Annotated in this window: 53 protein-coding genes and 3 tRNA genes (1 of these 56 running past the window's edge); 37 read left to right on the top strand and 19 right to left on the bottom strand. The window is 49.5% G+C overall.

Features of this window, described 5'->3' with window-relative positions:
• The 3 genes in view from secB to ACXAH4_RS19470 are tightly spaced (at most 39 nt apart) and all read right to left on the bottom strand, a layout consistent with a single transcriptional unit that may run on beyond the window.
• Positions 1 to 226, bottom strand: partial view of a protein-export chaperone SecB gene (secB, locus tag ACXAH4_RS19480; protein WP_119502717.1) — the beginning only. It extends 284 nt beyond the left edge of the window; 226 of the gene's 510 nt are visible here — the first part of the coding sequence; it begins with the start codon at positions 224 to 226; its stop codon lies beyond the left edge, outside the window.
• Positions 227 to 265: 39 nt separating this feature from the next.
• Complete coding sequence (gene grxC, locus ACXAH4_RS19475) at positions 266 to 523, bottom strand: glutaredoxin 3 (protein ID WP_119502716.1); 258 nt, start codon at positions 521 to 523, stop codon at positions 266 to 268.
• Between the two features lie 24 nt (positions 524 to 547).
• On the bottom strand, positions 548 to 973 hold the full coding sequence (locus tag ACXAH4_RS19470) for a rhodanese-like domain-containing protein (protein ID WP_119502715.1): 426 nt from the start codon (positions 971 to 973) through the stop codon (positions 548 to 550).
• Between the two features lie 265 nt (positions 974 to 1,238).
• Here ACXAH4_RS19470 and ACXAH4_RS19465 point away from each other — a divergent pair, with 265 nt between their 5' ends.
• The 3 genes from ACXAH4_RS19465 (at position 1,239) to ACXAH4_RS19455 (ending at position 3,874) form a co-directional block, all read left to right on the top strand.
• A complete protein-coding gene (locus ACXAH4_RS19465) occupies positions 1,239 to 2,333 on the top strand; it encodes a murein hydrolase activator EnvC family protein (protein ID WP_474848800.1) in 1,095 nt (364 codons plus the stop codon).
• A gap of 239 nt (positions 2,334 to 2,572) precedes the next feature.
• Positions 2,573 to 3,370: a divergent polysaccharide deacetylase family protein gene (locus ACXAH4_RS19460; RefSeq protein WP_474841413.1), complete on the top strand. Its 798-nt coding sequence runs from the start codon at positions 2,573 to 2,575 to the stop codon at positions 3,368 to 3,370.
• Positions 3,371 to 3,448: 78 nt separating this feature from the next.
• Complete coding sequence (locus ACXAH4_RS19455) at positions 3,449 to 3,874, top strand: MerC domain-containing protein (RefSeq protein ID WP_119502713.1); 426 nt, start codon at positions 3,449 to 3,451, stop codon at positions 3,872 to 3,874.
• A 5-nt stretch (positions 3,875 to 3,879) separates the two neighbouring features.
• Here ACXAH4_RS19455 and ACXAH4_RS19450 read toward each other — a convergent pair whose 3' ends face one another.
• The 4 genes from ACXAH4_RS19450 to rsgA form a co-directional block, all read right to left on the bottom strand.
• Positions 3,880 to 4,587, bottom strand: a complete 708-nt coding sequence (locus ACXAH4_RS19450) for a glycerophosphodiester phosphodiesterase (RefSeq protein WP_474883057.1) — start codon at positions 4,585 to 4,587, stop codon at positions 3,880 to 3,882.
• The gene (locus ACXAH4_RS19445; protein WP_474841408.1) at positions 4,588 to 5,460 is read right to left on the bottom strand and encodes a DMT family transporter; all 873 of its coding nucleotides are present in this window, start codon (positions 5,458 to 5,460) and stop codon (positions 4,588 to 4,590) included.
• 2 nt (positions 5,461 to 5,462) lie between these two features.
• Positions 5,463 to 6,335 (bottom strand): archaetidylserine decarboxylase, encoded by an 873-nt coding sequence (asd, locus tag ACXAH4_RS19440; RefSeq protein ID WP_474841406.1) that lies wholly within the window; start codon positions 6,333 to 6,335, stop codon positions 5,463 to 5,465.
• A gap of 401 nt (positions 6,336 to 6,736) precedes the next feature.
• Positions 6,737 to 7,771 carry a small ribosomal subunit biogenesis GTPase RsgA gene (gene rsgA / locus ACXAH4_RS19435; RefSeq protein WP_303571999.1) on the bottom strand — a complete coding sequence of 345 codons (1,035 nt, stop codon included), beginning with the start codon at positions 7,769 to 7,771 and terminating at the stop codon, positions 6,737 to 6,739.
• Positions 7,772 to 7,854: 83 nt separating this feature from the next.
• On the opposite strand from rsgA, the gene orn reads away from it, so the two are divergent.
• The 3 genes from orn to ACXAH4_RS19420 all read left to right on the top strand — a co-directional run bounded on the left by orn (position 7,855) and on the right by ACXAH4_RS19420 (position 8,803).
• The gene (orn, locus tag ACXAH4_RS19430; protein ID WP_119502708.1) at positions 7,855 to 8,400 is read left to right on the top strand and encodes an oligoribonuclease; all 546 of its coding nucleotides are present in this window, start codon (positions 7,855 to 7,857) and stop codon (positions 8,398 to 8,400) included.
• 118 nt (positions 8,401 to 8,518) lie between these two features.
• A tRNA-Gly gene (locus tag ACXAH4_RS19425) sits at positions 8,519 to 8,594 on the top strand.
• Positions 8,595 to 8,727: 133 nt separating this feature from the next.
• Positions 8,728 to 8,803, top strand: a tRNA-Gly gene (locus tag ACXAH4_RS19420).
• Positions 8,804 to 8,812: 9 nt separating this feature from the next.
• Here ACXAH4_RS19420 and add read toward each other — a convergent pair.
• Positions 8,813 to 9,832, bottom strand: a complete 1,020-nt coding sequence (add, locus tag ACXAH4_RS19415) for an adenosine deaminase (protein WP_474841403.1) — start codon at positions 9,830 to 9,832, stop codon at positions 8,813 to 8,815.
• 626 nt (positions 9,833 to 10,458) lie between these two features.
• Here add and ACXAH4_RS19410 point away from each other — a divergent pair.
• From ACXAH4_RS19410 to ilvN, 6 genes are all read left to right on the top strand, one after another.
• Positions 10,459 to 12,930, top strand: a complete 2,472-nt coding sequence (locus ACXAH4_RS19410) for a TonB-dependent receptor (RefSeq protein WP_474841399.1) — start codon at positions 10,459 to 10,461, stop codon at positions 12,928 to 12,930.
• 50 nt (positions 12,931 to 12,980) lie between these two features.
• Positions 12,981 to 14,567: a tetratricopeptide repeat-containing sulfotransferase family protein gene (locus tag ACXAH4_RS19405; RefSeq protein WP_474883055.1), complete on the top strand. Its 1,587-nt coding sequence runs from the start codon at positions 12,981 to 12,983 to the stop codon at positions 14,565 to 14,567.
• 102 nt (positions 14,568 to 14,669) lie between these two features.
• On the top strand, positions 14,670 to 15,161 hold the full coding sequence (locus tag ACXAH4_RS19400) for a DUF4442 domain-containing protein (protein ID WP_474883053.1): 492 nt from the start codon (positions 14,670 to 14,672) through the stop codon (positions 15,159 to 15,161).
• Positions 15,162 to 15,338: 177 nt separating this feature from the next.
• Complete coding sequence (locus ACXAH4_RS19395; protein ID WP_474841393.1) at positions 15,339 to 15,713, top strand: MaoP family protein; 375 nt, start codon at positions 15,339 to 15,341, stop codon at positions 15,711 to 15,713.
• A 222-nt stretch (positions 15,714 to 15,935) separates the two neighbouring features.
• Positions 15,936 to 17,654, top strand: coding sequence for an acetolactate synthase 3 large subunit (locus ACXAH4_RS19390; protein WP_119502703.1), 1,719 nt, complete (start codon positions 15,936 to 15,938; stop codon positions 17,652 to 17,654).
• A complete protein-coding gene (gene ilvN, locus ACXAH4_RS19385; RefSeq protein WP_119502702.1) occupies positions 17,654 to 18,151 on the top strand; it encodes an acetolactate synthase small subunit in 498 nt (165 codons plus the stop codon). Before ACXAH4_RS19390 ends, ilvN begins: the two co-directional genes overlap by 1 nt.
• A 56-nt stretch (positions 18,152 to 18,207) precedes the next feature.
• On the opposite strand, the gene ACXAH4_RS19380 is transcribed toward ilvN, so the two are convergent.
• The gene (locus tag ACXAH4_RS19380; protein ID WP_474883051.1) at positions 18,208 to 19,164 is read right to left on the bottom strand and encodes a hypothetical protein; all 957 of its coding nucleotides are present in this window, start codon (positions 19,162 to 19,164) and stop codon (positions 18,208 to 18,210) included.
• Positions 19,165 to 19,359: 195 nt separating this feature from the next.
• Here ACXAH4_RS19380 and tatA point away from each other — a divergent pair, with 195 nt between their 5' ends.
• Genes tatA through hemB form a run of 7 tightly spaced genes read left to right on the top strand, consistent with a single transcriptional unit; the run spans position 19,360 to position 24,912 of the window.
• On the top strand, positions 19,360 to 19,599 hold the full coding sequence (tatA, locus tag ACXAH4_RS19375) for a Sec-independent protein translocase subunit TatA (protein ID WP_119502700.1): 240 nt from the start codon (positions 19,360 to 19,362) through the stop codon (positions 19,597 to 19,599).
• The gene (gene tatB, locus ACXAH4_RS19370; RefSeq protein ID WP_119502699.1) at positions 19,599 to 19,898 is read left to right on the top strand and encodes a Sec-independent protein translocase protein TatB; all 300 of its coding nucleotides are present in this window, start codon (positions 19,599 to 19,601) and stop codon (positions 19,896 to 19,898) included. Before tatA ends, tatB begins: the two co-directional genes overlap by 1 nt.
• A complete protein-coding gene (gene tatC, locus ACXAH4_RS19365; protein WP_474841388.1) occupies positions 19,899 to 20,657 on the top strand; it encodes a twin-arginine translocase subunit TatC in 759 nt (252 codons plus the stop codon).
• A 50-nt stretch (positions 20,658 to 20,707) separates the two neighbouring features.
• Entirely contained in the window at positions 20,708 to 21,229 is a 522-nt protein-coding gene (locus ACXAH4_RS19360) for a hypothetical protein (protein WP_119502697.1), read from the top strand.
• A 1-nt stretch (position 21,230) separates the two neighbouring features.
• Positions 21,231 to 22,010, top strand: coding sequence for a TatD family hydrolase (locus ACXAH4_RS19355; protein WP_474883049.1), 780 nt, complete (start codon positions 21,231 to 21,233; stop codon positions 22,008 to 22,010).
• A gap of 8 nt (positions 22,011 to 22,018) precedes the next feature.
• On the top strand, positions 22,019 to 23,917 hold the full coding sequence (locus tag ACXAH4_RS19350) for a diguanylate cyclase (protein ID WP_474883047.1): 1,899 nt from the start codon (positions 22,019 to 22,021) through the stop codon (positions 23,915 to 23,917).
• Positions 23,914 to 24,912 carry a porphobilinogen synthase gene (gene hemB / locus ACXAH4_RS19345; protein ID WP_349589684.1) on the top strand — a complete coding sequence of 333 codons (999 nt, stop codon included), beginning with the start codon at positions 23,914 to 23,916 and terminating at the stop codon, positions 24,910 to 24,912. The genes ACXAH4_RS19350 and hemB overlap by 4 nt, the downstream gene beginning before the upstream one ends.
• A 78-nt stretch (positions 24,913 to 24,990) precedes the next feature.
• Here the strand turns inward: hemB and ACXAH4_RS19340 are convergent, their stop codons facing one another.
• Together ACXAH4_RS19340 and rhlB are read right to left on the bottom strand one after the other, a co-directional pair.
• Positions 24,991 to 26,502 (bottom strand): Ppx/GppA phosphatase family protein, encoded by a 1,512-nt coding sequence (locus tag ACXAH4_RS19340; protein ID WP_474841379.1) that lies wholly within the window; start codon positions 26,500 to 26,502, stop codon positions 24,991 to 24,993.
• Between the two features lie 5 nt (positions 26,503 to 26,507).
• Positions 26,508 to 27,791 (bottom strand): ATP-dependent RNA helicase RhlB, encoded by a 1,284-nt coding sequence (gene rhlB / locus ACXAH4_RS19335; RefSeq protein ID WP_119502692.1) that lies wholly within the window; start codon positions 27,789 to 27,791, stop codon positions 26,508 to 26,510.
• Between the two features lie 100 nt (positions 27,792 to 27,891).
• Between rhlB and trxA the strand changes: the two genes are divergently transcribed.
• The 4 genes from trxA to ACXAH4_RS19315 all read left to right on the top strand — a co-directional run bounded on the left by trxA (position 27,892) and on the right by ACXAH4_RS19315 (position 34,208).
• Complete coding sequence (gene trxA, locus ACXAH4_RS19330; protein WP_119502691.1) at positions 27,892 to 28,218, top strand: thioredoxin TrxA; 327 nt, start codon at positions 27,892 to 27,894, stop codon at positions 28,216 to 28,218.
• A 422-nt stretch (positions 28,219 to 28,640) separates the two neighbouring features.
• Entirely contained in the window at positions 28,641 to 29,906 is a 1,266-nt protein-coding gene (gene rho, locus ACXAH4_RS19325) for a transcription termination factor Rho (RefSeq protein WP_119502690.1), read from the top strand.
• Between the two features lie 166 nt (positions 29,907 to 30,072).
• Positions 30,073 to 31,368: an amidohydrolase gene (locus tag ACXAH4_RS19320; protein ID WP_474848157.1), complete on the top strand. Its 1,296-nt coding sequence runs from the start codon at positions 30,073 to 30,075 to the stop codon at positions 31,366 to 31,368.
• 38 nt (positions 31,369 to 31,406) lie between these two features.
• A complete protein-coding gene (locus ACXAH4_RS19315; protein ID WP_474883045.1) occupies positions 31,407 to 34,208 on the top strand; it encodes an ATP-binding protein in 2,802 nt (933 codons plus the stop codon).
• Here the strand turns inward: ACXAH4_RS19315 and nhaA are convergent.
• Together nhaA and ACXAH4_RS19305 are read right to left on the bottom strand one after the other, a co-directional pair.
• On the bottom strand, positions 34,187 to 35,425 hold the full coding sequence (nhaA, locus tag ACXAH4_RS19310) for a Na+/H+ antiporter NhaA (protein WP_474883043.1): 1,239 nt from the start codon (positions 35,423 to 35,425) through the stop codon (positions 34,187 to 34,189). The genes ACXAH4_RS19315 and nhaA overlap by 22 nt on opposite strands.
• 4 nt (positions 35,426 to 35,429) lie before the next feature.
• Positions 35,430 to 36,308 (bottom strand): LysR family transcriptional regulator, encoded by an 879-nt coding sequence (locus ACXAH4_RS19305; RefSeq protein ID WP_474883041.1) that lies wholly within the window; start codon positions 36,306 to 36,308, stop codon positions 35,430 to 35,432.
• Between the two features lie 209 nt (positions 36,309 to 36,517).
• On the opposite strand from ACXAH4_RS19305, the gene purE reads away from it, so the two are divergent.
• The 6 genes from purE to ACXAH4_RS19275 all read left to right on the top strand — a co-directional run bounded on the left by purE (position 36,518) and on the right by ACXAH4_RS19275 (position 40,596).
• On the top strand, positions 36,518 to 37,009 hold the full coding sequence (gene purE, locus ACXAH4_RS19300) for a 5-(carboxyamino)imidazole ribonucleotide mutase (protein WP_119502685.1): 492 nt from the start codon (positions 36,518 to 36,520) through the stop codon (positions 37,007 to 37,009).
• Positions 37,006 to 38,151, top strand: coding sequence for a 5-(carboxyamino)imidazole ribonucleotide synthase (locus ACXAH4_RS19295; RefSeq protein WP_474841368.1), 1,146 nt, complete (start codon positions 37,006 to 37,008; stop codon positions 38,149 to 38,151). Before purE ends, ACXAH4_RS19295 begins: the two co-directional genes overlap by 4 nt.
• Positions 38,152 to 38,211: 60 nt before the next feature.
• Positions 38,212 to 38,287, top strand: a tRNA-Thr gene (locus ACXAH4_RS19290).
• 121 nt (positions 38,288 to 38,408) lie between these two features.
• Complete coding sequence (locus ACXAH4_RS19285) at positions 38,409 to 38,888, top strand: copper chaperone PCu(A)C (RefSeq protein ID WP_474883039.1); 480 nt, start codon at positions 38,409 to 38,411, stop codon at positions 38,886 to 38,888.
• A gap of 125 nt (positions 38,889 to 39,013) precedes the next feature.
• Positions 39,014 to 39,487 carry a Dps family protein gene (locus ACXAH4_RS19280; RefSeq protein ID WP_119502683.1) on the top strand — a complete coding sequence of 158 codons (474 nt, stop codon included), beginning with the start codon at positions 39,014 to 39,016 and terminating at the stop codon, positions 39,485 to 39,487.
• Between the two features lie 14 nt (positions 39,488 to 39,501).
• Positions 39,502 to 40,596, top strand: coding sequence for a PQQ-dependent sugar dehydrogenase (locus tag ACXAH4_RS19275; protein ID WP_474883038.1), 1,095 nt, complete (start codon positions 39,502 to 39,504; stop codon positions 40,594 to 40,596).
• 77 nt (positions 40,597 to 40,673) lie between these two features.
• Here ACXAH4_RS19275 and ACXAH4_RS19270 read toward each other — a convergent pair whose 3' ends face one another.
• Positions 40,674 to 42,599 carry an aminotransferase class V-fold PLP-dependent enzyme gene (locus ACXAH4_RS19270; protein WP_119502681.1) on the bottom strand — a complete coding sequence of 642 codons (1,926 nt, stop codon included), beginning with the start codon at positions 42,597 to 42,599 and terminating at the stop codon, positions 40,674 to 40,676.
• Positions 42,600 to 42,728: 129 nt separating this feature from the next.
• Between ACXAH4_RS19270 and ACXAH4_RS19265 the strand changes: the two genes are divergently transcribed.
• Positions 42,729 to 43,589, top strand: coding sequence for a thioredoxin family protein (locus ACXAH4_RS19265; protein WP_119502680.1), 861 nt, complete (start codon positions 42,729 to 42,731; stop codon positions 43,587 to 43,589).
• Here ACXAH4_RS19265 and ACXAH4_RS19260 read toward each other — a convergent pair.
• A complete protein-coding gene (locus ACXAH4_RS19260) occupies positions 43,586 to 44,029 on the bottom strand; it encodes a hypothetical protein (protein WP_474848151.1) in 444 nt (147 codons plus the stop codon). The genes ACXAH4_RS19265 and ACXAH4_RS19260 overlap by 4 nt on opposite strands.
• A 165-nt stretch (positions 44,030 to 44,194) precedes the next feature.
• Between ACXAH4_RS19260 and ACXAH4_RS19255 the strand changes: the two genes are divergently transcribed.
• The 4 genes from ACXAH4_RS19255 to ACXAH4_RS19240 all read left to right on the top strand — a co-directional run bounded on the left by ACXAH4_RS19255 (position 44,195) and on the right by ACXAH4_RS19240 (position 47,739).
• Positions 44,195 to 44,380 carry a DUF2065 domain-containing protein gene (locus tag ACXAH4_RS19255; protein WP_119502678.1) on the top strand — a complete coding sequence of 62 codons (186 nt, stop codon included), beginning with the start codon at positions 44,195 to 44,197 and terminating at the stop codon, positions 44,378 to 44,380.
• Between the two features lie 129 nt (positions 44,381 to 44,509).
• The gene (locus ACXAH4_RS19250; protein WP_119502677.1) at positions 44,510 to 45,808 is read left to right on the top strand and encodes an adenylosuccinate synthase; all 1,299 of its coding nucleotides are present in this window, start codon (positions 44,510 to 44,512) and stop codon (positions 45,806 to 45,808) included.
• Positions 45,809 to 45,899: 91 nt separating this feature from the next.
• Positions 45,900 to 47,312: an aldehyde dehydrogenase family protein gene (locus ACXAH4_RS19245; protein ID WP_474883036.1), complete on the top strand. Its 1,413-nt coding sequence runs from the start codon at positions 45,900 to 45,902 to the stop codon at positions 47,310 to 47,312.
• 10 nt (positions 47,313 to 47,322) lie between these two features.
• A complete protein-coding gene (locus ACXAH4_RS19240; RefSeq protein ID WP_474883035.1) occupies positions 47,323 to 47,739 on the top strand; it encodes a VOC family protein in 417 nt (138 codons plus the stop codon).
• Positions 47,740 to 47,806: 67 nt separating this feature from the next.
• Here ACXAH4_RS19240 and ggt read toward each other — a convergent pair whose 3' ends face one another.
• The 3 genes from ggt to pbp4b all read right to left on the bottom strand — a co-directional run bounded on the left by ggt (position 47,807) and on the right by pbp4b (position 53,490).
• Entirely contained in the window at positions 47,807 to 49,504 is a 1,698-nt protein-coding gene (ggt, locus tag ACXAH4_RS19235; RefSeq protein ID WP_474883033.1) for a gamma-glutamyltransferase, read from the bottom strand.
• A 5-nt stretch (positions 49,505 to 49,509) separates the two neighbouring features.
• On the bottom strand, positions 49,510 to 50,886 hold the full coding sequence (locus ACXAH4_RS19230; protein ID WP_474848143.1) for a Na+/H+ antiporter NhaC family protein: 1,377 nt from the start codon (positions 50,884 to 50,886) through the stop codon (positions 49,510 to 49,512).
• Between the two features lie 150 nt (positions 50,887 to 51,036).
• A complete protein-coding gene (pbp4b, locus tag ACXAH4_RS19225; protein WP_474883032.1) occupies positions 51,037 to 53,490 on the bottom strand; it encodes a penicillin binding protein PBP4B in 2,454 nt (817 codons plus the stop codon).
• A gap of 119 nt (positions 53,491 to 53,609) precedes the next feature.
• Here pbp4b and ACXAH4_RS19220 point away from each other — a divergent pair, with 119 nt between their 5' ends.
• Positions 53,610 to 54,746 (top strand): acyltransferase family protein, encoded by a 1,137-nt coding sequence (locus tag ACXAH4_RS19220; protein ID WP_474883030.1) that lies wholly within the window; start codon positions 53,610 to 53,612, stop codon positions 54,744 to 54,746.
• Positions 54,747 to 54,857: 111 nt separating this feature from the next.
• Positions 54,858 to 55,745, top strand: coding sequence for a dioxygenase family protein (locus tag ACXAH4_RS19215; RefSeq protein ID WP_474868217.1), 888 nt, complete (start codon positions 54,858 to 54,860; stop codon positions 55,743 to 55,745).
• 42 nt (positions 55,746 to 55,787) lie between these two features.
• Here the strand turns inward: ACXAH4_RS19215 and ACXAH4_RS19210 are convergent, their stop codons facing one another.
• Entirely contained in the window at positions 55,788 to 56,756 is a 969-nt protein-coding gene (locus ACXAH4_RS19210) for an integron integrase (RefSeq protein ID WP_474883028.1), read from the bottom strand.
• Positions 56,757 to 57,017: 261 nt separating this feature from the next.
• Here ACXAH4_RS19210 and ACXAH4_RS19205 point away from each other — a divergent pair, with 261 nt between their 5' ends.
• Complete coding sequence (locus ACXAH4_RS19205) at positions 57,018 to 57,473, top strand: hypothetical protein (RefSeq protein WP_474883026.1); 456 nt, start codon at positions 57,018 to 57,020, stop codon at positions 57,471 to 57,473.
• Positions 57,474 to 57,671 lie beyond the last annotated feature (198 nt).

Genomic DNA, 57,671 nt, shown 5'->3' with positions numbered 1-57,671 from the left:
TAACGGTTACAGATAAAACAACTTCAAATGCATTTTCAGCCATTTTATTTGTAGACGTATCGATATCTAATTTGATTTCCGGCTTCCATTCTTTCTGGAAGATAGCCGGCGCATTCGGAGATTCAAAAGAAATGTCTTTTGTGTAGATGCGTTGAATATTGAATTGAGGACCCTGGGCTTGCTGGCCTGCCTCTGCGCCATTGGTGTTCTGATTTTCTTCAGCCATGATAATTCCTGAATGTGTAAATACGTTCTTAACTTAAAATTATTGCGCTAACAGCGCATCGAGTTTTTGTTGTGATTCAAGAGCAAATAAATCATCACATCCGCCCACATGGGTATCGTTGATAAATATCTGCGGTACTGTCCAACCGCCGTTAGCTCTTTCTATCATCACATCGCGGAGTTCAGGGTTCACATCAATTGCGATTTCCTCGAATGCTACGCCTTTTTGCGCTAATAATGCTTTAGCACGATGACAGTAAGGGCAATGCCCCTTGGTATAAATTTCTACTTTACTCACAATCTGCTCCTGTGTTCCGGCCCGTTATTTGGCAACCGGAAGTCCGGCAGAGTTCCACGCGTTCATGCCGCCTTTCAGCACTTTCACGTTTGCGAAGCCGGCTTTGTTCATGGCCGCTGCAATACCGCGTGCGCTGTTACCCATTGCACATACAACAATAATGGGTTTGTCTTTTACGTTTTCAAGCTTTTTGAAATCTTTTGCTCTGACTTCCTCAGGTTTCAGCTGGCGGGCACCGAGAATGTGACCGGTTTTAAACTCGTTAGGCGCGCGGGTATCAAAAACAACGGCGTCTTCTTTGTTTACCAGCATGGTCATTTCGTGGGTATTTACTTCTTTTACTGATGAAGTGAAACCTGTGACATAGCTGAAAATCAGCATTGCAACTAAGGCGACCCACGCACCGGCTAACAGCATATTATTACCGGCAAACTCTACGAGCTGTTCCATTCCTAAAACCCTTACTTTACATGGAAGACTAAAAATCGACTGCAAAGTATATAGAAAAACCGCACAGAAACCAGCCTGACAACGCATCATTGAATTAGTCGATTGCAGATGAATCCTCTATCCCGTTGATATAGTATGGACTTTGAATCAGAGTCAGGTGCTGTCAGAGGCAAAGCAACGGGTGAGTGTACAAAATTTCAATCAGGCCGGTCCGTCCGGAAAGTCCGTTCGCGGGCCTCTTCTCAGTGTCCTTTGCTGGCTCTGCCTGTTCACCGTGCTGCTACCTCAGGCTTATGCTCAGGAACAACAACAGGCAAAACTTGCTGAGTTACAAGCTGAACTTAAAGCCAGACAAGCGACACTGGCAGCCAATAAGGCGAATGCCGGTGAATTGCAGGCAGCGTTGAAGCAATCTGAACTTGAAATCGCCTCCACGGCCAAATCTCTCAATGATACCTCTACACAACTGGCTGATAACCGTGAACAGCAAAAAAAGCTGGAAGCAGAACAGGAAGCGCTGAGAAAGGCCATTCTGCAGCAACAAACCATGCTGGCGAGCCAGTTACGCAGTGCATTCATGGCCGGCAATTATGACTATGCAAAGATGCTGTTTTATCAGGACGAAGCCAGTACGTTTGAACGCGTGCTGACTTATTATCAGTATCTGAGTAAAGCCCGCTCAAAGGAGATCACCACTTTCCGCTCGAATGTGGAACAGCTGGTTCAGGTAAATGAGGCGCTTTCGGAGAAAGCCAGAGCACTGAACAGCTTGCTGGCGGATCAGAAGTCTCAGCAAGCAGTGTTACTGGCCCGTCAGGCAGATCGTTCTGAAACGCTGAAAAAACTTAATCAAAAAATCGAGAGTGATGCTGCCAGAGTAAATGAACTCAAGCAAAACGAAGAAGCGCTTGTGCGGGCCATTGATGAGGCGCGCCGTCGTGCAGAGTCGGCGAAATCAGAACTGGCTGGTTTATCCGGCTACAAAGGGAAGTTGCTAAAACCGGCTTCAGGACGGGTACGCAAGCTGTTCGGGACCCGCCGCCAGGGGCAGGTGCGCTGGAAAGGCATTATCATTGAAGGTGCAGAAGGTACACCGGTGAGAGCCGTGTCTCATGGCCGCGTCCTTTATTCTGACTGGTTACGTGGTTTCGGGCTGGTAACCATTGTTGAGCACGGGCAGGGCTATATGAGTGTGTATGGTCACAATCAGGCATTGCTGAAGCAAGCCGGAGATACGGTGGGCGACGGTGAAACGATTGCTTTAGTCGGACAAAGTGGCGGACAGAACTATCCTAATCTATACTTTGAAATCCGGCACAAGGGCAAGGCCCTTAATCCCTCAAGCTGGCTGGATCTCTGATATTCCGGCGAACTGAGCGGCCACCTCAAAAATTGTTTAAAAAATGTCAAAAAAAGCGCATTTGAAATTTCATATTTCGAAGATCACTGTTATGCTCAATATGTATGGAATGCAATACTAAATAAATAACCCGTATGGACGCAGGGTAACAAAGGTCATAAGAACCTTATAATTACACTATTAAAATAATAGGCGTGCGCTTGCTAAAAATTTGTTTACTCAAAAGAACTGACAGTCAGTTGGTTGATTGGTTTGCGTTGTTTTGGGGTGTGTTGTTTGCACTCTTCTGTCTACCAGTCGCGGCTGCAAGTGTCCAACCAAAAGTCGTCGTTATTATCGACGATATCGGACATCGTTTCTCTGACCGCAGGGCGCTTGACCTGCCAAGAGAAGTGACGTTCTCGATTCTTCCTGATGCTCCCATGACTACTGAAATGTCCGAACTGGCTCATGCCCAGGGGCGGGATATAATGTTACACATGCCGATGGAATCCTTTGATGGCCAGGAAATGGGGCCTGACGGATTGCGTGTAGGTATGTTTGAGACTCAGATGGAACTTCAATTTGCCCGTGCAATGGAAAGTGTGCCTTATGCGATTGGCGTAAACAATCACATGGGAAGCAGGCTGACCAGCATGTTCAATCCGATGCGCTCTTTTATGGATTTACTGAAGCAACGAAATTTATTCTTCGTTGACAGCCGTACATCCGTGAAAACTGTCGCGGAGGAAGCCGCATTGCACGCCGGGATCCCGGTAGCACGAAGGCATGTGTTTCTCGACCATGTCATCGACGAAGCGGCCATTGAAAAAGAGTTCGATCGTATGTTGCTGCTTGCCCGCGAAACGGGGACCGCTGTTGCCATTGCTCATCCGCACAGGCTGACCATGAAAATCCTGCAAAAGCGTTTGCCTGAGCTGGAAGAAATGGGGATCAGACTGTCGACGGTCAGCGATTTATTCGAGCCTGAACCGGCGATGATGGCACAGCAAAAGTCAGAGGACACGATGAGGCCACAGATGGTCGCGCCGAATTAATCCTTTTTTTGGGATTGTAATTTTGAATTTCGCCAAGACTGTTATATTATAACGTCCCTTTTGCTGGCGAGGCGAGAAATGTCCCGAATTCAGGATGCTGACAATCCGACTAAATTAGACAGGCTGGGTATATGGATATCCAGCTTGTGTGCGTTGCATTGTCTTGCTTTGCCTTTGTTGCTGCCGCTGATCCCGCTTATCGGCTCAACATTCTTCGCGCAACTTTGGTTTGAGCGCACTATTCTTACTATTTCCATGCTGATAGGTGCTGTGGCACTGATTAACGGCGCGGTGCGTTATCACGGGCAATATTATCCGCTGGTTCTGTTATTTTCAGGCGGAGTTATTTACTGGTTCAAAGATATATTCGGGCACGACTACGAACCCTTCACCATTGCCACCGGCGCGCTGCTTATTGTTGCCGGCCACTGGATAAACATGCGTTTGTGCCGCCAGTGCCGCTGTTGCCGCAATACGGTATTATCCCAGCATCTCGCAAAGTAACACCGTTAGCACATCAGTTGCGTAGCATTCAGCGTTTCACATGCTAAGTCTGGCACATTGCTGAAAATCCCGTCCACGCCCCATTGCTGAAGTAACAGCATATCCTCAGGGTTATCCACAGTGTAAACGAACACCTTATAGCCTTCAGCTTTTGCCCGGCTAACATAACTTTCTTCAACAATATCCAGTGCAATGTGTAATGACCAGGGTTTCAGTGAGTCTGTGAACTGCAATAAACCGGTATGGATACTGGCGGTAAGTGCACCGGTTTTAAGATCAGGTCTGGCGCGGCTGATCTCTGCAAGCCATTGATGATTGAAAGACGATATCACCATGGAGTCCGTACTGGCGCCAGTTTCTTCACAGGCGCGGTCAAAAGCGCTGAGCCAGCGGGCGGTGTCTGTCAGCCCTTTGATTTCAACATTGCATAATGCATCTTCAGGCAGGGTAGCCAGGGTTTCTGCAAGAAACGGAATACGCTCACCCTGACCGGCATCCAGTGAGCGCAGATAGTCAGTTGTTTGATCGGCAACCCGCCCCCGGCCATTCGTGGTTCTGTGTAGCCAGCGGTCATGAAATACCACGATGTCATCGCCGATCTGATAAGTATCGAACTCAACACCGTGTGCTCCCATGGCGAATCCGAGCCTGAAGGCCAGCAACGTGTTCTCCGGTGCCGCCTTACTTGCTCCGCGGTGAGCGAGTACTATCATTTACTTGTCCTGTTTATGGAGCTTTTGTGCGTTCATGGTTTCGTAGATGGAGGCTGATGTCACCAGTATGCCACCTATTAACGCTTTCCAGCCCGGAGACTCATGTAAAATTAGCATAGCCAGGATTACGCCGTACAGTGGCTGCATGCAGGCAATCAGAGAAAAAGTTTTTGCCCGCAAGTGGATGAGCGCGGTTGCTATAAGCGCGTGGGGTACTGCGGTAAACATGGAGCCGAGAACGGCCAGCAGCAACCATGTATCAAAGGTGGCATCACTGAGGTGTTCACTGGCAAAAGGCAGCAGGCAGGCTATCACCACCAGGATTTGCCAGGCCATGGCCTTCGCACCTGAATAGTGAGAAAAGTGCTGGCGGTGAAGCAGGTTTCTCAGGGCATAAAGCACGGCAGAAAAAATACCGGTCAGGACACCCAATGTCACCTCGTTTTCCAGCGATATCTCCGGCACCAGCAGCGCCACGCCCACAAAAACAATTAACGCACTGAAAAAGTCTTGCCAGACAAGCCGGATTTTCTCAAAGAAGGGTTCAATAAGAACGGTTATGACCGGGAAGGTAAACAGGGCAATCATGCCCACGGCAACACCGGCGTATTGCATCGCCGCGAAGTAAGTTACCCAGTGCACGGCCATCAGACTACCCAGCAACAGAGCAATACCGTAATCACGTTTGTTGTTCAGTCTGAAGGTTTCACCGGCCAGACGCATGAATACAGCAAGGCACAGACAGGCAAATACAGAGCGCCCGAAAGTAATATCCGTTGCGCTCAAGGGAATAATATTTGAAAAAAGGCCAGTGCCGCCCAGTAAGATAACGGTGATATGAAGCGTTATCAGACTTCGTTTAACAGGATCCACAATCAGGCAGTTTTATTTGCCTTCGCAAGAGCAAACACTTCCCCGAGGCGGGTAGTCATGCCTGCTTCCATATCCTCAAATTCAATCTGGTCTTTTTCGAAGCAAACCACAATGGTAGAGCCAAGTTTAAAGCGGCCCATTTCATCGCCTTTTTCCAGCTTAACGGCTGCTTCATCATCGCTTTCGTATTGCCAGTGTTGCACGTTTTTACCAGCAGGCGGTGTCACTGTGCCGGACCAGATGGTTTCGATACTGGCTACAATGGTTGCACCAACCAGTACAATAGACATTTTCCCTACCGGGGTGTCGAAAAATGCGATTACCCGTTCATTGCGGGCAAATAATCCAGGCACATTTTCAGCAGTCAGAGGGTTAACGGAGAACAGCTCACCGGGTACATACACCATGTCTGTGAGTGTGCCTTCTACGGGCATGTGAATGCGATGATAGTCTTTCGGCGACAGATAAATGGTCGCGAACTTACCGTTTTTGAAAGGCTTTGCCAGTTCAGGTTTGCCACCCAGTAATGTAGTAAGGCTGTAGTTGTGGCCTTTCGCCTGAAAAATACTGTCCTGATGAATGTCACCAAACTGGCTGACTGCACCGTCAACTGCCTGGATCAGCACATCATCACCTTCGGCGATTTGACGGACTTCAGGTTTCAGCTGACGGGTGAAGAATTCATTGAAGGTTTTGTAGTGCTCCGGATGGGGATACAGCGCTTCGCTCATATCCACATTGTATTTCTTGATGAAAAATTTGATAAACGCTGTGGTCACGCCGCCGGCTTCAGCAGCCGCAAACTTACCAACCAGGCGGGATAAAAGATGCTTAGGCAAAATATATTGAAGGTTAACCTTGAACCAGTCCAGCACGGGCACTCCGAAAAATAATAGTTATCTAGTTTCTGTCGGATGAGATTGTACAACAAGTTGTAAACAAACGGATGCACTTTACCGTTATGGGCCATCAGTGTTTGATATAAGCGGAAGAGGAAAAAGGATTAAAAGCGGTTAGCCCTTCTGGCCGGGAGCGGTGCTGTCTTCGTGAACACGCCGTAAACACATCCCTGTGGGCTCGACTGCCGCATCCCTGCGGCAGACGGTTCACTCAGACAACACCGCCCCCGTCCGCGGGCTCCCCGTTTCCGGCACCCGTTCTTTTCAAATCTTTGCGCCAGATAGTTCACGCAGGCAATTCCGTCTCCGTGGCAGGAAGGGCTTACGGTTCTGCTATCCACATCCGGCTCTTCAGCGCTGTGCACGTATCAGCTTTTTTAAAACGGATTGGTATAGCTCGGGCGTTGTTCGTCCATGGTAGCCAGAATGCGGTGGTAGCTGTCGAAGCGGGCGCTGCTGATTTTGCCTTCTTCTACTGCTTCACGGATGAGGCAGCCGGGATCGTTCATGTGTTTGCAGTCGCGGAATTTGCAACCGCCCAGATAATCACGAAACTCTATGAAGCCGCGGGTGATTTGTTCTACCGGCATATGCCATAAGCTGAATTCCCGAACCCCCGGGGAATCGATAAGATCGCCACCTTCAGGGAAATGAAGTAATTTTGCTGCGGTGGTGGTGTGCTGACCAAGACCGGAGTTATCTGATATTTCACCGACCAGTTCATCGGCATCCGGCAGCACCTGATTGATGATACTGGATTTGCCCACACCGGACTGGCCTACAAAAACACTGACTTTGTCATTCAGACAGGTTTTCAGTTCGTCCAGGCCGTCACCGCGCTTGCAACTGGTATAAATTAATCTGTAACCCAGAGATTCATACACCGCAAGTTGCTGTTTTACCGTGTCGAATTCTTCGTCGCTCAGTAACTCGGTTTTGTTGAGGATGAGAACGGGGGCAATGCCGGTATCTTCGCAGGCAACCAGATAGCGGTCGATGATATTCAGAGATAAATCGGGCTTTACCGCACTGACAACAATGATCTGGTCGATATTCGCGGCGATGGGTTTCACGCCGTCATAATAGTCCGGCCGGGTAAGCACGGAACGGCGGTCGCGGACGATTTCAATCACGCCACTGACACCGGACTCGTTTTCATTACCGGTGTCGAACAGGACATCATCACCGCAAACCACCGATTCGATAGTCCGGCGGATGTGACAGCGGTACACCGTACCCTGCTGATCTTCAACGTCTGCGTGCTTACCGAAACGACCGACAACCCGGCCGGGGATCAGGTTGGCAGCATCAATCTGTTTTTCAGGATCAGATGCTTTATCTTTTAGCCGGCGCGCCCGGTTTGCTGCAACCTGGCGCTTCTGGCGGTGTGTCAGTTTTGGTTTTTTTGCCACGATTTCCTGCAAAGTTAACGTATACTTGACCAATGATACCGTTTGTCAGGCCCGTGTGCCATGTTAAAGACGAGGAAACTAGAATGACAAAACACGATGGCAATTTAGTCTGGATTGATATGGAAATGACAGGGCTGGACCCTGAAACCTGTAAGGTGCTGGAAATTGCCACTATCGTCACTGACCCGCAGCTCAATGTACTGGCAGAAGGGCCGGTGATCGCTGTACATCAGCCGGATGCGATTTTAGATGGTATGGATGAGTGGTGCACCCGTGTGCACGGTAACAGCGGGCTCACTGCCAGATGCCGCGAGAGTCAAATTGATGAAGCCGAAGCGGCGAAACAAACTATCGCATTTTTGAGTGATTACGTAGATGCCGGCAAATCGCCCCTGTGTGGCAATACTATCGGACAGGATCGCCGTTTTATGGTGAAGTATATGCCGGAACTGGAAGCGTATTTTCACTACCGCAGTATAGACGTGAGCACGATTAAGGAGCTGGTTAAGCGCTGGCAGCCGGAAATTCTCGACGGTTTCACGAAGAAAGGTGTGCATCTGGCACTGGACGATATCCGTGAGTCTATAGCTGAATTGCAGTATTACCGGGAAAAAGTGTTTACGATTTGAGCGAACGAACCGGTATTTCGAAAAAAATTCAAATTAAGTGTTGCGCATCGCCGGGATTTTTGTAAAATGCGCTCCACTTTTGCGAAGGGCCACTTTCGCAAAACGACTGAACCGGTTTGCGGGAATAGCTCAGTTGGTAGAGCACGACCTTGCCAAGGTCGGGGTCGCGAGTTCGAATCTCGTTTCCCGCTCCAATTTTTCAGTCATCACCAAGTCTTTTGTTGCGGGAATAGCTCAGTTGGTAGAGCATGTACCTCGTCACGAAGTGATTGCCAAGCTTGGCAAGTGACGAAGATATGAATCTACACACCGTAATAAGTCGACAATGCGGGAATAGCTCAGTTGGTAGAGCACGACCTTGCCAAGGTCGGGGTCGCGAGTTCGAATCTCGTTTCCCGCTCCAATTCTTCATCTATATTTCTTGATTTTCCGACACATAATCCTGCAAATCTGCAAGGTATGCCTGTTTCTGTGCATCCGGTAACCAGCTCGCTTTGAAACTGTTTTCTGCCAGTGTCACCAGCTCTTTAACGGTAAAGTCACCTTCTTCCTGAAGGGCAATAAAATTCTCATTCAAATAAGCCCTAAAATAAGACGGATCGTCAGAATTGATACATGGCATCAGTCCGTATTGCAGCATCTTTTTGATTTCAGCAGAGGTCAGTGACTGCACTACAAAGCGGTTGGATACAGGACATACGGTCAGTCCCAGCTTTTTCTCTCTGGCCAGGTTACATAATGCCTCAGATTCCAGAATGTTGACGCCATGGTCTATGCGGTCAACGCCAATATCTTCTATCACCTGCCGGATGTGCTCCAGAGTATTATCCTGATTTACATCGCAGTGCATGGTGAGTTTCAGGCCCATACTACGGGCTTTTTCAAAAACAGCGCTGAACTTAGCCGGCGGGTTATTCTTTTCGTCAGAATCCAGCCCCACGCCAATGATTTTATCCAGGTGGGGTTGCGCCATCATCAGGTGTTCCATAGCGGATTCAGCAGACATGTCCCGCAGGAAACATAAAATGAGATTGGTCTGCACACTCAGTTCAGCAGCGGCATCACTGCGGGCGCGGTGAATACCGTTTATCACAGTATCAAAACTCACACCACGGCTGGTATGTGCCTGCGGGTCGAAAAACAGCTCAACATATACAATATTTTGCGTGGCTGCTTTGCGGAGATAGTGCATGGTGAGCTGATAAAAGTCAGATTCATCTTTCAGCACGCTCATCCCTGCATAATAGATATCCAGAAAAGAGGGCAGGTCATGGAAGTTATAAGCTGCAATCATTTCCTGCGGTGTCTTAGCCTGTAACGACACATTATTTTTCTGCGCCAGAGCGAAACTTAACTCCGGCTCCAGTGTGCCTTCAATATGTACGTGAAGCTCTGCCTTGGGCAACTGTTCTAAAAAGGGTCTTAATTCCATAAATACCGCCACCTGATAATGAGTAGGAAAAAACTGTTCTGTTTTATAGTCAGCAAAAACTGAGCCTGACCGGGTCAGAGTTAGCAGGAAGTCATGATTTAAATAAGTCCGGGATTTCGGGGACTACCGTGAAAGCAGTAAACACGCTGCCGGACTCAGCTTGCCGCTGCCACTCAACGTAAAAAAGGCAGGTAAACAAATTAAACATTCAGGGATTTATTCACGTTAACATTTTATTAATGAATTTTTATTCAATTTTTGACGCGCGATGCTGGTGCAATAACCACTGAAGTTGCACGAAAGTCTTGCTTGCTATGTCTTGTACGGCGTGCCAGTGTGGTGCGGTCAGCCGGAACAGATAGTGTTGGAAGATTATCTTTCCATTTATATGCATTTTTATTCATTTTTAAGTGTTTGTGGCGTAGCTTTTCCAGTAAAATTAAACAACCAGACGGCACAAAACGTGCACTTCGGGTGATATGCAACGGTATGCCAATACGGTTGCCACGCCCGGCGACACTTTTTGATGTTTCACTCCGCACTGTACGGGTTGAACAAAGTGAAGTCTGCAAGCGCAAGATTCATCAGACCGGACGACGTATCCGGTTTCAGGAGAACACACAAACATGAAATCATTTCCCCGTAGCGGATTTGTATATTCCGCTATAGCCGTTGCTATTGCCGGCGCACTGGCATCGCCGCAGGTTCTGGCCCAGGAAGCTCAGGCCACAGAAAAACAAATCGAAAAGATTGAAGTTACTGCAACCCGCCGCAGCGGTTCATTGCAGGAGGTGCCGATTAATATCTCTGCGCTGACTTCAGACGTTATGGCTCAGCAGGATATTGAAGATCTCGATGACGTTGCCCGCTGGGTGCCCGGCCTGACGGTAACTGACCAGGGCGGTCGCTCTGACTCTCCTGTTATTGTGCGTGGTCTGAACACCAATTCTTCAGGCCCAGGTTCTGATGGTGGCACGGTCGCCACTTACTTCGGTGAAATTCCTTTATTTCTGAACATGCGTCTTATTGACGTTGACCGTGTTGAAGTACTGATTGGTCCGCAGGGAACCTTATACGGGGCCGGTACACTGGGCGGGGCTATCCGTTACATTCCTAAAGCGGTGGATCTGGATTTCACTTCAGGAGAAGTATTCGGTGATGCATACAGCGTCAGCGAAAGCGATTCTTTAGGCGGTGAAGGCGGCTTTATTTTCAACGCGCCGCTGATCGACGGTGAAATGGGTGTGCGCATGTCGCTTAACTATTTCAATAATCCGGGCTTTCTTGATTACAACTACGTAGTGCGGGAAGGCGGTGTATCTCTGCCTGATCCGGATTGGAACGACGATGCGGCAGTATCAGAAAATCTACGCCGTGTTGAAGATGCCAATGGTGAAGACACGTTAACTGCCCGCATAGCGCTGCGTTGGGTACCGAACGACTGGCTTGACGGTACTTTAAGCTACTTCTATCAGAAGCAGGAAGTTGAAGGACGTTCAATCACACAATTTGATGCGCTGGCCGCAGATAATCCGCTGAGCGATGTGATTGGTCCCTATGAATCGGCTTACCGCTACGAAGAGCCCCGTGAGAAAGAAGATGAATTACTCAGCCTTGAGTTGAAAGCGGATCTGGGGTTTGCTGAACTGGTATCTGCTACCGGCTATTCTCAATTCGATGCAATTGGTCAGCGGGATCAAACCGATCTGCTCATCCGTCTGGACTACAGTTATGAAGAGTTTCCTGCGTTTTCTGCCTACACCGAAGAAGTGGACGAGCGTAAAATTCTGACTCAGGAATTGCGTCTGGTCTCACAGGCGGAAGGTCCGTTAAGCTGGATTGCAGGCTTCTACTACAATAAAACGGAATACGACGGCTACAGTAAAGAATTTACCCCGGGCTTTGATGAATATGCCATTGATGTCTGGGAAGTCGGCGGAAACTACCGTCCTGATTCACTGGAATACTACTCAGTCAGCAACACAGAAACTACCGAGTCAGCGTTTTACGGTGAAGTCAGCTACGAAGTGAATGAAAAGCTCAATGTGACACTGGGTATGCGTGCATATCAGTACGACATCGAGTCAGCCTCTGCTATAGACTTACCGTTGTACTACTCAGTGTTTGAAGGTCGCGGTGAAGATTCCATTGAACTGGATTACAGTTCTGCACCGGCGGATGATTCAGGCACATTGTTTAAATTCAATGCCAGCTATCAGTTCGATGACAACACAATGGGTTATGTGACCATAAGTGAAGGTTTCCGTATTGGTGGTGCTAACGGTGTTGGTGCCTGCCCGTCTGATATTGATGATATCGCCACGCAGATTGTTTGCGCTTTGCCTGATGAGCAAAATTTCGAGCCGGATACCACTACCAACTACGAACTCGGCCTGAAGAGCAGCTACTTTAAGAACCGTTTGCAGTTGAATCTGGCCTTGTTTAACGTGGACTGGGATGATGCACAGGTAGGCGGTGCGACCATTAACGGTCAGCAACCTATCACCACTAATGCCGAAGGGGCTAACTCCAGAGGTGCTGAAATCTCTGTGCGTGCACTGGCAACCGATAACATCACCCTTTATGCCACCTATTCAAAAACCATTGCTAAGCTGACTGCTGATGCGCCATTCCTGTTCGGTGTGTTCGGAGAGCAGGGCAGTGCATTGCAGGATTACTACGACGGTAAAGATGGCGATCGCCTGCCGGGTTCTCCTGAACAACAGTTCTCATTCGGTGTGAACTACGCCACTGAAGTTCTGGATGGCAAGATGCTGGATCTTAACTACGGCTTAACCGCTCAGGATGAGGTGTTCTCGACGGTTGGCCTGCGCCAGAATGGTGAGGCACTGCCGGGTTATGCAGTCAGTAACTTTAACGCGAAGTTGTCTGACGATGTATGGAGTGTCACTTTCTACATTGATAACCTGTTCGACAAGTACGCTTATACTTCGGTTCGTCGTGACCGCGGTGATATGGGACTGGCGACGTTTGCCTCCATGACGCCTAACGGTACCGAACTATTACGTAACTACGGCCACTACGTGTTAACACCACGCACCGTCGGGTTGAAATTCAACTATCAGTTCGAACTCTAACGGATGGTTTATGTTAGGCTAAAGGCACCGCTAAGGTGCCTTTATTTTTTATGATGGAAATAAGAGAACACTGTTTACTGACTGCGAAGCAGGCAATTAACAACAAACAATACCCGCAGGCACACCAGGCGCTTGTGCAGGCCATCAGGCAAACCGGTGACTTTGAAGAAGCCTATTTCCTGCTGGGCATTATTCACATTGAACTGATGCAAATAAGCAAGGCATCAGCACTGCTGGAAAAAGCCGTGAGCCTTGGCGGAACGGCAAAAACTTATGTTTATCTGGCGAAGTGTTTTGCCCTTCAGGGCAATATGACAGAGGCGAAAGCCGCTGCGGCAAACGCGCCGGTTTCTGCACTTGATGATGCTCTGTCTCTGGACACTGCCGGTGTGGCATTAAGCCGTGCGGGCGATCACCATACTGCGCTTAACTATTTTGAAAAAGCGCTTCAGCTGGCACCGGATAATCCTGCTTTTTATTACAATACCGGTGTTTCTGCCAAGTTCGCCGGTGATTTTGGCCGGGCTAAGGAAGCATTTGAAACGGCAATCCGCCTTGCGCCCGCATACAGTCAGGCACATTTCGCCCTATCAGACTTAGAAACCAGCCCGGATAATCCGGACAGGATAGCCGCACTGGAAGCACTGGATGCCTGGCTGGCTGAGCGTCAACCCCCTGATATTGACGGCAGATTGCATGTGGCCCACGCACTGGCGAAAGAATGGGAAGCGAAAAAAGAATACGGCGAGGCGTTTACGCTTCTTAAACTGGCGAAATCAGAAAAACTGGCAACTTTGCCGCGTCATGACAGCGACTTTTCAGCGGTATTCGATATGCTGGAGCGCATTGACCTTGAAGCGCCGGTAAACGCGCAACCGGTAACAGGCCGGCACACCCCGTTATTCATCACCGGCATGCCCCGTTCGGGCACTACGCTGGCAGAGCGTATTTTGTCGAACCATACCCGTGTGGCTTCAGGCGGTGAGTTACAGGATTTCGGTGTCAGCGTGAAAGAAATTGTACGCACGCCCTCACAAGTGGTGCTTGATGCTGAAACGCTGACAAAAGGGATGCAGTCAGACCACCCGGCCATGGGCAATCGCTACCTTGAACGTACCGCTCATCTTACCGGCGGCAAGCCATATCTGGTTGATAAACTGCCATTCAATTTCTTTTATATACCGCTTATCCGCAAAGCACTGCCGCAGGCACGCATTGTGTGCATGCTTCGTCATCCCATGGATACCTGTACCGGCAATTTTCGTCAGTTGTTTTCAATAAACAGCCCTTACTACAGCTATGCCTATGACATGGATACGATTGGGCGGGTGTATACCCGGTTTTACCATCTTATGCAGCGGTGGGCAAAACAGGCACCTGACCAGATATATCTGCAATCCTATGAAGCGCTGGTTACAGACCCCGCGGGAGAAATTAAAAAGCTGCTCGGGTTTTGCGGTTTGCCCTGGGAGGAAAAGTGTTTGCACGTGGAGCAAAACGATAAACCGGTATCTACGGCCAGTAAAGTGCAGGTAAGAGAAGCCATCAACGCAAAGTCTGTAGGAAACTGGCGCAGATACGAAGCGCATCTTACAGACCTGGCTGCTCAGTTTGAGAAAAGCGGCGTGCCTTACTGAATATCTGAGTGCTGGTGCATGCCACATAAGCTGGTCGGATGACTTGATTTTCATCTGACCAGCGGCTACTCTCACTGGTCTAACCAGAATAAGAGAAGCAAGATGGCAAAACCGAATCCACTGAGACAGTTTGCTTTAAAAGCAAATAAATACCCTTCCTTTATCAGCCGCCGTTTGATGACGGCGATGTTCCGCCATACGGTTAAACTCGCGGGCACGGCCAAACTGGATATTCTTGCTTCAGATCTCACATCGGTCACGTTTCAGATTAAAAACCGTAAGCGGGTTCAGAATCACATTGGCAGTGTGCATGCTGCAGCGATGGGCTTACTGGCGGAATCTGCCACCGGGTTTATCGTCGGGGTAAATCTGCCTGGAGACAAACTTCCGCTGATTAAATATATGAACCTGAAGTACGTAAAGCGGGCTGAGGGCGATATGAAAGCAGAAGCGATACTGACTGCGGAACAAATTGCTCTTATGCAGACGGAAGAAAAAGGTGAGGTGCTTGTTCAGGTTAAAGTGACTGATGCAAACCACATCGAACCGGTGATGTGTGAAATGTGCTGGGCCTGGGTACCAAAGAAAAAATGACAGTAATATTAAGATCTGTGTAAAAAGCGGCTGGTGCCGCTTTTTTTGTTTGACATCCAACGTCATAAAAACTATTTGTTGTGTTGCGAAAAGCACAAGTTTTGTTAGTGGCTCTGTTGCCTGATTGGCATGGCCTGAAACCGTTCTCAAATAGCATTGCAGCAAACAGGTTTTAGTATGACGAATAGTACTCGTGATAGTCTGATAAAGCGCCCGTTTATGGATAAAAAGCATTATCCCTACGGATTTGCACGTTCCGGCGATTTTTCGATAAAAGAAGCGAAAATTCTCGCAGAAAATGGTAGTGTGATTGCAGCACTGGTAGATGGAAAGCTGACACCTGAAACGGATCAGGATATGCGCTTCATTGCTGTTGCTCATGGTGAGACCGAACCGGCTTCACCAGAAGAAAAAGTGTGGCTAAAGTACCAGAAACGTATTAACCGACCTAAAGCCGCCTCAATTTATGGCTCCAAAAAAGTTGCACTGACAGAATCTGACGAAGACGGTGGCACTGCGGACGACACCGATATCGTGTTAGATGACGATTAACTTGTAAATCAGTTGTAACTGCCATCCTATATTTGGCTGTAAAATAAGCTAAATGGGGATATTCATCCTATTTATTCTATATATTGGGATACATGTCTCACTTTTAGCCATTTTTTTGTTTTATCTTTCTAATGCCTTCGTTATAGTCCGCGCTACGGTATATTCCGCATATATTTTTAATAAGGTTACGAGACACAAATCCATAATACAGGAGATTTGACTGTGAAAATGATGTCAGGCGCTGCCATGGTGGTTGAAGCGCTAAAAGATGTGGGAGTCACACATGTGTTCGGTTACCCCGGTGGTGCCGTTTTAGACATTTACGATGCGCTGTTTGCGCAGGATGATGTCAAACATGTCCTCGTACGTCACGAACAGGCGGCCGCCCATATGGCGGATGGTTATGCACGTTCAACTGGCAAAACCGGCACAGTCCTCGTCACCTCAGGTCCGGGCGCAACCAATACCATTACCGGTATTGCTACTGCGTACATGGACTCTATTCCTATGGTGGTATTGTCCGGTCAGGTAATGTCATCACTCATTGGTGAGGATGCATTCCAGGAAACGGATATGGTGGGCTGTTCCCGCCCCATCGTTAAACACAGCTTTCTGGTAAAACGGGCTGTTGATATTCCTGAAGCCATTGCCAAAGCCTTTTATATTGCCAACTCCGGCCGTCCGGGCCCTGTAGTGGTTGATTTGCCGAAAGATATTGTAAACGTTCAGGATTCCCATCCGTACGTATTCCCTGAGTCAGTGGCTATGCGCTCGTACAACCCCACTGAAAAGGGCCATATGAAGCAAATCAAAAAAGCCGTTGCTTCTATGCTTAAAGCAGAACGTCCGGTCATGTACGTGGGTGGTGGTGCTGTTGCCTGTGAGGCATCCGGTAAAGTTATAGAGCTGGCTGAGAAGCTGAATGCACCGGTAACCTGCACGCTGATGGGGCTTGGCGCTATGCCGGGTACCCATGAACAGTTCGTCGGTATGCTGGGTATGCACGGTACGCTGGAAGCCAACAAAACCATGCACAATTCAGACTGCATTATTGCACTGGGTGCCCGTTTTGATGACCGTGTTACCAACAACGTTTCAAAGTTCTGTCCTCATGCTGAAATCATTCATGTGGATATTGACCCTGCATCGATTTCAAAAACCATTAATGCGCACATTCCCGTTGTTGGCAGTGTGGATAAAGTGCTTGACCAGATCCTTGAGCAACTGGCTGATGTGGATTTCTCCGGCCAGAAAGAAAAGCTCAGCGACTGGTGGCAACAAATCACCCAGTGGCGCGGCCGTGAGTGTCTGAAGTACGAACAGGGCGATACGGTAATTAAGCCACAGCGTGTTATCGAAGCTTTGTACAAGCACACCAACGGTGATGCGTACGTCAGTTCTGACGTGGGTCAGCACCAGATGTTTGCTGCTTTATATTATCCTTATAAAAAGCCCCGTCAGTGGATCAATTCCGGTGGTCTGGGCACCATGGGCTTTGGTTTACCGGCAGCCATGGGCGTACAGTTCGCACACCCTGAAGCGACCTCTGTGGTTGTAACCGGTGACGGCAGTATTCAGATGAATATTCAGGAACTGTCTACCTGTTTGCAGTACAACTTACCGGTGAAGATTATTTCTCTGAACAACCGTGCGCTGGGCATGGTACGTCAGTGGCAGGATATGATTTATAAAGGTCGTCACTCTCATTCTTACATGGACTCAATGCCTGACTTTGTGAAGCTGGCAGAGGCCTATGGCCATGTAGGTATCAAAGTGGATCGTCTCGATGAGCTCGACGCCGCGATGGAAAAATGTTTCAGCTATACCGACAGACTGGTATTCATGGACATTGCTGTAGACCAGAACGAACACGTTTATCCAATGCAAGTGAAATTCGGTGCAATGGATGACATGCGCCTGAGCAAAACGGAGCGAACCTGATGAGAAGAATTATTTCAGTATTAATGGAAAACGCGCCGGGCGCACTGTCACGTATCGTGGGCGTTTTTTCACAACGTGGATATAACGTTGATTCACTGTGTGTTGCCGCAACAGACGACCCCAGTTTGTCACGCCTGACCATTACCACTCACGGTGATGATAAAGTGATTGAGCAAATTACCAAACAGGTGAACAAACTCATCGACGTGCTTAAAGTGGTCGATTTAACCGACGGCACCCACGTAGAACGTGAACTGATGTTGATTAAAGTGGCTACACGGACTGAAGAGATCCGCGCTGAAGTGAAGCGCACCAGTGATATCTTCCGTGGCAGTATTGTTGATGTAAACGGCAGCAATTACACCATTGAAATCACAGGTACATCAGACAAGCTGGATGCTTTCGCGTCTGCAATGGGTGAATGTGCAGAAATTATCGAATCATCCCGCACCGGCGTATGCGGATTAGCCCGCGGTGAACGCGCGCTGAGACCATAAATCAGCGGTAGTAAAAAGAACGATAAAACCGGTATCGCCCTGTGATACCGGTTTTTTTATGCCCCTTTGCCGTAATACACTTCCACCCGTAAAGCCAGCCCGTACGAAGGTTTAAAATCTTCTTCCTTCAGCCATAAAACAAACGGTTCTATTTCGTAAAACAGCCAGTCACGTGTGGGATTCATGCGGTAGCGGAAGCTGGTGTACACCTCACTGAGCTCGTTTGACGGTTTTGTCAGTCCTTCTGTAAAAAGGGTATAAATAGCAGCGGAATGTGAAGTCAGCGGTTGCAGGTATTGCAGTTCGTGCCGCCACAACCAGTCTTCGCGTTCATCGCGGTAGTAATAACGGTTGTTGAAGCGGAATACATGGTCGTCGTGGCTGAGATATTGAAATGTTGCTCCTATTTCAGCACCCAGTCCGTCGCGGTTGTAATAATAGGTTTCAGCGTCGTAAAACAGGGCGACTGTATCGGAGAGCGGCGCCATATCCTGAAAACGGGCTTTCGCATAAATTTGCCCCCGCCGTCCGGTACCAATCCGGTACGACATTCTGGCATTGTCACTGGCACGGTAACGCAGGGCGATGGTTGTGTTATCACGGTTCCGGGCTACCGGGTCTCTTGCCGCTTTAATGGTATTTTGGTTATCGTTATCTTCGTTATCGCTGAGAACCAGGTCTACGCGGTCTTCCAGTGCCGGCAGTTTTACCCGGATCCGGAAACGTAAATCCATTTCACTGAGGTCCCGCGTTCTGGGTTCCCAGCCCAGGCTCACCCGGCCTTCGGCCCTGGCATCACGGTAAGCGTCACTGCCTTCCAGAGCAAAAAAACTGTCGAGCTGCCGTGCGGTGTAGTCCATGGAGCGGGTTAGCTCCTGTTGCCAGTTATCGAACCAGAGTTTTTCATCTGTACCGGCTTCTGCCTGCTGGCTTTGTTCAACCGGAAGACGCTCAACGTCTCCGTCTGACAACCGGGGCAGTGCAACACACAGTAACAACACGATACATGACATAAATTAATTCAGGGTTTCAGACCCGGGCTTCCTATCCAGTTTTTAGCATGAAGTGAAATCAGGCATTCGTCAAAAGTTTAAATAAGTATAAAAACGTAAAGATGAAACGGTTCACCTCACAATTGTAAATTATGTCGTGAAAGGTTCTTATAGCGGTGGCATACTGTGGGTCTTGATGTAAAGGAGATTTTTTTGATGGGTGGAATTAGTATCTGGCAATTGCTGATTGTTTTAGTGATTGTTGTTCTTCTGTTTGGCACCAAGCGACTCAAGAGCATTGGCTCCGATCTGGGTGGTGCAGTAAAAGGTTTTAAGAAAGCAGTAACTGATGAAGAGTCAGATGCTGATTTCTCACAGGAAAAGCGCGTTGAAAACAAAAACGAGGCGCAATCTGTAGAAGCAGAGTCCAAGGCAGACGTTAAAGAAAAATCCTGATGTTTGACATTGGCTTCTGGGAATTATTGGTGATTGGAGTGCTGGCACTGCTTGTGCTGGGGCCGGAACGTTTACCCGGCGCAATGCGCTCCACCATCAAAACAGTGCGCAGCGTGCGTAATATGGCAACAGGCTTCAAGCAGGAAGTGGAACACCAGTTACGTGTGCATGAATTGCATGAAAATCTGAAAAAGGCTGAGCAACAGGGCCTTAAAGATATTGCGCCGGAACTTAAAGAAAGCGTCGATGAACTCAAAGATGCCGCGAAGTCCGTGCAGGAACCTTATAAAAAGAAGTAAATGTCTGACGCTAACTCTCTTATCTCGCACCTGATTGAGCTGCGAAACCGTGTCTTGCACGCACTGGCAAGTGTGCTGCTGGTGTTTTTGTGTCTGGCGTATTTCGCTCAGGATCTTTACCGTCTTCTGGCTGAGCCTTTGCTGAGCACGATGCCGGAAAACACATCCATGATTGCAACGGATGTTGCATCACCGTTTTTTGCACCGTTTAAACTTACGCTGGTGCTGTCATTTTTCATTGCTATTCCCTATGTGCTTTATCAGGTCTGGGCCTTTGTCGCGCCGGGCTTGTACAAGAATGAGAAAAAGCTGGTCGCGCCGCTGTTATTCTCAAGCACACTGCTATTTTATGCGGGGATGGCTTTTGCCTATTTCGTGGTTTTCCCTATTGCCTTTGCGTTTTTTAACAGTGTGGCGCCTGAAGGGGTAACGGTCAGTACGGATATTTCCAGCTATCTGAACTTCGTACTTAAATTGTTTTTTGCATTCGGGGTGTCATTTGAGATCCCGATTGCCATCATATTGTTATGCTGGACGGGGGTGACCGATGCGGCAACGCTGCGTGCTAAACGTCCTTACGTGGTGGTCGGTGCCTTCATACTGGGCATGCTGCTGACACCTCCGGATGTTATTTCCCAGACATTACTGGCAATTCCAATGTGGTTCTTATTTGAAGTGGGCGTCATCGTCGGTGGATTTTACGCAGGTAAAAAAGAAGATGATGAGGACGAGCAATCGTCCGACTCTGAGTCAGTTTAGCTCAGACAGATCGGGACAGACGATCTGAAGGTGACAAGTAAGGAATAATAATGAAATCAAAAATAAAACTGGCCGGTGTGGCCCTCATTGGCGCTTTATCATTTACGGCGCAGGCTGAAACCGTTACTGAAGCCATGCAGGCTTGTAAAAACGAAAAAAACGACCTGAAACGTCTTATTTGTTATGACGCCGTTGCCGGTTCAATGAACATCTATGCCGGTGCAGGCAAGTCTGTTGATGACATTGCCAGCGAGCAACCCAAGCGTCAGCCGGTTGCCACTGCCAGCAAGCCACAAATTACGGAAGATGACTTTGGTCTGGAAGCACAGCGTCTGGCGGCAGAGAATCTGCCTGAAAATATGTCCGGTACCATTACGGATGTGTCGACCAGCCCGCGGGGTGACTACATAATCACGCTGGATAGCGGTATGGTCTGGCGTCAGACTTCCGATGATGTGAACTACAAATTCCGCAAAGGCGATACCGTATTGGTGGAGCGTGGTGCACTGGGTGCTTTCTATCTGAAGAAGTCCGGCGCCAGTGGCAGAATTGGCGTACGCCGGATCAAGTAAGTTGAAATGGTTCGATGCCGGCGTCAACCTCCTTGACCGCCGGTTTAATCCCGACGACATTATCGCCCGCGCTGTGGAAGCGGGGGTAGATAAACTTTGTATCATCACTACTGAGCCCGCTGAGTGGGATGATGCAAAAGGGCTTTATCAACGTTACCCTGAACACCTTTGTTATACTGTAGGTTGTCACCCGCATAACGCTAAGGTTATGACAGAGGGTGACTTTACCGGTCTGGAGCAGCGCCTTGATTGTCCGGGGGTTGTTGCTGTCGGTGAGTGCGGACTCGACTTTAACCGCGACTTTTCCCCCCGTGATGTTCAGGCATCGGTCTTTCGCCGGCAACTGGCGATTGCCGTTAAACATAATAAGCCTGTCTATCTTCATGAGCGTGATGCTTTTGCACTGCAATTAGATTGTCTGGACAGTGTTGAAGGGCAACTGGCCGGTGGCATCGCCCATTGCTTTACCGGAAACCTTGACGCCATGCAGGCTTATCTCGACCGGGGTCTGCATATCGGTATCACCGGCTGGGTCTGTGATGAAAAACGTGGCGGAGATTTAAGACAAGCGGTGAAGCAGTTACCCCTTAACCGGTTAATTCTCGAAACCGACGCGCCTTATTTATTTCCGAAAAATCATCGTCCGAAGTCAAAAAATAATGAACCTGCTTTTATCTCATCAATTGGTAGGTATTTGGCTGATTTGACAGAAATAAGTTATGAAGAGTTGGCACAAAACAGTTATGCTAATACTTGCAGGGTATTCAAAGTTGCAAGGTAGAATAATAAATGCAATTGAACACGGGGATGGTCCGCCGGTACGATGAGTGGCTGATCGCAATAACGCTGGCCGTTGTTGCCTTGTTTCTTTATGTTGTGCAACCCTACATCCGCGCCGACGATCAACAGCAGCGCATTTCTGAAATTCGTTATACTTCCTCAGCAGCATCTGCTTTTTCCATTCAAAGTTATTCTGAAATAGCCGCCGTAGACTGGACGCCTGTGAGTAACCCGGTAAATCTGGGCATGCAGGACGGCGTACACTGGTTTAATTTCTCTGTCAGACGTGGTGCGCTTTTATCTGAAGAAGCGTTACTCGAAGTGGCTTATCCGCTGCTGGACAACATAGAAGTCTCTTTTTTTACGCCTGAACAGCACGGCCCTGTAGCCACTCTTTATGGCGGCGATGCGTTGTCGTTTACAGAGTGGGATATACGTCACCCCTCCATGTTATTTACCATTCCGGCGGGCTACGCTCAGCTGGATGTGGTGCTGAAAGTGAAAACTTCAGGGGCAGTAAGATTGCCTGTGCGTGTGTGGAATAAAACAGAATTCATCGAATATACATCCAGCCTGAGTCATCTGATGGGGGCATTCTTTGGTTTCCTGCTGGCCATCGGGGTAAGCAACTTTTTCTTCTTTCTGACTACCCGCAGTGCCACATTTTTACTTTATACGGCTTACGTCATTTCGCTGTCGCTGACGCTGGCGACTCTGAACGGTCAGGCCTTTGCGTATTTGTGGCCGCAGTGGGGCTGGTTTGAACAACGGGCCGTCGCTATTTGTGCCAATGCTGCCATTATGTTTGCCATGCTGTTTTCCCGCTCCTTACTGGAAGTCTCTTCCCATAGCCGGAAAATTGATAAAGCACTGAAAGCGGTGGCAGCCCTGTTCGGGTTAAATATCATTGTCAGTCTGTTTCTGCCCTATGCATGGCTTATCAAAGTGTTTCTGGTAATGCTGGGGCTGGTGGTTATTTTTACCCTGGCCATCGGTATCTGGCTTGCCATGCGGGGGCACACCATTGCCAGGTACTATTCTTTTGCCTGGAGTATTTTGCTGGTCAGCGGTTTATCTGCCAGCCTGGATAATCTCGGGGTATTCAGCACCAGTATACCGTCCAATTATCTGCTCATGCTCGGGGCGTCAGTAGAAACGTTACTGTTGACGTTTATTATCGCCATTGGATACAGCCAGCAAAAAGAAACCGCCTTTGAATCGTCCCGTAAAGCCCTTGAGCAGGAAAAACTATCTGCACAGGCGCGGGAGGATTTGGTGGAAATTCAACGCCAGTATGCCGATGAAATGGAATACAAGGTGCAGGAACGTACCCTGGAACTGGAAATTGCACTGCGAGAATTATCACAGGCCAACGAAGAACTGGAGCGCCTTAACAGCATCGACTCACTGACAGGGATCCGTAACCGCAGGCACTTTGATAAACGCTTACTGGCAGAGAGCCGGCGCAGTCGTCGTGAACAAACTGAGCTTAGCCTCGCAATGATTGACATCGACCACTTCAAGTCGGTTAATGACGAGTACGGACATGCAGCGGGTGATGCCTGTATTTGTCACGTTGCCCGTTTACTGCAATCACAGTTACGCCGTTCGTCAGACGATGTATGCCGCTATGGCGGTGAAGAGTTTGGCATTATTTTGCCTAACACCGACATTGAGGGTGCCCGACAAGTCGTGGAATCCATGCGCAGAATGATTGAGCAGACGCCGGTTGAAATTGACGGGCAGGTTATTCAGCTGACGATGAGCGCCGGTGTTGCATGTGCCGTTATTCAGCGTGAAGCACACGAACTCGATTTACTGAAGTACGCAGACAGCCTGTTGTACCGCGCTAAGCAAAACGGGCGGAATCAGGTTGTCGCGGAAATCTTTTCTGGAGAATCATCATGACATTTTCACCTTTCCCGGCAAAAAGAATGCGCCGCCTCAGAAGTCAGGACGCATTGCGGGATATGGTCGCAGAGCACGTGCTCACGGTAAAAGATCTGATTTACCCTGTATTTGTTCTGCCGGGCAAAAACCAGCGGGAAGCTGTGCCTTCCATGCCGGGCGTTGAACGTTTATCTGTGGATTTACTGGTGGAAGAAGCCGGTAAGTGGGTCGACCTTGGGATCCCCGCTCTGGCGCCTTTTCCGGTTACGCCTATGGAGCTGAAAACTGATTGTGCGAAAGAAGCGTGGAATCCGCAGGGACTGGCACAGCAGGCACTGCGTGCGTTAAAAGACGCTTATCCGCAACTGATGCTGATGTCTGATGTGGCACTGGATCCGTTTACTTCCCACGGACAGGACGGCATCATCGACAAAGACGGTTATGTGGTAAATGATATTACCGTGGATGCGCTGATAAAGCAGGCCTTGTCTCATGCTGAAGCCGGCGCTGACATTGTGGCTCCGTCGGACATGATGGATGGCAGAATTGGTGCCATCCGCAATGCCCTTGAAGCTGACGGCCATCACAATACCTGTATCATGGCTTATGCTGCCAAGTATGCGTCAGCCTATTATGGCCCTTTCAGGGACGCTGTGGGCTCTGCTGCGAACATCAAAGGCGGGAACAAGAAAACCTATCAGATGGACCCTGCAAACAGCGATGAAGCCATTCACGAAATTGCCATGGATCTGCAGGAAGGCGCAGACATGGTCATGGTGAAACCCGGCATGCCGTATCTGGATATTGTCCGTCGTTGTAAAGAAGAGCTGAAGGTGCCGACTTTTGCCTATCAGGTAAGTGGCGAATACGCTATGCACAAAGCGGCGTTTGCTAATGGCTGGTTGAAGGAAGATGAAGTTATTCTGGAATCGTTGCTTGCATTTAAGCGGGCCGGTGCAGATGGCATTCTGACTTACTTTGCGCCGCAGGCTGCGCAGTTACTGAAGGGCTGAATGTCTATCAGCCCGCTGACAAACCTGAGACTGCCGGCCTGATACAGGGCCGGTTTCATTGCGCCCGGTAAATACCGGTTACAGGCAATGCAGCTTCCAACCCGCCCGGTGTTGTAACCAGGTTTCGTTGGCCAGCTCAGCGTTAATTAGCGGGTGGGCTGCCAGCCAGCCCTGCGGCAGGATCAGTGTCCAGTCATCACCGTCCACTTTCAGTTCTACCTCCGGAATGTGTTTGTTCTGACGACGCAGACACAACACAACGGCAATTCTTAACACCCGTAACAAGCCCTCCAGCATTGGCCTTACTTCTTCATGGTAATGAGAAAAAGTGTCTGACTTGATTGCGAGACGGTGACATTTTACCAGGTCCCGTATCGCCACACGCTGTAATTTGGTGTAACCGGGCAAATCGATATACGTCAGCAGGTAGGCACCATGCTCATGATGCTTTTTAAACTCAACATGCAGGCCGATTTCATGCAGGGTTGCTGCAGCCCCCAGCACGGCTTCAGTATCAAGGTGGCACAAACTGGTTTGCGCACATAACTGGTGACACAGGCGCAGTGCCAGTCCCCGTACTGACTCAGCATGGTGGCGGTCGATGTGAAACCGCTTCATAGTATGATTCAGGGTCTGGCTGCGGCGGTCATTTTCCTGCAGGTTGTCCAGCATGCCATAAATCAGTCCTTCCCGCAGTGCGCCGCCGGAAATATTCATATCACGGATTTTCAGGCGCTCGAACAGGGTGATCAGAATCGCCAGGCCACTGGGGAAAATCGGCTTGCGGGACTCTTCCAGTCCTTTGATGTTCAGGTTGTCGATATGACCACAGGCGATACATTCATCACGCAGTTTATACAGGTAATCAAGGCGGATAGCATCACTGATCCCCTGTGCGACCAGGATTTCTGTGATGGCTTGTGGTGTACCTGATGCGCCCAGACAGTTATGCCAGTCAAAGCACAGGAAGGTATCAGCCACGCTGTCCAGAAGGGCGTTGGCTTTCTGTTGTGCTTTATCGAAGTTGGCCCGGGTGATTTGGCCTTTAGGGAAGTGCCGTTCCATGAACGTGACGCATCCCATATCCAGACTGACCAGGTGGATAGGGTGCATATCATTGCCGATGATAATTTCGGTGCTCGCGCCGCCGATATCAATTACCAGGGAATTGCCCTGATTCGCGGAAGTATACGCAACCCCGAGATAAATCTGCCGCGCCTCTTCTTCACCGCTGATGACTTCCAGCTTGTGGCCCAGAATGGATTCTGCTTTGTGGATGAAATCCGCTGCATTTACTGCCAGACGCAGTGTTGCAGTCGCGACCACTTTTACATTGGAACGGGGGATGTCCTGCAGGCGTTCGGCGAATGTCTGTAAACACTGCCAGCCACGCTCCATGCTGACTTCATCCAGTTCCATATCGTCATTTAAACCGGCAGCCAGCCTGACTTTCTGTTTCACTTTACCGATGATTTGCACACTGCCGTTCACGACATGCACCACCACCATGTGGAAACTGTTGGAACCCAGGTCCACGGCGGCGTAGTACTCGCCGTGAACAACCGCATCATGTTGAAGTTCTGGCTGCATAGATTTTACTGGTTTGACGGTTTCTTATTGTTGCTGTTACGGCGACTGTTTCCACGACGGGACGAATTCCGGTTAGTCGGAGTACGCCGGCGACGGGGTTTCGGTGCAGTCACATCATCCAGTAATGCAGTTCTGTCAAATTCGGTAACAGGAATGGCATGCTGAATATATTCTTCAATCGCCGGCAGGTTCTGTGCGTACTTTTCACAGGCGAAGCTGATAGCGGCACCGCTGGCTCCGGCACGGCCCGTACGACCAATACGGTGAACGTAATCTTCCGCATCGTCCGGCAGGTCATAATTAAATACGTGGGTCACTTTATCAATGTGCAGACCACGGGCGGCAACGTCAGTGGCAACCAGGATATCAAGATTGTTCCTGGTGAAGTCTTCAAGGATCGACAGACGCTTTTTCTGCGGTACATCGCCGCTTAAAAGGCCTACGCGGTGACCATCAGCTGCCAGCCAGTCGTTAACCCGCTCACAACCGCTCTTGGTGTTTGCGAAAACAATGGCTTTATCCGGCCATTCTTCTTCCAGCAGAGTAAGCAGAAGAAGCATTTTATCTTCATCTGACGGGTAGAACAGTTCTTCAGACACCCGGGTGGCTGTTTTGCGTTCCGGTTCAACCTGCACGTGAGTAGGGTTGTTCATATGCTCATAGGCCAGTTCCTGTACGCGGTAGCTCAGCGTTGCTGAGAACAGCATGCTCAGGCGTTCAGTGGCAGCAGGCATTCTGCGGAACAGGAAACGGATATCTTTAATAAAGCCTAAATCGAACATGCGATCCGCTTCATCGAGTACGGCAGCCTGAATATTATCCAGCGAGAACACACCTTGTTTGTAGTAATCAAGAATGCGTCCTGTCGTACCGATAATAATATCTACCCCTTCTTCTAGCGATTCGCGTTGACTTTGGTATCCTTCGCCCCCATAAATGAGACCAAGTGACAGTCCGGTGTGCTCGCTGAGCGGCTTGGCATCATTATAAATTTGAACCGCAAGTTCACGGGTAGGTGCCATGATGATGGCGCGCGGTCCGGATTGACTACTGGCGTCATTTTGCGCTTTTTCCAACAGATGGTGGAAAGTTGCGACAAGAAATGCCATTGTCTTGCCCGTACCGGTTTGTGCCTGACCGGCGATATCCAGTCCCTCTAGCAGGGGCGGCAACGCAAGTGCCTGGATTGGAGTACAATGAGTGAAGTTTGCAGACTTCAATGCCTCAACAACTTTGGTATTGATGGGCAAGTCGGAAAAATGTGTTTCAGTTAAATGTGTTGTTTGCATAGCTTATAGCTTATCTGTGCTTGCATTAAAAAACGGTTTCTTATAACACTAATGGTAAAGCTGAGACAAATCAGCAGCAGACCAAATATTGGAGAAAAGAATGAGCGACAAAATTATCAAGTTAACTGACGACAAATTTGAAGCAGATGTTATCAATGCTGCTGGTCCTGTGCTGGTTGACTTCTGGGCCGAGTGGTGTGGCCCTTGTAAAATGATCGCACCAATTCTCGAAGAAGTTGCGACCGAGTTTGATGGCAAATTAACAGTTGGTAAGTTGAATGTCGATGAAAATAATGAAACGCCACCAAAATATGGCATTCGTGGCATCCCAACTTTACTGCTGTTCAAAAACGGTAATGTTGCTGCTACAAAAGTTGGCGCATTGTCAAAAACTCAACTGACAGAGTTCCTGAACGAAAACCTTTAATCGTTAACGGAACATCCGAATCAGAAAAACCTGCCGGTCTGCCGGCAGGTTTTTTATACTCTGTTCTTCTGCAATTTGATCCATCTCAACAACCGGTAATGGACATAACAGCATATTACCGCTATCACTTATATAAGCTGACAATGTAAACCTTCACATCAGTGAACGTGCGACAACTTTGTCTGTCAGATGCTGCTGTATGTGCCGGTTAGTGCAAAGTAAATATCGGGCATTAAAGTTTTTTTAACAATTGCGGCAAAAAAAGTGGACGCTCCTCAATTAAGGTGCTAACGTTTGGATATATGCTCAAACCGAGCAGCGTTCTGCTTAAGTCCGACCCGGACAAACATCTATTCCAACTATTTTTTTAATTTAGGGGCTAACGTCCCGTAAGCGAAGTCCAAGCACAAAGACCCACCAGTATGAATTTAACCGAACTGAAGAATAAACCAATTAGCGAGTTGGTTGCCCTGGCCGAACAGATGGGCCTGGAGAACATGGCTCGTGCCAGAAAACAAGACATCATCTTTTCAATCCTGAAAAATCACGCCAAAGGCGGTGAAGACATTTTCGGTGATGGTGTACTCGAAATTTTGCAGGACGGCTTTGGCTTCCTGCGCTCAGCAGATTCTTCTTATCTTGCCGGGCCCGACGATATCTATGTATCACCCAGCCAGATTCGACGTTTCAATCTTCGCACCGGTGATACGATTTCAGGAAAAATCAGACCACCCAAAGATAGTGAACGCTACTTTGCCCTCCTGAAAATCCGCGAAGTTAACTTCGACAAGCCAGAAAACTCCCGTAATAAAATCCTCTTCGAAAACTTAACTCCTCTGCATGCAGCCGACCGTTTGCGTATGGAACGGGGTAATGGTTCGTCTGAAGATATTACAGCCCGTGTTCTGGACCTGGCGTCGCCAATCGGCAGAGGTCAGCGTGGTCTCATCGTTGCACCGCCTAAAGCCGGTAAAACCCTGTTACTGCAAAACATCGCACAGTCTATTGCTGCAAACCACCCTGAGTGTGAGCTGATGGTTCTGCTGATTGACGAGCGTCCGGAAGAAGTGACCGAGATGCACCGTCTGGTTCGTGGTGAAGTGGTTGCATCAACCTTCGATGAACCGGCCAGCCGTCACGTACAGGTTGCGGAAATGGTTATCGAGAAAGCCAAACGCCTTGTTGAGCACAAAAAAGACGTGGTTATCCTGCTGGATTCCATTACCCGTCTGGCCCGTGCATACAACACCGTTATTCCTTCATCCGGTAAAGTTCTGACCGGTGGTGTGGATGCTAACGCTCTGCATAAACCTAAGCGTTTCTTCGGTGCGGCACGTAACGTTGAGGAAGGCGGCAGCCTGACCATCATCGCTACAGCGCTGATTGATACCGGTTCTAAGATGGATGAAGTTATCTACGAAGAGTTTAAAGGTACAGGTAACATGGAACTGCATCTGAACCGTAAGATTGCAGAGAAACGTGTATTCCCTGCTATCGACTTCAACCGCTCAGGTACCCGTCGTGAAGAGCTGCTGACCAGCCAGGACGAACTGCAGAAAATGTGGATCCTGCGTAAGATTGTTCACGAAATGTCTGAAGTCGACGCCATGGAATTCCTCATCAACAAGCTGTCGATGACAAAAACCAATGATGAGTTCTTTGATGCGATGAAGCGTCAGAAGAGCTAAATCCTCCCGGATACGAAAAACGGCGCCTGCATGGCGCCGTTTTTGATTCCGCATTGTTTGTTGTTTATCCCGCCTCAGCCGCATACCGGCGGGAGTGTTGTAAAACTGATTTTAAATTGGTGCAGATTCAGATAGGGTAAATATTCTTATAATAAGGAATATTAACATGCACACACGACTCCTCTCCGCCGCAGTCATGCTGGCGTTTTCTTCATTTTCACAAGCACAAACTGATGTGGCTGCGATGGCAGATAAAATCGAGCCTGAAGTGATCAAATGGCGCCACCATCTGCACGAAAATCCTGAGTTATCAAACCGCGAATTTGAAACGGCAAAATACGTTGCAAAGTACCTGAAATCTCTTGGACTGGAGGTTGAAACCGGTGTTGCCAAAACCGGTGTGGTGGCTGTGCTTGACAGTGGCAAGCCCGGACCCGTGGTTGCCCTGCGGGCAGATATGGACGGCCTGCCGGTGCCGGAAGAGAACGAGCTGCCATGGCGTTCAAAAGCCAAAGGTGAGTATAACGGTAAAGAAGTACCGGTAATGCACGCCTGCGGTCACGACACCCATATGGCCATGCTGATGGGCGCTGCAAAAATTCTGACAGAAATGAAAGATGAGCTGCGGGGTAAAGTGAAATTCATTTTTCAGCCCGCTGAAGAAGGTGCGCCTCCGGGTGAACTGGGTGGTGCTGAAGTGATGGTGAAAGAGGGCGTGTTGAAGAGTCCTGACGTGGACGTGATCTTCGGTCTGCATATCAGCTCGAATCTGGACATCGACAAAGTCAGCTACAAGCCGGGCGGTGCTATGGCAGCGGTTGACCCGTTCAAAATTGTGATCCACGGTAAGCAGGCCCACGGAGCGTACCCGTGGAAAAGTGTGGATCCCATCGTAACAGCGGCGCAAATGGTTATGTCACTGCAAACCATCGTGTCCCGTGAGATCAAGCTGATTGATGATGCTGCTGTAGTAACAGTGGGTGCCATTCATGGTGGTAACCGATCGAATATTATTCCCCGTGAAGTGGAACTGGTCGGTACTATCCGTACGTTAGACAAAGCTGCCCGTGAACATGTTTATGAAGCGATGGAGCGTAAGGTTAAAGGTATTGCTGACAGCATGGGCGCTGAAGCTGAACTGACCCTGCCACTGGACTACAGTTATCCCATCACTTATAACGATCCTGAACTGACGATGGAGATGTTGCCTACGCTGCAGCGTACTGCCGGTAAAGACGGCGCGGTACTGGCCAAAGCAGTAACCGGCGCAGAAGACTTCTCGTTCTATCAGGAACAGATCCCCGGTCTTTTCCTCTGGGTTGGCGGTAAGCCTCTTGATGTGCCGGAAGCGGAATCTCCTGCTCACCACACACCGGATTTCTACGTCGATGACAAGGGCATGAAGCTGGGTGTTAAATTGCTGACCAATTTAACACTGGATTACATGGCAAAGGCTGATTAAACTTTTCAGTTTCCCTTAATGCGTAGAGTTCATGCGGTATGCGCACATCAGAAACTGTAAAGTGGTTATTGCTGGTACTGTTCAGTGCCGGCCTTAACCTGATACCGCCGCCATTTATCAGTGGCGGCTTAACAGCATTCGGTTTGCCTGTTGCCGTGTTCATGGCTTTACGTATGCCTTCAGCGCTGTCCATTCCGGGCATCGCTCTGGCTATGGCACCGGTGTGGTTTATTCACGGTATTACACTGCCTGTTATTCTCTGCTCCGGACTGCCTCTTGTTTTAGTACTCTGCAGAAGGCGGCAATCGCCCTGCGAACCACTGAAATCCGGCATCGGGTTTTACAGTTCGCTGGCTGTACTGATCCTCGCTTTTCAGCAATGGAGTGAGCAAAACGGCTTTAATACCGCGGCATTTACCACCGTCTCAGTGACCTGGTTTTGCCTGTTATCTTCGGTGTTATCAGCGCACCTTGCCTACCTTTTTACCCGGTTGGCCTGGCACCCCGGTACATTTAAAAAAGACATTAATTTTAAATATCTGCTGGCATATTGCTTCAGTGCGTTATTCTTTCTGGCGGTGCTGTGCGTCAGCTATTCGTTTATCCATCAATATCAGCAGCGTCAGAAAAGTCAGATAGAGCTTTATATGGCTCAGCGGCTTCATGTGCTGTCCGGTCAGGTAAAAGATTTTCTCGACACCCATCAGCGGGCAATTAATTTCGCTGCCGGTACGCTCTCTGCCATGCCAGGTGCAACACAACCCGACGCAGTGCAAACCGATCGTTTACTGAGCGGGCTGGCTGAATCCAGTCCTGCCTTTCTTACCTTCCTGACGGCAGACGCGCAGGGTGAAATTACTCATGCATGGCCTGAAACGCTGCTGGAGAAAGCTGCTGATGCGGGCATGCTTGATGTGTCCGGCCGTGATTATTTCTCACAGGTCGTCGCCAGCGGGACACCGTATCTGTCAGATGCGTTTCGCGGACGGGGGTTCGGACAGGACCCGATTATCGCCATGTCGGCACCGGTAAGCGGAGCAGACGGTGAAGTAACCGGCATTCTGGAAGGGTCATTATCGCTGTCATCTTTCAGTCGTTTCGAGAGCAGTAACATTAATGGCTTTATGTTGCTGGTGGAAGACAGTGAAAGAAAGCTGGTGTATGGCTCAGAGGTGCTCAGTGCCCAGCCGTTAATGCCTTCGCCTCTGGGCAATTGCGGCACCGGATGCGATGCACTGACTAAGGTTAATAACGAAACCTGGTTTGTGAGAAGTGTGCAGATAGACGGCAGCGGCTGGCATGTTCGAATCCTTTACAGCTGGCAGCGCTTTTTGCAACTCACCAACTCATCGCTGATTACTGTGCTTGAACTGCTGGCGGTATTTGCCGTTACCGGTTTACTGGCCGGCTTCACCCTGGCTTCTGTTGTTAACCGCCCCCTTAAAAAACTTATCGGCCAGTTTGAAGCCTTTGATCCTAATAACCGGGACCGGGGAATCGTCCCTTCTGATAGTTTGCCGGTAACAGAATTGCGAAGTCTGGAGTCAGCGTTTGATTCCATGCAGCGGCGGCTGTTCGATGCCTTTGATGATTTAGAACACTCACGGGAATCTCAGCGCAAACTCAACCTTGAACTGGCAGAACTGAACCGGACACTGGCTTCACGGGTAGAGGAAAAGACCCTGCATCTGGAAGCTGCTTTGAAACAGGCGGAAGCTGCGAATGTGGCAAAATCTCAGTTTCTTGCCAACATGTCACATGAAATCCGTACACCAATGAACGGTATTATCGGCTCCTGCGATAATCTGCTGGAAGAAGACCTGCCGCGGGGCGCAGCAAGGCGCATTGGCATGGTTGCCCAGTCTGCCTCCAATTTGTTGATGATCCTCGACAGCATTCTCGACTGGTCGAAAATTGAGGCCGGCAAAATGGAAACCGAGTCGGTGAATTTTTCATTGCAAAAAGTGCTGGAAGCTTCATTTCATCTTCATCAGGATGCAGCCATTAATAATGGTGTGACTTCGTCAATGACCTACCTTACGCCACTTCCCGAAATGTTATATGGTGATATGGGGAAACTGAGTCAGGTGCTTAATAACCTGCTGAGCAACGCGGTGAAATTTACTACAGAAGGGGAGATCACCGTTCTGGCCGGCTTTGAAAACGGGCAACTGACACTCACCGTTAAGGATACCGGCACCGGCATCGCACCTGAAAAACTGGAACATATCTTCGAGCAGTTTGCCCAGGCAGATGCGTCTACAACCCGTCTTTATGGTGGCACGGGTCTTGGTTTACCCATCACCAGAAAGCTGGTTGAACTGATGGACGGAACCATTGAGGTTGCTTCAGAACCCGGTGAAGGCACAAGTTTTACCGTTACGCTCCCCTTTGACATCGCTGAAGCGGAGCCTGAGGCAGAGAGTGAGCCGGATGCGTTTATTCCAGATAATCTGAAAGTGCTGGTGGTGGAAGATAACGATATTAACGCCCACATCGTAGTGGACATGCTGAAAAACAAAGGGATCCGGTGCGTACGTGTGGCCAACGGTAAACAGGCCGTGGCAGCGGTGCGTCAGATGCAGTTTCACATTGTGTTGATGGATTGCCAGATGCCGGAAATGGACGGGTTCGAAGCAACCCGGGCTATCCGCGGGCTTGAGTCAGAGAAAGCGGGCATTCCCGTGATTGCACTGACAGCCAATGCCTTCGTGGATGATCAACAGGCTTGTCTGGCTGCCGGTATGAATGCTTATCTGAGTAAGCCGGTTAAGCGCCGGCAATTACTCAGCATGCTGGCGCAAACATGGAAGACGCACTATGGCTCAACCGGAGGCTGAACATCTTTGGCTGATTTCTGATTCGGGTTACCAATAAACCGCAGTGCCAGGTAGCCAAGCAGGCCGGATACCAGTGAACCCGCCAGAATGCCCAGACGTTCATCAAAGGCTTTTTCCGAGCCGCCGAATGCCAGCGAACCGATAAACAGACTCATGGTAAAGCCGACGCCACATAATAGGGCGCAGCCGTAAATATGTCTGAATGACAAATCTTCCGGCAGATTGGCAAACTTCATTTTCACCGACAGCCATGAAAATAAGAACACGCCAAGCTGCTTTCCTATAACCAGACCAAAAAATACCCCCAGCGTTACCGGATGCGTCAGTGCGTCGGCTTCCATCTCGCTAAAGTTGATTCCGGCGTTCGCAAAGGCGAAAAGGGGCAGGATGACAAAACTGACACTGCTGTTCAGGCTGTGCTCCAGATGAATGACCGGTGAATATTCCGGGTCTTTTTTATCGCGCATCGGGATAAATGCAGCCAGAACAACACCCGCCAGGGTGGCATGCACGCCGGATTTAAGCATGGCAGCCCACAGCACCAGTCCAATTAATACATAAGGGGGAATGTCGGTAACGTTGCGGCGGTTCATCCAGAAGAGTACGGGTAAACATACAGCCGCTACAATTAATGCTGATAAAGAAATATTGTCCGTGTAGAAAAGGGCGATGATGACAATGGCACCGATGTCATCAATGATGGCCAGCGTGACCAGGAATATTTTTAAACTGGCGGGTACTCTGCTGCCAAGCAACGCCATGATTCCCAGCGCAAAGGCGATGTCTGTGGCAGCCGGAATGGCCCACCCTTCCATGGCATTTTCAGCACCAAAGGTCAGCGCAAGGTATATGGCCACCGGTATAACCATGCCGCCTACAGCACCGGCAGCCGGCAGTACTATATTTTTAGGATCAGACAGACCGCCTTCACATACGGCCCGCTTCAGCTCCAGCCCGACATGGAAAAAGAATACTGCCATCAGACCATCGTTAATCCACAGCAGCAGGGCTTTGTCGATTTCGAAGCTGCCGGCGGCCACCGTCACCTTCATATCAAGAAAATCTTTGTACACGCCGTTTAACGGCGTGTTGGCAATGATCAGCGCGAGAAGGGTTGCTCCCATCAGGATGATGCCTGCTGACGCGTCCCTTTTCAGAAATGACTGTACATCAGAAACAATTTCTTCAAGGACATTCTCTACGCCCGTTTTTGCCATGTGATTACTCCACGTTTAATAAAGCCTTCTGAAATGCCTGAGCTGCCAGGCTTATCTGACGGTGTTTTACGGTCACTGCCTGCCAGTGGTTTACTAGCGGGAAATCATTGATTTTGAGGATCCTCACACTGTCCGGCGGCGTGTGCGCCAGAGTGTGTTCGGACAGAATCGCCAGACCCAGCCCCGAAGTGACCGCAAGACGAATCGCTTCGTTACTTTCAATAATCATGGAATTCCTGAACACCAACCCTTTGCTGTCAGTGTAATCCTGAATCGCGCGACGCGTACCGCTGCCGTATTCCCGTAGTAAGAATTTATGATTAATGAGGTCTTTTAGATCACAGTTATCCGGGCCGTCATAATCAGGCGGCGCGATAACAACCAGCTTGTTTTGTAAAAATGGCGTACAGATCAGATTGTCGTCCTGGGGCGGCTGACTGAAAATGTACACGTCATCCCGGTTGTGGCGCATGCGCTCGATAATATCCGCGCGGTTGCCCACCGTGAAACGCACTTCAATATTAGGGTGTTGCCGGCAGAACGGGCTTAAAATGGGCGGAACCACATATTTAGCTGTCGTTACGACTGCCAGCTTCAGGGTACCGATTTCCACCCCTTTTAACGCATGGATTTGGCTTTCCAGTCTGGACTGAGAGCCCAGCACTTCCTGTGCACACTGATAAACGGCTTCTCCGGCTTCTGTCATTTTCAACTGGCCGTATGTCTGTTCGAATAACGGCATGCCTACAATACCGGACAACTTTTTGAGTTGTAACGAAACGGTGGGCTGAGAAAGAGAAAGCGCCGAGGATGCCGCAGTGATAGAACCGTGATCGACAATGCTCTGGAAGACCTCCAGAAGACGAAATGTCAAAGATTGCATAAAGACTCCCTGGTTCATGCAAATATAAATAATTCACTATTGATAGTAATAAAATATAACGAAGGATCTATTTATTACAGTCTTATCATCGCAGGTAATGTGGGTATTATCAGATTTTATGCTAAAATCGCGTGCTTTCTGATCCGCCTGATTAATTTCACATCAAACAGCGGGTCTTACCAATGTCTCAAACCATGGGGAGTCACACGATGGCTAAAGTTGCTATTGTCATGGGGTCTACGTCTGATTGGCCGACAATGCAAAACGCGGCGAAGATGCTTAAATCGTTCGGAGTGGAATTTGAAGCAAAGGTGGTCTCTGCCCACCGTACACCTAATCTGCTGGTGGAATTTGCCGAAACTGCACATGACGAAGGTTTCAGCTGTATTATTGCCGGCGCCGGCGGAGCCGCGCATTTGCCCGGCATGATTGCTGCCCATACCCATCTGCCTGTTTTTGGCTGCCCCGTGAAATCAAAAGCGCTGAACGGTATTGATTCTTTGCTTTCCATCGTACAAATGCCTAAAGGTGTGGCTGTAGGCACACTGGCCATTGGTGATGCCGGTGCCGCTAACGCCGGTTTGCTTGCTGCTCAGGTTGTGGCGTTGCAGGACGAAGCGGTACGGGACGCTGTCATTGCATTCAGAAAAACACAAACAGATACAGTACTGAGCAACGGTAATCTGGAGCTTGATGAATGAGAGTATTGGTGTACGGCGCAGGTCAACTTGCGCAAATGATGTATCTTGCGGGCTGTCCGCTGGGTATTGAAGTGCAGGCTGTTGAAGTCAGTAATGACACGGTTGTACACCCTGTCAGCAAGCGTCCGCTGGATATCAGTCTGGCGCAGGCCATAGAGTCTTCAGATGCCCTGACAGTTGAATTTGAGCACGTGCCGGAAAGGCTGCTCGAACAGGCCAGCAAAACAGAAAAACTCTATCCGTCCATGAATGCCATCCTGGTCGGTGCAGATCGTGTCAGAGAAAAGCGTCTCCTTGATGCGCTCAATGTACCCAATGCAGCCCATCAGGTAGTCACGTATATCGACGAGCTGGAAGATTGCGTATCGGCACTGGGCGATAAGCTGATCATCAAAGCCAGCCGTGACGGTTACGACGGTTATGGCCAGTGGCGTTTAATGAGCGAAGAGCAACTTCCCGAAATCAAACAGGCGCTGAGCAATCTTGATCTTAAAAAAGTGCCACTGGTGGTTGAAGCCATGGTGAACTTTGATCGCGAATTGTCGCTGGTTGGCGTGCGGGATAAAGACGGTGACATCAAGGTGTACCCGCTAGCTGAGAACCTGCACCACCAGGGGCAGCTGCATGTGTCTGTGGCACCGGCTCCGTTCGTTTCTGAAGCGTTGCAGAAAAAAGCTGAAGAAATTTTCCGCGTGCTGGCTGAAGGCATGAACTATGTGGGCGTGCTGGCGGTGGAAATGTTCCAGTGCAAAGATGAATTGCTGGTCAATGAGCTGGCGCCGCGGGTACATAACTCCGGCCACTGGTCGATGAGCGGCAGCGACACCAGTCAGTTTGAAAATCATCTGCGCGCAGTCACCGGTTTACCGTTAGGGGATACAGAAGCCCGCGGGCCCAGCGCCATGGTTAACATTATTGGTTGCAGCAGCTTTTCCCGTGATCTGTTGAAGATAGCCGGCTGTCATTTGCACTGGTACGGTAAAACCGTCCGTGAAAAGCGCAAAATGGGCCATATTAACGTGACGGCAGCATCCTATGCTGAACTGGGAAGTAAGCTTGAAGAGCTTGGCCAGTATGTGCCGTCTGAGTATTTTCCTAAACTGGGAAAAGAAGCGCGTAAACTTAAGCAGATAGAGTCTTGACAGAAATAATTCTGTCGCTAGAATACGCATCCGCTGTTCGCAGCAAGCTTTAGAGAGTGTGCCGACTTAGCTCAGTTGGTAGAGCAACTGACTTGTAATCAGTAGGTCGCCAGTTCGATTCCGGCAGTCGGCACCATTCTCTCTGGATCCGCTGAAAATTCTTCGTTTTCTTGCAGTAAATCAAACTGCACACTTCCTAAATCAGGTTATCTCTCCTAAGATGGTGTTAAACCAACGTCTTTCACCGGAGCGAAAACGTGTCTGTGCTTTTCAGACTGTCAGTCTCTTTACTGGCATTGTTGTTAACTTCTGCAGCGTCTGCGGCATCACAGTTTGAACTGACAAACACGCAGGCAAGAGCAACCTTTCCGATGGCTGAAACAGCCGCTGTCTACACCACAATCACGAATCACTCAGATCAGCCGGTTACCCTTGTCCGCGCCAGTGTCAGTGAAGAGCTGGCCGCACAGGTGCAAATACATTCAACTGTCATGCAGGACGGGATGATGAAAATGCGTCAGTTGCAAGACGGGGTCACCGTCGCACCCGGAGAGTCTGTGGCTATGCAATCCGGCGGTACGCACTTTATGCTGACCGGATTAGTCTCAGGACTGGAAGCCGGTTCAGCTTTTCCCATGACCTTATATTTTAGCGACGGGTCTGAACAGAAGGTGACAGTGCCGGTCGTCAATGCATCGGAAACAATGCATCACCATCATCATGGTAATGATCACTGACCGTGAAAAAAGCATAGAAACAATTGAACTTGCTAATCTAAAAAATAGATTTTATTTATTTTTATCGATTGCTATTATTGAACCATAACGATTCAAAAACAATTTATTCCACTAAGGAGTGTACGATGAGCAAGATTGATATTGGTATTTCAGAAAACGATCGTTTCGAGATTGCCGAAGGGCTGAAAAGATTGCTGGCAGACTCTTATACATTGTACCTGCAAACGCATAATTTCCACTGGAACGTCACCGGACCACAATTCCGCGAACTGCATCTGATGTTCGAGGAGCATTACACCGAGCTGGCAACTGCTGTGGATGATATTGCCGAGCGCATCAGAACGTTGGGTGTTGCTGCGCCGGGTACCTATAAGTCATTCGTTGAGCTATCTTCTATTGAAGAAGTAGAGGGTGTGCCGGAAGCGTCTGAGATGGTACGCTTGTTAACACACGGTCATGAGGCCGTTGTGAAAACATCCCGCAGTGTGCTGAAGCTGGCACAGGATGCCGATGACGAATCTTCAGCTGCCCTCGTTTCAGACCGCATGCGTGTACATGAGAAAACCGCATGGATGTTACGGGCGATGCTGCCTCAATAAGGTATAAAAATAACATGACGACATCATGGACTAAATCGCTGTGCCTGGCCGCTGTGCTGGGCACAGCTTTTTCTGCTCAGGCGACAGAACTGAATGTAGAAGAACTGACTACCGGCCTCTCTCACCCCTGGGGAATGGCTTTTTTGCCTGACGGTAAAATGGTGATCACCGAACGGGCAGGGAACATCCGTATTTTTGACAAGACTGCCGGCCTGAGTGCCCCGCTGAAGAATGTACCGGAAGTGGCTGCTGTGAATCAGGGCGGATTACTGGGTATCACCGCCGATCCTGACTTTGCAGACAACCAGGTCATTTACTTTTGTTACAGCAAACCGGGTGAAGGTGGCAGTAGCAGCAGTGTCAGCAAAGCTAAAATCGCCGGAGACAGCCTGACTGATGTCGAAACCATCTTTTCAGCCTCACCGCTGGTGGATAACGGTTTTCACTTCGGCTGCCGGGTAGCGTTTGATAATGAGGGGCATTTGTTCGTCACTCTGGGCGACCGCTACAAGTACATGAAAGAGGCGCAGAACACCGATAATCATCTGGGTACGGTGGTGAGGATCTGGCCTGACGGTTCTGTACCGGAAGATAATCCGTTCACCAAAGGTGACGCGCCGCAGGTGTACAGTTACGGTCACCGCAATGTGCAGGGCCTGACAGTTCATCCGCAAACCGGCGAGGTCTGGGCAATGGAGCACGGTCCGAAAGGCGGTGATGAAGTGAATTTGCTCGGCAAAGGTAACAACTACGGCTGGCCGCTGATCACTTACGGTATTGATTACAGTGGTGACATTATTTCTGACAAAACAGAAATGGAAGGTATGGAGCAGCCTGTTGTTTACTGGGATCCGTCTATCGCACCGTCCGGCATGGTGTTCTACAACGGTGACAAATTCCCTGAGTGGAAAGGTGATTTGCTGGTGGGTTCACTCAAGTTTACACATCTTCGCCACATTGACATGGAAGGGGGAAAACCCGGCGAGCAGACAGAATATCTCCGTGACAGAAACGAACGTATCCGTGATGTGATTGAAGGGCCTGATGGCTATTTATATTTGCTGACTGACACGCCGGAAGGCAAGTTGCTAAAGGTATCTCCGGAGTAAACTGGCTGACTGCTGTTGCCGGCTCTACTCTATAAAGCGAAAAGCTCACCGGACGGTGAGCTTTTTTGTCTGCAGCGCTATTCGCCCTGCACGTATAATTCGCCGTCGTATAAGCCCTGGATGGTGAGCTTCTGATTGGCCAGTGAACGCAGATAATCAATATGTTCCTGTTCGATTAATTGTCCGGGCACGATCAAAGGAATGCCCGGGGGATAGGGCGTTACCAGTCCCGCTGCAATACGGCCGGCACTTTCCTGCCAGGGAACCGATTCACGTTTGCTGAAAAACGCCGTTGAAGGCAAGGTCACAAGATTAATCGGCGGGATCTTCGCCGGCATCACCGCACGGCTCTTACTGCGGTTCAGGCTGACACTGCCTTCATCCAGTTTCTTCAGCGCATTGTACAGGCGCACAATCTTCGAGCGCATGCCGCCAAGGGTAAGCAGAACCAGGATCGTGCTGTGTGTGAACTTCTCGATTTCCAGACCCACTTCATCCATCAGGAAGCGGTGAATTTCATGGTTCGAATAAGACAAGGCTGAAACGTCGATAAGAATTTTCAGGGGATCATGACCCATATTGTCTTCTTCAAAATGGTCAAAGGCCTGTGCAAAATCTTTTGATTCCAGAATACGGATGCGGCTGAAGCGCGATACCTGCTCCTTAAGTTCCGCCACGTTGCTGAGCAACTCATTCAGTATTTTGTAGCCTTCCATCTCCAGTTGCTGACGGCACACGTCCAGCGATGCAATCAACTGATACTTGGGTGAGGTGCTGGTATGTATGCTGTAAATCTCTTTGAAGAAGTCGATATCGAAATCCGGGTCATTCACGTGAATGAACGACGCCTGAGAGAATGCTGATACCACTTTATGCGCCGAGTGCGTCACGTAGTCTGCACCGGCGTGAATGGCTGAATAGGGTCTGAAATGCGGGTGGAATAAGGAATACGCAAACCAGGCTTCGTCGATGAATACTTTGATACCGTACTGGTGGCCCAGGTCCACAACCTGTTTCAGGTCGGTCAGCAGTCCGTCGTAGGTACAACCCGTCAGCACAATGAGTTTTGCATCCTGGTTGGCTTCAATCACTTCTTTCAGTTGTGACAGTTTCGGCGGTGAGAAAATGCCGTAATCAGGGTTAAAAACGCTGTCCAGATACACCGGCATTGCGCGTGCCTGCACAATGCCGTAGTGCACGGATTTGTGGCAGTTACGGTCGGCGATCACTTTATCGCCTTCACGCAGCAGGGTTTGCAGAATAATTTTGTTGGACGTCGATGAGCCGTTAGTCACAAAATACGACTGGCGGACTTCAAAGGTATTTGCCAGTGCAGACTGGGCACGGCCAATGGCATGGGTACCGTCAGATAAAGAACCCAGCGAGTCAACGCTTACCGACAGGTCGCTGACAAACACATTGCGGCCGAAGAAACGGTAAAAATCACTGATATAAGGCGAGTTACGGAAGCTGGCACCGCCACTGTGACCCGGCGTATGCCAGGAGTCGTTGGCTTCCAGTACATACTCTTTGTAGGCAGTCCAGAATGGCGTTTCATTGCGGTCGTCAAAGTCGTTAATGATGTAGCCGAGGATCGATTCCGGATCGGAGATAATATCGTTGCGGTAGAAAAACGACTCCATGCCGCTGGCCTGGTTAACAATATCCAGCCCCTTAATGGCATCTCCCAGTACATAAACCGGTAATTCCGGGCGGATGGCTTTGATGGCCTTGATGACCACCGCATTGTTGTCTACTTTGCCTTTGCCTTCGCCACCGATTTCAAATTGCCTGACTTCGGTGTCCCAACTGAATACCACGGCCTGAATTTCTCCGTCGTTGTGAACAGAGTCCAGGGCTGTGGCGACAGAGCTGGCTTCAACGACCGTGATCTCAATGTCTGGCCTGTCGAACAGCTCGGTGGTGGAACGGATGCTGGTGGAAAGCTGCTCCAGCAGCTCTGCTGAGTCTTCAATGATCAGAATTTTCAATTGGGGGAGCATAGTAAGAATAAATCGTTCCTTAAAAAGTCGTGGCAGTCAGTGTAACGCTGAACTGTATGGTTGTCAGTCTTGCTTTTGCAGCTAACGCACCCATATCATTGAGCAAATATTCAGAACAGGCAAATACGCATGGATAATTTAGTTGCGAACAATACCGTTGATATCACTCCGGAGAATTTTCAGCAGGTCATTCTGATGGATTCACGGGAAAAAGTGGTACTTGTGGATTTTTGGGCAGAATGGAGCGAGGAGTCGAAAAGTGTTTCTCCCATACTGGCAAAGATCGCGTCTGAATACGGTGATAATTTAATTCTTGCACGCGTCGATTGTGACCAGCAGCAGGAAGTCGCGGCGCAGTTCGGTATTCGCAGTCTGCCCACGGTCATGGTAGTGAAAGACGGCCAGCCGGTGGACGGCTTTGCCGGCGTTCAGGGCGAGGACCAGATCCGCGAGTTCCTGAGTAAGTACCTGCCAAACCCGGAAGATGAATTACTGGCGAAAGCCGGTGAGGCCATTTACGAAGGTGATTATGCAACGGCATTCCCGTTTGCCAAACAAGCCTTTGAAATGAACGAAGGGAATATTAACGCCCGTTATATGTACATCGATTGCCTGGTGGAAACCGGTTCGGTGGATGCTGCAAAGGCGCTGCTGGCAACGATTACTCTGGTCGATCAGGATAGTCGCTATCAAACGCTGACCGGTAAAGTTGAACTGGCAGAACAGGCTGCTGAGTCTCCGGAAATTCAGCAGTTAACCGCACAGGTAGAAGCTGAACCCGATAATCTGCAATTGAAAGTGGAATTAGCGGTGCAGTTACAGCAGGCCCATAAATCTGCCGAAGCACTGGCATTGTTGTTTACTGTGTTAAAGACAGATTTGAATTTCGGCGAAGCGAAAAAGTTGATGCTGGATATGATTAATGCATTGCCGGATGGTGACAGCCTGAAGTCTGAGTACCGCCGTAAGGTTTACAGTCTGCTCTATTAATCGTTGTCTTGTGGGGTTTGCTGCGGGTAGGGTGTAAAACCGCCTTCAGCAAGCCAGCACAGCGCTTCGAAGTAGCTGGAAAAGTAAGCCCGTTCGTAATTTGTTCCGCGAATGTCTTCCCGCAGGTGTGGATGGGTTCGTTCAATTTGAGCACGCTTCACCATGCCCGCATCAAGCACATAGGCAGATCGCGTCAGACCCATGGTGATGTTCTTCTTTATTCCCCTTGCCAGTACATTCTGACATTCAGGCGTAGACAATACCCAGCGGCGACCGTCCATTATGGCTCCCCAGGGTTCATTGTTAAACCCTTGCGCCATCCGGTGAATATCCTCTGTCATGGCCTCTGCTGTGGCTTTATTCCAGGCACCCGTTGCAAACACTTCAAGCAGGTTGCCCGAAACGTCGAGTGCATAGTGTCCCTGAAGAGGAAATCTCATTGGTTATCCTTTAATGCATAACTACAGTATTGATATAGCAGATATTTTGAGGTTTTGTGACAAAATATAACTGGTCAAATGTGTTAACGTTGTCTCCGGTCAAAAGATCAGGCGTCATCAGGGTTGTGCATCAGCAACCAAAACAAACTTAATGAGGAGAAATGCATGGACTGGTTATGGCCGGCACTGGCTATTGTTTGCATTGTTGAAGGGCTGGGACCGTTAATCATGCCTGACCGTTGGCGATTATACCTGCTTTCTGTGAGCCAGCAATCGAGCAATAGTCTAAGACAAGTCGGAGGAGTGCTGGTGGTGATTGGCGTCGTCAGCCTGGTGTATCTATCCCGTTGAACAATCGTTAATTTATAAAAAAATAATATGGCTCAGACCATGTCTGTCTTATTTTTGCGCATAAAACAGATGATCAAAGGTCGCAATCTTTGGTAGAATCCCCGCCTAATTTTTTTACACACTAGATTCATGGCAAAGAACGTTGTGGTACTCGGCACTCAATGGGGTGACGAGGGTAAAGGTAAGGTCGTAGACCTGTTAACAGATCGCGCAAAATACGTGGTTCGCTATCAGGGCGGTCACAATGCCGGTCACACACTGGTAATCGACGGTGAGAAAACCGTCCTCCACTTAATCCCGTCCGGTATTCTGCGTGACAACGTTACCTGCATCATTGGTAACGGCGTGGTGTTAAGCCCGGAAGCACTGATGAAAGAAATTACCATGTTGGAAGAACGTGGTGTGCCTGTGCGGGAACGTTTAAAAATTAGTGAAGCCTGCCCGCTTATCCTGCCTTATCACATTGCACTGGACGTGGCCCGCGAAAAGGCCCGTGGCAGCAAAGCAATCGGTACAACCGGTCGTGGTATCGGTCCGGCTTACGAAGATAAAGTGTCACGTCGTGGTCTGCGCGTTGGCGATCTGTTCAACCCTGAAGATTTCGCGGCAAAACTGAAAGAAGTACTGGACGTACATAATTTCACGTTGACGCAATACTACAAAGAGCCGGCAGTGGATTTCGATGAAACCCTCAAGCAGGCGCTGGCTGTGGCAGATATCCTGAAAGCCATGGTTGTTGACGTAACCGACGAACTGGACAAAGCCCACAAAGCGGGTTTGCCAATTATGTTTGAAGGTGCGCAAGGTACACTGCTGGATATTGACCACGGTACATACCCTTACGTTACGTCATCTAACACCACAGTAGGCGGCGTTGCTACCGGTGCCGGTTTTGGCCCGCTGAACCTGGATTATGTATTAGGTATTGTTAAAGCGTACACAACCCGTGTTGGTTCCGGTCCTTTCCCTACAGAACTGGCTTGCGATGTCGGTGAGCATCTGGGCGTAAAAGGTCATGAGTTCGGTGCGACCACTGGCCGTAAGCGTCGTACCGGCTGGTTCGATGCCGTTGCGATGAAACGCGCTGTGCAAATTAACTCAATCACCGGTTTCTGCTTAACCAAGCTGGACGTACTGGATGGTCTGGAAACTCTGCAAATCTGTGTAGGTTATAAAGACGCAGACGGTAACGTGAAAGACGTTCCGCCTATGGCTGCTGATGGCTACGACCTGGTTACTCCGGTTTACGAAGAAATGCCGGGCTGGAAAGAGACAACTTTCGGCGTCACTGATTTCGATAAGTTACCTCAGGAAGCGCGCAATTATATCGCACGCCTTGAAGCCATTACCGGCGTGCCTGTTGATATCGTATCAACGGGGCCTGACCGTAACGAAACTATCGTGTTACGTCATCCTTACGACGCGTAAGCAAAAAGATAAATACCTGAAAAGCCTGCTTCCGAGCAGGCTTTTTTGTCGGTAAAGTAAACCACTGAATGCTGAACAGGGGAGTGAATCTATGCAAGTTGTAACTGATACCGGTAACGCGCCCTCTAAGGAGGCGGGGGATTACGCTGCAACGTTCGCTGCGCTGCGAAGCACCTTTTTCACCAACAAAACCCGTGATATCAGCTGGCGCAAACAGCAGTTGCTGGCCCTTAAGACCATGCTCGTTACCCATGAGCAAGACATTCACCGCGCCCTGAATCAGGATTTAGGCAAATGTGAAACAGAAGCCCGTACTTCGGAAACCGGCTTTTTACTCTCTGACCTCAAGCACACACTCAAACATATCGACAGCTGGGCAGATTTACGTCACGTATCTACGCCCCTGGCGGCCCAGCCGGCCCGAAGTTATCTGCAACCGGAGCCGTTGGGTGTAGTGCTGATCATCGGGGCGTGGAATTATCCCGTGCAATTGCTTTTAGCGCCGCTGATTGCGGCACTGGCAGCGGGCAACTGTGCCATTGTTAAACCGTCAGAACTTGCCCCGGCATCATCAGCATTAATGGCCAGCTTGCTGCCTCAATATCTGGAAGAAGATGCCGTGGCGGTTGTTGAAGGGGGTAAAGAGGAGACACAGGCTTTATTAACCCTGCCTTTCGACCACATCTTTTACACCGGTGGCGAAGCGGTAGGCAAAATTGTTATGTCTGCAGCAGCGAAACACCTTACGCCGGTTACGCTGGAGCTTGGCGGGAAAAGTCCCTGTATCGTTGACGCCAGTTGCAGGCTGGATGTCACTGCCAGACGTATAGTGTGGGGTAAGTGGATGAACTGCGGCCAGACCTGCATCGCCCCGGACTATATCCTGATTGAGAAAGGGTTTGCTGAAGCGTTTCTTGTCGCCCTTGAACGGGAAATCACTAAGCAGTACGGGCCTGAACCTTTGCAAAGCAAAGATTACGGGCATATCGTCAATATCCGTCATTACGAAAGACTGTGTCAGCTCATTGCGGATCTGCAATGCCGTATTGGTGGCGAACGGGACGACGGGAAACGCAAGCTGGCCCCGGCTGTGGTGTTAAATCCTCCGGCAGACAGCACGCTGATGCAGGAAGAAATCTTCGGCCCGGTGTTGCCGGTCATCGAACTGGAGAACATAGAAGACAGCATTGGCTTTATCCGCGGGCGGGCAAAACCTCTGGCGCTGTATCTGTTCAGTGAAGATCACGGCCTTCGTGACAAAGTACTTACGCAAACCAGTGCAGGCAGCGTGTGTGTGAACGACACGGTGATGTTTATGACCAATGCAAACTTGCCTTTTGGCGGGGTCGGTAGCAGTGGTATGGGGCGCTATCACGGACAATATGGCTTTGATACGTTCAGTCATCTTAAATCTGTGATGGTAAGAGCCTCGAAGTTTGACGTAGCGGTACGTTACGCCCCGTATTCCCGATTAAAATTATGGCTGTTGAAAAAATTATTATAAAGGAGAGCACATGCCTCAACCGTTTCATCTTGCGATTCCCGTTGACGATATAGCCGCTGCTGCTGCGTTTTACGGAGACTTACTGGGCTGCGAACGCGGGCGCAGTGACACCCGCTGGATTGACTGGAACTTCTATGGCCATCAACTGGTAACTCATTGCGTTGATGCCATGCCCTCTGCACCACAGCACAATGAAGTAGACAGTCACGCTGTTCCGGTGCCGCATTTCGGTGTGGTGCTGGATATGGCAGACTGGCACAAACTGGCTGGACGGTTAAAAGCGGCAGATATGTCGTTTGTTATAGAGCCTTACGTGCGCTTTAAAGGGGAACCCGGCGAACAGGCGACCATGTTTTTTCATGATCCTGCAGGCAATGCGCTGGAGTTCAAGGCGTTTAAATCGCTTTCTCAGTTGTTCGCTGTGTAACAGGCATAAAAAAGCGCAGCGTTGTGCTGCGCTTCATTAACCGGGCCGCTGAGCCCGTGTAAGCTGACTACAATTCCACTTCTTCAACAATTGCCTTACCGCGTCCTCTGGCTTCAGAGGCTGCATCCAGGCCTGTTTCAGTACGCTTGATCAGGTGAACATCGCCAAAGTTACTTTCCTTCATGGTGTAGCCCATTGCTTCAAGCGCCTTTACAACGTCTGCCGGCATGCTTGCATGATACGCAATGGTGTCCTTTGGCCAGAGCTGATGATGGAAGCGGGGACTGTTTGCTGACTCATCTGCTGTCATATCGAAAAACAGCGCGTTCAGTATGGACTGTGCCACTGAAGAAATAATCGTGGTACCGCCCGGTGAGCCGGTGATCAGTTTTACTTTATCGCCTTTCAGCACAATGGTGGGTGTCATGGAAGACAGCATGCGCTTACCCGGCTGGATTTCGTTAGCGGTACCGCCGATGGCACCAAAGAAATTAGGCACGCCGGCCTTAGCACTGAAATCGTCCATTTCGTCGTTCAGCAGGAAGCCGGCACCTTCTACCACCACGCCACTGCCAAAGGACAGGTTAATGGTAGTGGTATTCGCTACCGCATTGCCCCATTTGTCCATAACCGAGAAATGGGTGGTGTCCGGACTTTCATATAAGCCGGGTTTCACGTCTTCTGTCACTGAAATGGCTTCAGGATCCACTTCTCCGGCACGGGCAGTAATGTAGGCCGGTTCTAATAACGCTTTTACAGGCACATCAACAAAGTCGGGGTCGCCCATGTATTCGGCGCGGTCAGCAAACACACGTTTACCGATTTCAGACATCAGATGAATATACTCTTTACTGTTTTGTGCAGGCAGAGACTGATTTTTCAGTACTTCATTGAGCATACTGATCCACTGGGCAACAGCCACACCGCCAGAGCTGGGAGGTGGTGCAGTGATAAGTTTGTAATCCTGCCAGGGATAAACAATCGGTGCCCGCCATTTGGCTTCGTAACCCTGTAAATCCTCTTCTGTGACCAGTCCACCGTTTTCGGCCATAAAACCGGCAATAATGCGGGCGGTCTCGCCCTCGTAAAAGCCTTTTTCACCTTCGTCACGAATGCGTGTCAGCGCTGCGGCTAACTCAGGTTGTTTAAACAGCACATCTGCAGTGCGGGCGTCACCGAAATAGTCGCCAAAGTTGCTGGTGATCCCTTCTTTTTCCTGTCTGGCCATGTAGCGGGTAATATGGTCAGCCAGTTTTGCCGGCACATTAAACCCTTTTTCTGCCAGGTCTACAGCAGGCTGCACCAGACGGTTCCAGGGTAATTTACCGTAGCGCTGATGTGCTGCCCACATGCCGGCAACTGAACCGGGTACACCGGAGGCTTTTGCACCAAACAGCGATTCCAGGGTTTTCACGTCACCGTTTTCATCGAGGTACATATCACGGTGGGCTGCCGCCGGAGCCATTTCACGGTAATCCATAAAGGCGGCTTCATCGTCGAAAAAGATGGTCATGAAACCACCGCCACCGATGTTACCCGCTTCGGGGAAGGTCACTGCCAGCACAAATTGCGCCGTGATGGCCGCATCAACCGCGTTACCGCCTTCGTTTAATACTGCCATGGCAGCATCGGCAGCAAAGGTATCAGGCATAGACACCGCCTGCTGGCTGGTTTCAACTTCCGGGGCCGGTGCAGATACCGTTGGTTTTTCACCGGAGCATCCTGCCGCCACAAACAAAAATAGCGAGAGTAAAAGTATTCGCATAATGGCTATCCAATCATAATGATGCTGGCGATGACATAGGCAACGAGTGTCAGTCCGCCAGCGGTAAGTGCATAGGGAAGCTGGGTACGGATGTGCGTTAACAGATCGCACCCGGCCGCGATAGACGATACCGCTGAGGTATCGGAAATAGGGGAGCAGTGATCACCAAATACGCCGCCGCCCAGAATTGCGGCAATGACCAGAGAGGGTGGCAGTCCTAATGACTGGATCAACGGAACGCCGATGGGGATCAAAATCGCAAACGTGCCCCAACTGGTACCGGTGGTAAACGACATGACCGCGCCGGCCAGAAACAGCATGGGAACAATTAATACCAGAGGCAGGTACTCACCCACAATACCGGCAACAAAAACGCCGGTGCCGAGCACTTTTAAGCTGGCTCCCAGTGTCATGGAAAGTAATACAATGGACACCAGCGGGAGCAGTTCGCCCATCCCTTTAAAGCCAATTTCTACGGCTTCGTGGTGAGTGAAACGTTTATGCAGAATTAACAGGAAGTACGCGACAACGGTAGCAAGAATAGTGGCGTACAACACAGATTTGCTGCCACTGCCGTTAGCCAGCACACCATCTCCGGTCCACAACATAAAGCCAACCATACTGACAACCATGAGCACCAGCGGCACCACCATAAAGCGTACTTTGGTTGCCGGTTCTGACTCAATGACAGTACCGGTGTGAGTCATGGCGGCATCTTCTTTTGCCATCGGACCGTGCACTTTGTCTTTCACTATGGTGTACACCACAATCGCCAGAGTGATCAGGGCGTAGAAATTCAGCGGTACTGTGCCCCACAAGATACTGGCGGAAGACTGCTCCAGCTCGTAACCGTCCAGCAGGCCAAGGACGAATGCGCCCCATCCGTTCAGTAAGATAAGAATACAAACCGGCGCGCTGGTACTGTCGATGATGTAGGCCAGGCGTGCCCGGCTCATTTTGAATTTATCAAATAAACCCCGGGCGAATATGCCGGCGGTGAGTACACTTAAATTGGACTCGATAAATACTGCAACACCGGTGAGCATCGTCAGACTGCCAACCTGCCGCTTACTTCTGGCAATGCCTTTGCCTGTGAGCCAGTTTACGGTAGCCGTGACACCGCCTGAGTCGCGGATATAGGCTAACAGCGCACCCACCAGAATAGAGAAAATAAGGATCCGGGTATTGCCCGGACTGGCGGCAACGTCGATGGTTCTTTCGATAGCATTCACCGGCGCAAGCAATACGCCGTCACCGGTCACACTCAATAAAATCAATGCTTCTGATGAAAGAACGGCCAGTAACAAGGCCATAATGACTTCTTTTTTCCAGAACACCACAAAAATGGCGACGAGAGGCGGGATAATTGAAACCCAATCCATGAAAAATGTTCCTGCTTTTATTCTAATGATTGATCGCAAATCAGGCGCTGATATTCAGTGCGCTTTGTTCCGCGGGGCAGTGTGACGCTTTATAAAAAAGCGTGGCGATAGCCTAACTGAGAACTTACCGGTTCTGCCAGTACTTTTACCTCAGTGATTGAGTATTGCTTCGTAAACCCGGGTTATCACACTGCCATATCTTGCGGTTTCAAATTCGCTGCCGGCAAACTGCAGGTTGCCGGTACTCTGTTTCTCAACCGGTGTATGTCTGGCGTTGGTAAACAGCACAATACCGAGATCCTGCGCGGGGTCGATAACCGTGGCTGTGCCGGTCCAGCCGGTATGACCAAAAGCTTGTGAACCGGCATAAGGGCCGAAGTGCCAGCGATTACTGCCGTTGCTGCCCCTGCGCCAGCCAAGTCCGAAACCGGGATTCAACGGTGTAGGGGCGGTAAACAGTGAAATAGTGTCCTGGTCGGTCAGTGCAACCTGTCCGTAGCCACCGCCATTTAATAAGGTTTGCATCAGCACGGCAAAATCATCCACTGTGGAGAATAGGCCTGCATGCCCTGATACACCGCCCATGCTGTACCAGGCCTTTTCGTCATGCACTTCTCCACGCAGCGTGTACGTGCGGATGCCGGGGAAATCGATATTGTGACTGCGTGTATTGCCATTTATTTCTGTAGCGGCAATCTGACTGGGGGCAAACCCTTTTTTCAGCGGATTAAACACCGTGTGATTAAGTTGAAGCGGGCCGTAAATGAACTGCTCACAATACCGGTCGAGAGACATGCCTGTTATCCGCTCAACCAGCAGTCCCAGCAGCATAAAGTTGGTGTCACTGTACGTAGCCTGCGCGCCTTTGCTTATCTGAAAAGGTACCGCAGTGGTTAATAAGGTTGATGTATGTGATTTATCCCGTGAGCGGAAAGACTCACCGTAGCGCTCGCCGGGGGCAAAAAAACGCACCTCAGGCCCGTAGCCGGACTGATGACTCAGTAAATCTCTGACAGTGCGGGCTTCACGGCCACCGCCGGCGTACTCCGGCAGGTACTGATACACCGGCGCATCAATACTCAATTTCCCCTCAGACACCAGTTTCATCAGTGCCAGATTAGTTGCAAACATTTTCGTGTTAGAGGCTACATCAAACAGCGTGTCCGGTGTCACCGGCTCCGGCTTTGCGAGGCGGGTGCCTGTTTCATCGTAAAGTAGCGCATTGCCATAGGCTGTACGTTTAATCACAGCGCCGTCTTTGATAACCAGTAATACGGCTCCGGGAAAGCCATCCTCAATGTCCTGCTGAATTAACGCATCGACTGGTCTGAAGGCTTGTTGCCATTTTTGCGTTTCATCAGTCAACGCAGGCCAGGGAATGGTGACGTGCAAAGCGTCACTTTCTGAATCACTTTGCACCTCAAGGGTGTTTGTACCGTTGTGTGTACGCTTTTTCAGAGAATAACTGTAGGTATGACCGGCCTCCAGGGGAGAGGCAATGTTCAGCGTTTCGCCATTTACCTTCACCGTGGCGTTGATGGTTGTGGCTGGCGTCAGTAAAATTTCGCCCCGTCCTTTGTACGCTTTAAACGCGACCTTGTCGTTCACCTCTTCCCGGCTGGAACGCTCTTGTTGGGGAAAATCACTATCAATTTGCCCTGACTGAGGACGCTTCTCTTCAGCAGGTGCGGCTTTCAGTGCCGTTTCACGGGCGTAGCGGGTATTCAGCGCCTTGACCTTTTGCGGAAAATACTTATCCAGCAAAGCGAACAATGCGGCTGCTGTGCGGCTGTTAATCGCGCCGGTTACGTTATCCTGCACAAAGTGCATCTGGAACGCCGACAACGCATTGATGGTTTGCTCATCCAGTGTGCCGGTTTCCACCACGCCGTATCCGTAAGTGCGCAGCGCAGCCTGCGTTAAAGAAACAGAGGGCAGGGCGCGGTTAAAGCGTTGCCAGTATGTCGTTAATGTGCCGGTTTCATACCAGGCGCCTATCCCTTCCAAATACAGCTGATACCATGGAAAACGCGGGCCCGGGTCATTTTTTCTGTTAAATGCTATATCTGCATGGCCAACAACAGCGGTGGGAGAAATGTCAGGGTTGCGGGCGAGTATGTCTTTTGCCAGCGCAATGAGCACCTGAATTTGTTCCGGGTGATAATCAGGAAATACACAAAGACGGTTGCTGCCATGTTCTGACCGGCTGGCCGCTGTCTCATTATCCCGCTGACATTCAGGTACATTCACAATCTCAATGCCGATGGATGTATCATTCAAATGGTTACGCGTTTGCCACTCACCTTTGCCGGCATGCCAGGCGCGTTTCGATTCAGGCACAAGCTGCAGCACAGATGCCTCATCACCCGGAAACGTGGGGTCAGACGGATCAGTGACTAGGTAATGCGCACTCAGCCCGCCTTCATCCACCAGAGCATGCACACTTTTCTGGTAATCTATCGCGGTAAAGTGCATAACAAGCACTTTCACCCGTTCACCGGTATTTTTCGATGGCATACTGGTGTAACCGCCGGCGCAGCCAATCAGTGTGGCAACCGCGCAGGTAGCGACCAGAAAGCGAAAGTGTCGGGATAAGAGTGACATGTTATTACCGGTTAATGCTGCATGAAATAACCAAATTATCACAATTATTTCCTAAGTAAATAATAAAATATTCCAATGGCGGGTGTGTGTCATTCAATGTCGAACTTAAAGAATAGCCAATGAAGAGATTGATTTCCCTAGACGTACTGCGGGGGCTTACCATTGTGTTAATGGTTCTGGTGAATAATCCCGGAAGCTGGCAAACCGTTTACTGGCCTTTATTGCATGCACAATGGCATGGACTGACACCGACAGATCTGGTGTTTCCTTTCTTTATTTTCGTCATGGGCGTGGCAATCCCTTTTTCTTCTTATCGTCAGCAAGGCGGTTCAGCCGGAGTAATGCTGGCAAGAATACTGAAACGCAGTGTATTGCTGTTCTTATGTGGCTTGTTCCTCGCGCTGTTTTACTACAACCCTTACAATCCGGATTTCGACTGGGTCCGGGACCGGCTGGAAAATATCCGGGTGATGGGGGTTCTGCAACGGCTGGCACTGGTTTACTTTTTTACTGCAATACTGGCGATGTGCCTGCGAATTCGCGGACTGCTGTTTGCCGCGGTGTTGCTGGTGGCGGCGTACTGGGCGGCGATGACGTTTATTCCCTATGCAGATACAGCCGGCAACGTATATCAGGGGCAATGGGCATACGGCAACAGTCTCGCAGCATGGATAGATGCCGGCGTGTTGGGAAAGCATCATGTTTACTATTCAACAGCAATACCATTTCCCTTCGATCCGGAAGGTTTGCTAAGCACCATGCCTGCAATATCCACCTGTCTCTGCGGCGTAATGTGTGGCCTGTTCTTACAACGGGAAGCGGAAATGCCTGCACTTAAAATGGCCGGTGCCGGCATCATTCTCATTCTGGCCGGGGGCGTCATGGCGCTGTGGGTGCCGGTGAATAAAGCGCTCTGGTCACCGGGCTTTACGGCATTAACGGCAGGCTGCGCAATGGGGTGTTTAGCGTTGTTGCACTGGATTACAGACTTGCGCGGTTATCAACGCTGGGCGCAGCCCTTTATTATCGCAGGTGCAAACAGTTTTGTATTTTTCATGTTATCCGGTATTGCTGCGCGGCTGCTTTTCATGATTCCGGCGGGCTCCGGCTCCCTGAAAGCTGCGCTTTACCAGTCTGTATTCCTGCCTTACTTTTCACCTTTTAATGCTTCTTTGCTGTTTGCTGTAAGCTTTCTCTGTGTGATGTTTTTGCCGGTATGGTGGATGTACCGGAAGAACTGGTTTATCCGGCTATGAAGCAGAATCGTTTTGTTATGTAAATGGTAAGTAAAGCTTGTGACGTTTACGGGCCATTGACGTCGAAGATGCATATTATATTTCATGCATTTTATTCAGGCAGGCAAAAACATGACCAAACCAATCCTCTTTGACGGACGACGCAAAACCCTTAAATCTCTGGCTTCACTGGCAGTAGCGACACCGGTGATCATGCTCACCGGTTGCGGTGGCAGCGGCGGTAGCAGCTCGACTTCAACCAGTACGTCAACAGGCAGTACATCAACCGGTTCTTCCTCCGGCAGCAGCGGCACAGGCACAACGACTGTGGCTGATAACGGCAGCTGGCTGAGTGGCGGTACAGATTCAATGACAGCGGATTTCCCCGCTGACAGCATTTTTGAAAACAGCAGTACCTGCTCTGTTGAACTGACCGGACAACAAACGGAAGGTCCATGCTATTTCGACTCTGACTATCTTGATGATATCTCAGAAGGTCAAACCGGTTTGCCCATGCAGTTATGCCTGCAACTCATAGACGAACAATGTAATCCGCTGTCAGGCTATGAAATAGAAGTGTGGCACTGCGATGTGGAAGGCATTTATTCCGGCGATACGACAGGAAGCAGTGACACCAACGGGTTCAATTCTTCTTTTTGTACAGGGAACGACAGTGAAGCGCTGCAATCGCGCTGGTTCCGGGGCATTGCAGTAACAGACAGCAGTGGCCGTGTGAACTTTAAGACCTGCTTCCCGGGCTGGTATGCCAGCCGTGCAATTCACATTCACTTCAGAGTGAAGAATAATAACAACGACGAGCTGATTTCCCAGTTTGGCTTTGATGATGATTTCTGCACAGATATCTGTACCAGCCATTCTGACTATATCAATCACGGTGCGCCAGATACATACCTGACCAACGATACGGTATTCGGCAGTGATTACAACGAGTATGTGTTCAACCTCGAACAAAATGACGACGGCTCCCTGCTGGCCTACAAGCGCATCATCATCTCCTGACCGGACGGCAGGTTTTGCACTGCCGGAAGTGCTCACTTCATTCTATAAAGTAAGGCGTGACAGGGGACTGATCACGCCATTTCCTCCTTGTTGCAGCACATGCGTATAGATTTGTGTTGTTCGCACATCGGAATGCCCCAGTTGATGCTGGACAGTTCTGATATCAGCCCCGGCCGCTAACAGGTGCGTGGCAAATGAATGCCTTAATGTGTGCGGCGTAACGTGTTTCTTTATGCCCGCCTCCTGACTTGCCCGTTTTACATTGCGCTGCAACTGCTTTTCATCAATATGGTGACGTCGTAACAGTTTAGTTTCGGGGTCAACTGAAAGACGCCTGGAAGGGAATAAATACTGCCACTCCAGCGTTTTATTTCTCGAATGATATTTTTTACGCAGACCCTGCGGGATCCAGGCTCCGGAAAACTCCGGTACAGTCAAATCCCGGGACAATAACTGGTCGACTTGCCCGATTTGTGACGTCAGTAACGGAATGAGAGATTCTGAGAGCGTGACGATGCGATGTTTTCCTCCTTTACCGAACCATACTCTCAAACATTTATAATCAAAGTCGACATCGCCAGTGCGTAACCTAACGCATTCCATAAGCCGCAGACCGCTACCATAAAGTAGAGCAACTGCAAGATAGTGTTGTGCACTTACACGCCCGAGTAAGGCCCGGACTTCGGATTGCGTCAATACCACGGGTAACTTACGCTCCCGTTTACTATTCAAAAAACTCATGTCTTCCGGCAAGGGCAATTCAAGATATTTGTTATATAGAAAGAGCAGTGCGTTAAGGGCGATTGCCTGAGTGCTTTTCGCACACTGTTTTTGAATAGCTAAATAAGTCAGATAACTCTCAACATGCTGAGCGTCCATCTCCTGAGGCCGGGCGTAGTTGTGGTACCGGATAAAGTCAGTAATCCACGTTAAATACGTTTCTATGGTTCTTTTGGCGTAGCCTCTCGACAACATAAATTCATACACTTCCCGCAGAAACTTTGATTTCATAATGCTTATCAAAATAAAAACAGCTTAAGAATATGTGAGAGTCAAGAAAACTGGCAGGAAGGATGGTTTTACACCATTTCACATCCCACTTCGCAAACGGTGCATTTTGCTCCCGCGAAATTGCACCAAAACCGCACAACCTTTTAAAGGTGGGGCTTCTGAGATATTCTGGAGAAATGAAAACAGACAATTACACCAATGTGGGGTGGTTGATCACACCGTGTTGGTGTCTATTTAGTAGTTATATTTTTTGGAATGGAAATGAGGAAGTTTTTAGTAATTACTTTTATGCTTGGAGGTTGTAGTTCAACCCCAGTCGATTTGAGTAAGTTTTATTCAGAAAATGATGTTTCAAATTCCGTGGTGTTTGAGGCTGACGAAAGTGAGGGAAAACCTTTCGGCAAAGGGCATGAAAAGATATTCCTATGTCATATAGAAGGTGAGTTCATTAATAAGACGACCTTATTACAACCAGTAGCCGTTACGCCAGGAGCTAAAAAAGGAACAGTCTGTTATCTTGAAGGGTTAAATGAAGCAAAAGCAACCTTCAATTTTTCAGGAGCCCCGGGAGAGATCTATAAAATTAAGTTGGGTGAGCATAGCTGGACTGAGGTTAATTTTTGGATAGAAAACAAGAAAACTGGAGAGGTGCTCATACCTTTAACCACAGTACCTAAAAATGCTGGTAATATCTTTGAAATTTTACCAGTGTACTAAATATAACAAACAAATTAAGGCGCTCGCGGGCTCGCTGGGACACAAACATGGCGGCTGTGTCACTTCGTTCCGATTATAGCCGCCATGTTTGTGCCCCTTATTTGGGTGTTATGTGCAATTGCTAATGCAGAATCGTTCAGGGATCAGATAAGAAAAATGTTCAAAAATCACAATGCTATTACAATACTCTTGGTAATT

This window comes from Alteromonas sp. ABV2_168, from assembly GCF_056161165.1.
This window is presented reverse-complemented; position numbering and strand designations above follow the sequence as displayed.

Coding starts and splice junctions, on each gene's coding strand:
- ACXAH4_RS19295 (WP_474841368.1), top strand. CDS start 37,006: ATGAGAGTATTGGTGTACGGCGCAGGTCAACTTGCGCAAATGATGTAT.
- pbp4b (WP_474883032.1), bottom strand. CDS start 53,490: ATGTCACTCTTATCCCGACACTTTCGCTTTCTGGTCGCTACCTGCGCG.
- ACXAH4_RS19275 (WP_474883038.1), top strand. CDS start 39,502: ATGACGACATCATGGACTAAATCGCTGTGCCTGGCCGCTGTGCTGGGC.
- tatA (WP_119502700.1), top strand. CDS start 19,360: ATGGGTGGAATTAGTATCTGGCAATTGCTGATTGTTTTAGTGATTGTT.
- ilvN (WP_119502702.1), top strand. CDS start 17,654: ATGAGAAGAATTATTTCAGTATTAATGGAAAACGCGCCGGGCGCACTG.
- ACXAH4_RS19340 (WP_474841379.1), bottom strand. CDS start 26,502: ATGCAGCCAGAACTTCAACATGATGCGGTTGTTCACGGCGAGTACTAC.
- ACXAH4_RS19280 (WP_119502683.1), top strand. CDS start 39,014: ATGAGCAAGATTGATATTGGTATTTCAGAAAACGATCGTTTCGAGATT.
- ACXAH4_RS19305 (WP_474883041.1), bottom strand. CDS start 36,308: ATGCAATCTTTGACATTTCGTCTTCTGGAGGTCTTCCAGAGCATTGTC.
- purE (WP_119502685.1), top strand. CDS start 36,518: ATGGCTAAAGTTGCTATTGTCATGGGGTCTACGTCTGATTGGCCGACA.
- ACXAH4_RS19380 (WP_474883051.1), bottom strand. CDS start 19,164: ATGTCATGTATCGTGTTGTTACTGTGTGTTGCACTGCCCCGGTTGTCA.
- ACXAH4_RS19320 (WP_474848157.1), top strand. CDS start 30,073: ATGCACACACGACTCCTCTCCGCCGCAGTCATGCTGGCGTTTTCTTCA.
- ACXAH4_RS19220 (WP_474883030.1), top strand. CDS start 53,610: ATGAAGAGATTGATTTCCCTAGACGTACTGCGGGGGCTTACCATTGTG.
- ACXAH4_RS19405 (WP_474883055.1), top strand. CDS start 12,981: ATGATGGAAATAAGAGAACACTGTTTACTGACTGCGAAGCAGGCAATT.
- hemB (WP_349589684.1), top strand. CDS start 23,914: ATGACATTTTCACCTTTCCCGGCAAAAAGAATGCGCCGCCTCAGAAGT.
- ACXAH4_RS19230 (WP_474848143.1), bottom strand. CDS start 50,886: ATGGATTGGGTTTCAATTATCCCGCCTCTCGTCGCCATTTTTGTGGTG.
- ACXAH4_RS19455 (WP_119502713.1), top strand. CDS start 3,449: ATGTCCCGAATTCAGGATGCTGACAATCCGACTAAATTAGACAGGCTG.
- rho (WP_119502690.1), top strand. CDS start 28,641: ATGAATTTAACCGAACTGAAGAATAAACCAATTAGCGAGTTGGTTGCC.
- add (WP_474841403.1), bottom strand. CDS start 9,832: ATGGAATTAAGACCCTTTTTAGAACAGTTGCCCAAGGCAGAGCTTCAC.
- ACXAH4_RS19410 (WP_474841399.1), top strand. CDS start 10,459: ATGAAATCATTTCCCCGTAGCGGATTTGTATATTCCGCTATAGCCGTT.
- ACXAH4_RS19395 (WP_474841393.1), top strand. CDS start 15,339: ATGACGAATAGTACTCGTGATAGTCTGATAAAGCGCCCGTTTATGGAT.
- ACXAH4_RS19215 (WP_474868217.1), top strand. CDS start 54,858: ATGACCAAACCAATCCTCTTTGACGGACGACGCAAAACCCTTAAATCT.
- ACXAH4_RS19350 (WP_474883047.1), top strand. CDS start 22,019: ATGCAATTGAACACGGGGATGGTCCGCCGGTACGATGAGTGGCTGATC.
- ACXAH4_RS19450 (WP_474883057.1), bottom strand. CDS start 4,587: ATGATAGTACTCGCTCACCGCGGAGCAAGTAAGGCGGCACCGGAGAAC.
- nhaA (WP_474883043.1), bottom strand. CDS start 35,425: ATGGCAAAAACGGGCGTAGAGAATGTCCTTGAAGAAATTGTTTCTGAT.
- ACXAH4_RS19400 (WP_474883053.1), top strand. CDS start 14,670: ATGGCAAAACCGAATCCACTGAGACAGTTTGCTTTAAAAGCAAATAAA.
- ACXAH4_RS19240 (WP_474883035.1), top strand. CDS start 47,323: ATGCCTCAACCGTTTCATCTTGCGATTCCCGTTGACGATATAGCCGCT.
- ACXAH4_RS19255 (WP_119502678.1), top strand. CDS start 44,195: ATGGACTGGTTATGGCCGGCACTGGCTATTGTTTGCATTGTTGAAGGG.
- trxA (WP_119502691.1), top strand. CDS start 27,892: ATGAGCGACAAAATTATCAAGTTAACTGACGACAAATTTGAAGCAGAT.
- tatC (WP_474841388.1), top strand. CDS start 19,899: ATGTCTGACGCTAACTCTCTTATCTCGCACCTGATTGAGCTGCGAAAC.
- orn (WP_119502708.1), top strand. CDS start 7,855: ATGACAAAACACGATGGCAATTTAGTCTGGATTGATATGGAAATGACA.
- ACXAH4_RS19260 (WP_474848151.1), bottom strand. CDS start 44,029: ATGAGATTTCCTCTTCAGGGACACTATGCACTCGACGTTTCGGGCAAC.
- ACXAH4_RS19245 (WP_474883036.1), top strand. CDS start 45,900: ATGCAAGTTGTAACTGATACCGGTAACGCGCCCTCTAAGGAGGCGGGG.
- ACXAH4_RS19360 (WP_119502697.1), top strand. CDS start 20,708: ATGAAATCAAAAATAAAACTGGCCGGTGTGGCCCTCATTGGCGCTTTA.
- ACXAH4_RS19250 (WP_119502677.1), top strand. CDS start 44,510: ATGGCAAAGAACGTTGTGGTACTCGGCACTCAATGGGGTGACGAGGGT.
- rhlB (WP_119502692.1), bottom strand. CDS start 27,791: ATGCAAACAACACATTTAACTGAAACACATTTTTCCGACTTGCCCATC.
- ACXAH4_RS19270 (WP_119502681.1), bottom strand. CDS start 42,599: ATGCTCCCCCAATTGAAAATTCTGATCATTGAAGACTCAGCAGAGCTG.
- ggt (WP_474883033.1), bottom strand. CDS start 49,504: ATGCGAATACTTTTACTCTCGCTATTTTTGTTTGTGGCGGCAGGATGC.
- tatB (WP_119502699.1), top strand. CDS start 19,599: ATGTTTGACATTGGCTTCTGGGAATTATTGGTGATTGGAGTGCTGGCA.
- ACXAH4_RS19205 (WP_474883026.1), top strand. CDS start 57,018: ATGAGGAAGTTTTTAGTAATTACTTTTATGCTTGGAGGTTGTAGTTCA.
- ACXAH4_RS19210 (WP_474883028.1), bottom strand. CDS start 56,756: ATGAAATCAAAGTTTCTGCGGGAAGTGTATGAATTTATGTTGTCGAGA.
- ACXAH4_RS19315 (WP_474883045.1), top strand. CDS start 31,407: ATGCGCACATCAGAAACTGTAAAGTGGTTATTGCTGGTACTGTTCAGT.
- ACXAH4_RS19265 (WP_119502680.1), top strand. CDS start 42,729: ATGGATAATTTAGTTGCGAACAATACCGTTGATATCACTCCGGAGAAT.
- ACXAH4_RS19470 (WP_119502715.1), bottom strand. CDS start 973: ATGGAACAGCTCGTAGAGTTTGCCGGTAATAATATGCTGTTAGCCGGT.